The 56,260-nt window shown below is 66.4% G+C and carries 53 protein-coding genes (1 of these 53 cut by a window edge); 27 read left to right on the top strand and 26 right to left on the bottom strand.

Going from position 1 to position 56,260, the window contains the following annotated elements; translation table 11 throughout:
- The 3 genes from folK to panB all read left to right on the top strand — a co-directional run.
- On the top strand, window positions 1-141 hold the final stretch of the coding sequence (gene folK, locus AC3FOF_RS00265; RefSeq protein WP_017225793.1) for a 2-amino-4-hydroxy-6-hydroxymethyldihydropteridine diphosphokinase. Its footprint begins 378 nt before the window's first position; only the last 141 of its 519 coding nucleotides appear in the window; its start codon lies beyond the left edge, outside the window; its stop codon occupies window positions 139-141.
- A 79-nt stretch (window positions 142-220) separates the two neighbouring features.
- Window positions 221-862, top strand: coding sequence for a deoxynucleoside kinase (locus tag AC3FOF_RS00260; RefSeq protein WP_488725494.1), 642 nt, complete (start codon window positions 221-223; stop codon window positions 860-862).
- Between the two features lie 223 nt (window positions 863-1,085).
- Window positions 1,086-1,907, top strand: a complete 822-nt coding sequence (gene panB, locus AC3FOF_RS00255) for a 3-methyl-2-oxobutanoate hydroxymethyltransferase (RefSeq protein WP_017225795.1) — start codon at window positions 1,086-1,088, stop codon at window positions 1,905-1,907.
- Between the two features lie 64 nt (window positions 1,908-1,971).
- On the opposite strand, the gene AC3FOF_RS00250 is transcribed toward panB, so the two are convergent.
- The 4 genes from AC3FOF_RS00250 to AC3FOF_RS00235 all read right to left on the bottom strand — a co-directional run bounded on the left by AC3FOF_RS00250 (window position 1,972) and on the right by AC3FOF_RS00235 (window position 8,209).
- Entirely contained in the window at window positions 1,972-3,900 is a 1,929-nt protein-coding gene (locus tag AC3FOF_RS00250) for a chorismate-binding protein (protein ID WP_488725493.1), read from the bottom strand.
- Between the two features lie 222 nt (window positions 3,901-4,122).
- Window positions 4,123-5,265: a molecular chaperone DnaJ gene (gene dnaJ / locus AC3FOF_RS00245; protein WP_017228325.1), complete on the bottom strand. Its 1,143-nt coding sequence runs from the start codon at window positions 5,263-5,265 to the stop codon at window positions 4,123-4,125.
- Between the two features lie 176 nt (window positions 5,266-5,441).
- The gene (gene dnaK / locus AC3FOF_RS00240; protein ID WP_488725492.1) at window positions 5,442-7,394 is read right to left on the bottom strand and encodes a molecular chaperone DnaK; all 1,953 of its coding nucleotides are present in this window, start codon (window positions 7,392-7,394) and stop codon (window positions 5,442-5,444) included.
- A gap of 269 nt (window positions 7,395-7,663) precedes the next feature.
- Window positions 7,664-8,209 carry a cob(I)yrinic acid a,c-diamide adenosyltransferase gene (locus AC3FOF_RS00235; protein ID WP_488725491.1) on the bottom strand — a complete coding sequence of 182 codons (546 nt, stop codon included), beginning with the start codon at window positions 8,207-8,209 and terminating at the stop codon, window positions 7,664-7,666.
- A gap of 266 nt (window positions 8,210-8,475) precedes the next feature.
- Here AC3FOF_RS00235 and AC3FOF_RS00230 point away from each other — a divergent pair, with 266 nt between their 5' ends.
- The 12 genes from AC3FOF_RS00230 to AC3FOF_RS00175 all read left to right on the top strand — a co-directional run bounded on the left by AC3FOF_RS00230 (window position 8,476) and on the right by AC3FOF_RS00175 (window position 20,625).
- Window positions 8,476-9,894 (top strand): FAD-binding oxidoreductase, encoded by a 1,419-nt coding sequence (locus AC3FOF_RS00230; protein WP_488725490.1) that lies wholly within the window; start codon window positions 8,476-8,478, stop codon window positions 9,892-9,894.
- Window positions 9,895-9,907: 13 nt separating this feature from the next.
- Window positions 9,908-10,798 (top strand): LysR substrate-binding domain-containing protein, encoded by an 891-nt coding sequence (locus AC3FOF_RS00225; RefSeq protein ID WP_488725489.1) that lies wholly within the window; start codon window positions 9,908-9,910, stop codon window positions 10,796-10,798.
- Between the two features lie 39 nt (window positions 10,799-10,837).
- Complete coding sequence (locus AC3FOF_RS00220; protein ID WP_017228330.1) at window positions 10,838-11,356, top strand: GNAT family N-acetyltransferase; 519 nt, start codon at window positions 10,838-10,840, stop codon at window positions 11,354-11,356.
- 292 nt (window positions 11,357-11,648) lie between these two features.
- Window positions 11,649-13,142 (top strand): FAD-linked oxidase C-terminal domain-containing protein, encoded by a 1,494-nt coding sequence (locus AC3FOF_RS00215; RefSeq protein ID WP_488725488.1) that lies wholly within the window; start codon window positions 11,649-11,651, stop codon window positions 13,140-13,142.
- A 2-nt stretch (window positions 13,143-13,144) separates the two neighbouring features.
- A complete protein-coding gene (locus tag AC3FOF_RS00210) occupies window positions 13,145-14,080 on the top strand; it encodes an ion transporter (RefSeq protein WP_017228332.1) in 936 nt (311 codons plus the stop codon).
- 40 nt (window positions 14,081-14,120) lie between these two features.
- A complete protein-coding gene (glcE, locus tag AC3FOF_RS00205) occupies window positions 14,121-15,221 on the top strand; it encodes a glycolate oxidase subunit GlcE (protein ID WP_488725487.1) in 1,101 nt (366 codons plus the stop codon).
- 55 nt (window positions 15,222-15,276) lie between these two features.
- Window positions 15,277-16,542 carry a glycolate oxidase subunit GlcF gene (gene glcF / locus AC3FOF_RS00200; RefSeq protein WP_276265255.1) on the top strand — a complete coding sequence of 422 codons (1,266 nt, stop codon included), beginning with the start codon at window positions 15,277-15,279 and terminating at the stop codon, window positions 16,540-16,542.
- A 90-nt stretch (window positions 16,543-16,632) separates the two neighbouring features.
- Entirely contained in the window at window positions 16,633-17,025 is a 393-nt protein-coding gene (locus AC3FOF_RS00195) for a CidA/LrgA family protein (protein WP_017227923.1), read from the top strand.
- The gene (locus tag AC3FOF_RS00190; protein WP_017227924.1) at window positions 17,022-17,747 is read left to right on the top strand and encodes an LrgB family protein; all 726 of its coding nucleotides are present in this window, start codon (window positions 17,022-17,024) and stop codon (window positions 17,745-17,747) included. The genes AC3FOF_RS00195 and AC3FOF_RS00190 overlap by 4 nt, the downstream gene beginning before the upstream one ends.
- A gap of 72 nt (window positions 17,748-17,819) precedes the next feature.
- Window positions 17,820-18,185 (top strand): VOC family protein, encoded by a 366-nt coding sequence (locus AC3FOF_RS00185; protein ID WP_035813083.1) that lies wholly within the window; start codon window positions 17,820-17,822, stop codon window positions 18,183-18,185.
- 54 nt (window positions 18,186-18,239) lie between these two features.
- A complete protein-coding gene (locus AC3FOF_RS00180; RefSeq protein WP_488725486.1) occupies window positions 18,240-18,926 on the top strand; it encodes a helix-turn-helix transcriptional regulator in 687 nt (228 codons plus the stop codon).
- A 214-nt stretch (window positions 18,927-19,140) separates the two neighbouring features.
- On the top strand, window positions 19,141-20,625 hold the full coding sequence (locus AC3FOF_RS00175; protein WP_488725485.1) for an alpha/beta hydrolase family protein: 1,485 nt from the start codon (window positions 19,141-19,143) through the stop codon (window positions 20,623-20,625).
- 66 nt (window positions 20,626-20,691) lie between these two features.
- Here AC3FOF_RS00175 and AC3FOF_RS00170 read toward each other — a convergent pair whose 3' ends face one another.
- The 3 genes from AC3FOF_RS00170 to AC3FOF_RS00160 all read right to left on the bottom strand — a co-directional run bounded on the left by AC3FOF_RS00170 (window position 20,692) and on the right by AC3FOF_RS00160 (window position 23,480).
- Complete coding sequence (locus AC3FOF_RS00170) at window positions 20,692-21,183, bottom strand: glutathione peroxidase (protein WP_488725484.1); 492 nt, start codon at window positions 21,181-21,183, stop codon at window positions 20,692-20,694.
- 80 nt (window positions 21,184-21,263) lie between these two features.
- Window positions 21,264-22,403, bottom strand: a complete 1,140-nt coding sequence (locus AC3FOF_RS00165) for a PilT/PilU family type 4a pilus ATPase (RefSeq protein ID WP_017223993.1) — start codon at window positions 22,401-22,403, stop codon at window positions 21,264-21,266.
- A 33-nt stretch (window positions 22,404-22,436) separates the two neighbouring features.
- On the bottom strand, window positions 22,437-23,480 hold the full coding sequence (locus AC3FOF_RS00160) for a type IV pilus twitching motility protein PilT (protein ID WP_017223994.1): 1,044 nt from the start codon (window positions 23,478-23,480) through the stop codon (window positions 22,437-22,439).
- Between the two features lie 68 nt (window positions 23,481-23,548).
- Between AC3FOF_RS00160 and AC3FOF_RS00155 the strand changes: the two genes are divergently transcribed.
- Entirely contained in the window at window positions 23,549-24,265 is a 717-nt protein-coding gene (locus AC3FOF_RS00155) for a YggS family pyridoxal phosphate-dependent enzyme (protein ID WP_276265238.1), read from the top strand.
- A gap of 47 nt (window positions 24,266-24,312) precedes the next feature.
- The gene (gene proC, locus AC3FOF_RS00150; RefSeq protein ID WP_276265237.1) at window positions 24,313-25,137 is read left to right on the top strand and encodes a pyrroline-5-carboxylate reductase; all 825 of its coding nucleotides are present in this window, start codon (window positions 24,313-24,315) and stop codon (window positions 25,135-25,137) included.
- 171 nt (window positions 25,138-25,308) lie between these two features.
- Here proC and ubiA read toward each other — a convergent pair whose 3' ends face one another.
- The 6 genes from ubiA to recG all read right to left on the bottom strand — a co-directional run bounded on the left by ubiA (window position 25,309) and on the right by recG (window position 32,312).
- Window positions 25,309-26,166 carry a 4-hydroxybenzoate octaprenyltransferase gene (gene ubiA, locus AC3FOF_RS00145; protein WP_017226652.1) on the bottom strand — a complete coding sequence of 286 codons (858 nt, stop codon included), beginning with the start codon at window positions 26,164-26,166 and terminating at the stop codon, window positions 25,309-25,311.
- A 122-nt stretch (window positions 26,167-26,288) separates the two neighbouring features.
- On the bottom strand, window positions 26,289-26,774 hold the full coding sequence (locus AC3FOF_RS00140) for a Dps family protein (RefSeq protein ID WP_017226651.1): 486 nt from the start codon (window positions 26,772-26,774) through the stop codon (window positions 26,289-26,291).
- Window positions 26,775-26,851: 77 nt separating this feature from the next.
- Window positions 26,852-27,046 carry a hypothetical protein gene (locus AC3FOF_RS00135; protein WP_017226650.1) on the bottom strand — a complete coding sequence of 65 codons (195 nt, stop codon included), beginning with the start codon at window positions 27,044-27,046 and terminating at the stop codon, window positions 26,852-26,854.
- Between the two features lie 79 nt (window positions 27,047-27,125).
- Window positions 27,126-28,571, bottom strand: a complete 1,446-nt coding sequence (locus AC3FOF_RS00130) for a catalase (protein ID WP_017226649.1) — start codon at window positions 28,569-28,571, stop codon at window positions 27,126-27,128.
- A 451-nt stretch (window positions 28,572-29,022) separates the two neighbouring features.
- On the bottom strand, window positions 29,023-29,976 hold the full coding sequence (locus tag AC3FOF_RS00125) for a LysR substrate-binding domain-containing protein (protein ID WP_017226647.1): 954 nt from the start codon (window positions 29,974-29,976) through the stop codon (window positions 29,023-29,025).
- Between the two features lie 128 nt (window positions 29,977-30,104).
- The gene (gene recG, locus AC3FOF_RS00120) at window positions 30,105-32,312 is read right to left on the bottom strand and encodes an ATP-dependent DNA helicase RecG (RefSeq protein ID WP_276265234.1); all 2,208 of its coding nucleotides are present in this window, start codon (window positions 32,310-32,312) and stop codon (window positions 30,105-30,107) included.
- A 229-nt stretch (window positions 32,313-32,541) separates the two neighbouring features.
- Here recG and queA point away from each other — a divergent pair, with 229 nt between their 5' ends.
- From queA to secF, 5 genes are all read left to right on the top strand, one after another.
- Complete coding sequence (gene queA / locus AC3FOF_RS00115) at window positions 32,542-33,597, top strand: tRNA preQ1(34) S-adenosylmethionine ribosyltransferase-isomerase QueA (protein WP_488725483.1); 1,056 nt, start codon at window positions 32,542-32,544, stop codon at window positions 33,595-33,597.
- Window positions 33,598-33,645: 48 nt separating this feature from the next.
- Window positions 33,646-34,776, top strand: coding sequence for a tRNA guanosine(34) transglycosylase Tgt (gene tgt, locus AC3FOF_RS00110; protein WP_017225959.1), 1,131 nt, complete (start codon window positions 33,646-33,648; stop codon window positions 34,774-34,776).
- 215 nt (window positions 34,777-34,991) lie between these two features.
- Complete coding sequence (yajC, locus tag AC3FOF_RS00105; RefSeq protein ID WP_017225958.1) at window positions 34,992-35,321, top strand: preprotein translocase subunit YajC; 330 nt, start codon at window positions 34,992-34,994, stop codon at window positions 35,319-35,321.
- Between the two features lie 239 nt (window positions 35,322-35,560).
- A complete protein-coding gene (gene secD, locus AC3FOF_RS00100) occupies window positions 35,561-37,438 on the top strand; it encodes a protein translocase subunit SecD (RefSeq protein ID WP_035809735.1) in 1,878 nt (625 codons plus the stop codon).
- 97 nt (window positions 37,439-37,535) lie between these two features.
- The gene (gene secF / locus AC3FOF_RS00095; RefSeq protein WP_017225956.1) at window positions 37,536-38,507 is read left to right on the top strand and encodes a protein translocase subunit SecF; all 972 of its coding nucleotides are present in this window, start codon (window positions 37,536-37,538) and stop codon (window positions 38,505-38,507) included.
- A gap of 132 nt (window positions 38,508-38,639) precedes the next feature.
- Here the strand turns inward: secF and AC3FOF_RS00090 are convergent, their stop codons facing one another.
- From AC3FOF_RS00090 to purB, 8 genes are all read right to left on the bottom strand, one after another.
- Window positions 38,640-39,647 (bottom strand): response regulator, encoded by a 1,008-nt coding sequence (locus tag AC3FOF_RS00090; protein ID WP_488725482.1) that lies wholly within the window; start codon window positions 39,645-39,647, stop codon window positions 38,640-38,642.
- On the bottom strand, window positions 39,644-40,777 hold the full coding sequence (locus tag AC3FOF_RS00085; RefSeq protein ID WP_488725481.1) for an ATP-binding protein: 1,134 nt from the start codon (window positions 40,775-40,777) through the stop codon (window positions 39,644-39,646). The genes AC3FOF_RS00090 and AC3FOF_RS00085 overlap by 4 nt, the downstream gene beginning before the upstream one ends.
- A 7-nt stretch (window positions 40,778-40,784) precedes the next feature.
- Window positions 40,785-42,122, bottom strand: coding sequence for a sensor histidine kinase (locus tag AC3FOF_RS00080; RefSeq protein ID WP_017226548.1), 1,338 nt, complete (start codon window positions 42,120-42,122; stop codon window positions 40,785-40,787).
- A 12-nt stretch (window positions 42,123-42,134) separates the two neighbouring features.
- Window positions 42,135-43,535 (bottom strand): class I SAM-dependent methyltransferase, encoded by a 1,401-nt coding sequence (locus tag AC3FOF_RS00075; protein WP_035811150.1) that lies wholly within the window; start codon window positions 43,533-43,535, stop codon window positions 42,135-42,137.
- 414 nt (window positions 43,536-43,949) lie between these two features.
- The gene (locus tag AC3FOF_RS00070) at window positions 43,950-44,540 is read right to left on the bottom strand and encodes a YceI family protein (RefSeq protein WP_017226546.1); all 591 of its coding nucleotides are present in this window, start codon (window positions 44,538-44,540) and stop codon (window positions 43,950-43,952) included.
- A gap of 67 nt (window positions 44,541-44,607) precedes the next feature.
- On the bottom strand, window positions 44,608-45,180 hold the full coding sequence (locus AC3FOF_RS00065) for a YceI family protein (RefSeq protein WP_017226545.1): 573 nt from the start codon (window positions 45,178-45,180) through the stop codon (window positions 44,608-44,610).
- A 113-nt stretch (window positions 45,181-45,293) separates the two neighbouring features.
- On the bottom strand, window positions 45,294-45,884 hold the full coding sequence (locus AC3FOF_RS00060; RefSeq protein WP_017226544.1) for a cytochrome b/b6 domain-containing protein: 591 nt from the start codon (window positions 45,882-45,884) through the stop codon (window positions 45,294-45,296).
- 411 nt (window positions 45,885-46,295) lie between these two features.
- On the bottom strand, window positions 46,296-47,672 hold the full coding sequence (gene purB / locus AC3FOF_RS00055; RefSeq protein WP_017226543.1) for an adenylosuccinate lyase: 1,377 nt from the start codon (window positions 47,670-47,672) through the stop codon (window positions 46,296-46,298).
- Between the two features lie 478 nt (window positions 47,673-48,150).
- On the opposite strand from purB, the gene AC3FOF_RS00050 reads away from it, so the two are divergent.
- On the top strand, window positions 48,151-48,765 hold the full coding sequence (locus AC3FOF_RS00050) for a glutathione S-transferase family protein (protein ID WP_276267495.1): 615 nt from the start codon (window positions 48,151-48,153) through the stop codon (window positions 48,763-48,765).
- A 71-nt stretch (window positions 48,766-48,836) separates the two neighbouring features.
- On the opposite strand, the gene mnmA is transcribed toward AC3FOF_RS00050, so the two are convergent.
- The 5 genes from mnmA to AC3FOF_RS00025 form a co-directional block, all read right to left on the bottom strand.
- Window positions 48,837-49,937: a tRNA 2-thiouridine(34) synthase MnmA gene (gene mnmA, locus AC3FOF_RS00045; protein ID WP_017226541.1), complete on the bottom strand. Its 1,101-nt coding sequence runs from the start codon at window positions 49,935-49,937 to the stop codon at window positions 48,837-48,839.
- A complete protein-coding gene (locus tag AC3FOF_RS00040) occupies window positions 49,934-50,437 on the bottom strand; it encodes an NUDIX hydrolase (protein ID WP_017226540.1) in 504 nt (167 codons plus the stop codon). The genes mnmA and AC3FOF_RS00040 overlap by 4 nt, the downstream gene beginning before the upstream one ends.
- An 89-nt stretch (window positions 50,438-50,526) precedes the next feature.
- Complete coding sequence (dapA, locus tag AC3FOF_RS00035) at window positions 50,527-51,498, bottom strand: 4-hydroxy-tetrahydrodipicolinate synthase (RefSeq protein WP_488725480.1); 972 nt, start codon at window positions 51,496-51,498, stop codon at window positions 50,527-50,529.
- Window positions 51,485-51,907 (bottom strand): hypothetical protein, encoded by a 423-nt coding sequence (locus AC3FOF_RS00030; RefSeq protein WP_488725479.1) that lies wholly within the window; start codon window positions 51,905-51,907, stop codon window positions 51,485-51,487. The genes dapA and AC3FOF_RS00030 overlap by 14 nt, the downstream gene beginning before the upstream one ends.
- A 138-nt stretch (window positions 51,908-52,045) precedes the next feature.
- A complete protein-coding gene (locus AC3FOF_RS00025; RefSeq protein ID WP_276267498.1) occupies window positions 52,046-52,870 on the bottom strand; it encodes a TorF family putative porin in 825 nt (274 codons plus the stop codon).
- 469 nt (window positions 52,871-53,339) lie between these two features.
- Here AC3FOF_RS00025 and AC3FOF_RS00020 point away from each other — a divergent pair, with 469 nt between their 5' ends.
- The 4 genes from AC3FOF_RS00020 to AC3FOF_RS00005 form a co-directional block, all read left to right on the top strand.
- Window positions 53,340-54,461: a Re/Si-specific NAD(P)(+) transhydrogenase subunit alpha gene (locus tag AC3FOF_RS00020; protein WP_276267499.1), complete on the top strand. Its 1,122-nt coding sequence runs from the start codon at window positions 53,340-53,342 to the stop codon at window positions 54,459-54,461.
- Between the two features lie 206 nt (window positions 54,462-54,667).
- The gene (panD, locus tag AC3FOF_RS00015; RefSeq protein ID WP_017226536.1) at window positions 54,668-55,030 is read left to right on the top strand and encodes an aspartate 1-decarboxylase; all 363 of its coding nucleotides are present in this window, start codon (window positions 54,668-54,670) and stop codon (window positions 55,028-55,030) included.
- 146 nt (window positions 55,031-55,176) lie between these two features.
- Window positions 55,177-55,509, top strand: coding sequence for an NAD(P) transhydrogenase subunit alpha part 2 (locus AC3FOF_RS00010; protein WP_488725478.1), 333 nt, complete (start codon window positions 55,177-55,179; stop codon window positions 55,507-55,509).
- A gap of 2 nt (window positions 55,510-55,511) precedes the next feature.
- Window positions 55,512-56,260: NAD(P)(+) transhydrogenase (Re/Si-specific) subunit beta (locus AC3FOF_RS00005; protein ID WP_488725674.1), on the top strand; the 749-nt coding region annotated here is incomplete at its 3' end.

Raw genomic sequence — 56,260 nt, 5'->3', positions numbered from 1 at the left:
CTGCTTGAACTCGACGCCGACCTGGCCATCCCCGGCCTCGGCCGCGCGGCCGATTACCTGGCCGCGGTCAATGCGCAGCGCATCGAAAAGATCTCGTTCTGCCAATGCACGCGGCAGCGGGAAGCGCGCGACGCGTCCTGAGCCATGACCGGCATCGGCCAACCGGGCCCGCGCCATCCGCCCCCTTTGCCTGCCTTTCCTTAGCCGACAGGACCCGCCCATGCTCGATCATCTGCGCCGCATCGTGGTGGAAGGCCCCATCGGGGCCGGCAAGACCGCCCTCGCACAGCGCCTGGCGCAAACCCTGCGCATCGGCGAGCTGCTCGACTCGGCCCGCGAAAACCCTTTCCTGGAACGCTATTACCGCGAGCCGGCACGCTATGCCCTGCCGCTGCAGCTGTCGCTGATGAACCAGCGCGCGCAGCAGCTCCAGGCCTGGCAGGCGGCGCTGCTGGCCGGGCAGCGCATGGTGGGCAACTTCCTCCATACCAGGGACCGGCTCTATGCCGGGCTGACCTTGCCAGCCGACGAACTGGCGCTGTACGACGCCCTTGCCGCGCGCCTGCCCGCCCAGGGCCAGCGGGTGGACCTCGTCATCGTGCTGCAGGCCTCGCCTGCCCTGCTGCGCGAGCGCATCGCGCGCCGCAACGCGCCGGGCGAGTCCAGCATCGACGATGCCTACCTGGAGCGCCTGGCCGATGCCTACGGCGAGCTGTTCCACCGCTACGACGAGGCGCCGGTCATGATCGTCGACACCGCCCACTTCAGTCCGGTGGACAATGACGGAGATTTCCGTACACTACTGTCGCGCATCGAAAACATGCGCGGCCGCAAGGCCTTTCTCAATCTCGCTGCGCCCTGACAGGTTCCCGCCTGCCAGCCTTAACCATAACGACAACAGTCGCTGCCGCGAAGCCGGCGGCCCGCATCGACCGGGCTGCGTGCCTCGGGGCAAGGCGAACTGAAAGGGACAGAGGCCTGGCCGCATTGAAGCCGATGCAAAAAGCAGATCGACGATGGTCGGTCACCGATGCATGGATGCACTGCGGCCGGCCCGGCTCCCCGTCTCTCTACCGGCCAACGTCATGAGTTACCTCCTCGACCCCTCCCGCAAGACCGTCACCATCCCAAAGCTGCAGGCCATGCGCGCCGCCGGCGAGAAAATCGCCATGCTGACCGCGTACGATTCCAGCTTCGCCGCGCTGCTCGACTACTGCGGGGTCGAGGTGCTGCTGGTCGGCGATTCCCTCGGCAATGTCATGCAGGGCCAGCAGACCACGCTGCCAGTGACGCTCGAGCAGATGGTCTATCACACCGAATGCGCGGCGCGCGGCAACCAGAGCGCACTGCTGGTGGCGGACCTGCCCTTCGGCACCTACCCGACGCCCGAGGCGGCCTTTGCCAGCGCCGTGGCGCTGATGCGCGCCGGCGCGCAGATGGTCAAGCTGGAAGGCGGCGACTGGCTCGCGCCTACCGTCAGGTTCCTGGTCGAGCGCAGCATTCCGGTGTGCGCCCATATCGGCCTGACGCCGCAGTCGGTGCACGCGCTGGGCGGCTTCAAGGTGCAGGGCAAGACCGACGAAGGCGCCGCGCAGATCAAGCGCGATGCGCTCGCGCTGCAGGCCGCCGGTGCCCAGCTGATCGTGATGGAAGCCGTACCCGCGGCAGTGGCCGGCGTGGTCACCGGCCTGCTGACCATCCCCACCATCGGCATCGGCGCCGGCGTGGATTGCTCCGGCCAGGTGCTGGTGCTGCAGGACATGCTCAACGTCTACCCGGGCCGCAAGGCCAAGTTCGTGCGTAACTTCATGGACGGCGCCACCTCGATCGAAGCCGCCGTGCGCGCCTACGTGGCGGCCGTGAAGGACGGCAGCTTCCCGGCCGTCGAGCACACCTTCTCGGCCTGACCGGCGCCGCCACGCACGGCTTCCCCGGCCTGTGCGTGGCGCTGGCCGGGCGGAAGCGCCTGGTTCAGCCTTCGACCAGCAATACCGCAGGCAGCACGCCGCGCAGCGAATTGGCCAGCGCCAGCGCTTCGGCGCGCAGCAGCATGGCCCGCGTGACGATCGCCTCGCGCACCGGGCCGCCCAGGTAGCGCGCGCCATGCGCCAGCACCGCCGCGCGCATCACGCCGGGCAGGATATCCGCCGCCAGCGGCGGCGTCAGCCACTCGCCATCCACCTTGACGAAGACCGAGCTGCGTCCGCCTTCCAGTAGTTCGCCGCGCGTATTGAAGAACAGGCTGTCGAAGGCCCCGGCCCGCTCGGCCGCCTGCCAGCCGGCGTCATAGACAGCGCGCACGCTGGTTTTATGGCGATGCAGCGCATTCACCACCGCGAGCGCCTGGGGTGCCAGCAGCACCCGCACCGGCACCGTGGCCAGCGGCGCCAGCGGGCCGTGGGCAATGGCAATGGTGCCGGCTTTGTCCAGCGCCAGCCGCAGGCGCCAGGTGCCGGCCCCAAGCTGCGCCGCCGCCGCGCGCACGGCCTCGAGCACGCTGGCGCGCTCGAAACAAAAGCCGAAGCAGGCGGCGGAAGCGGCCAGCCGCGCCAGGTGCTGGTCCAGGCGCAGGCATTGCCCGTCTTCCACCCGCATGGTCTCGAACAGGGTGAAGCCCGGATCGTGCGCGGTCAGGAAGCGGGCCTTCCAGCCGCACTCGGCATATTCGCCGGCGGCATCGCTGTCATGCACGATACCGCCGCCGACGCCCATCTCGCCGGGCCGCAATCCGTCAGGGCCCTGCGTGCCGAGGACTAGCGTGCGGATTGCCACCGACAGCGCGAAGGCGCCGGGCCATCGATTGCCCTGCCCGGCGGCGGGCGCGTCGATCCAGCCGATCGAGCCGGTGTAGAGGCCACGCGGGGCCGGCTCCAGTTCGCCGATGATCTGCATGGTGCGCCGTTTGGGCGCGCCGGTGATGGAGCCGCAGGGGAACAGCGCGCGCATCAGGTCGGCCAGGCTGGTGCCCGCACGCGCGGTGGCGGTCACGGTGGAAGTCATCTGCAACACCCGGCCGAAGGGCTGCACCGCGAAGCGGTCCGGCACGGCCACCGTGCCGGGCACGGCGATGCGGCCGAGATCGTTGCGCAGCAGGTCGACGATCATGACATTTTCGGCGCGGTTCTTGGCATCCTGCGCCAGCGCCGCCGCGGCCCCGGCATCGCGCGCGCTGTCGCCGGTGAGCGGTGCCGTGCCCTTCATCGGGCGCGCCAGCAGGCGGCCCTCGCCGTCATGCCGGACAAACAGTTCGGGTGACAGCGACAGCACCCAGCCCTCCCCGGGCAGCCGCGCCAGCGCTGCGTAGGGCACGGGCTGGGCGGCGCGCAGCGCGGCGTAGAGGGTCAGCGGATCGCCGAACTCCCGGAACCGCAAACGCTGCGTGAAGTTGACCTGATAAGTGTCGCCGGCTTCGATCCACTGATGGATCCGCGCGATGGCCGCATGGAAGGCGGGCTCCGGCGTGTCGGCGGTAACCTCCATCACGCCGGCCGGCTCGCCCGCCGGATCGCGGGCCTGCGCGAGCCACGCCCCGACCTCCCGCGTGTCGAGCCTGCGCATCTGCCTGAACCACAGCAGCCGCAATGCGCCATCGTGAAAAGGCAGCGCCTGGTCCACATGGACGGCGACACCGACCAGCGGTCCGCCGAATTCGTAAGGGGCAAACAGCGTGGCATGCCAGCCGTGGCGCCAGCCTTCGGCCAGCAGCGTGTCGAGCGTGCCGATGGCGGCGGCGTCGGGAAGCACGTCTTCGCGGGCAAAGCCGGTGTACAGGCGCGAGGATGCCTCGCCGGGCGCGGCGGTGGCGTCGTCGAGCAGGACGAAGGGCTCCGCAGATGCGGGCGCTTGCGGCGGCAGGCCGGGAGAGGGAGAGGAAGATGAGCGGGTCAGGGAGACAGCCACGGGGAAATCACCAGCGTAAATTGAGTTCGCCAGTCGGCGGGCGACATCGGCATTATCGCGCGCCCGCCCTCTCCCCGGCCCCTCTCCCTCAGGGAGAAGGTTGGGGAGAGGGGTGATTTGACTGGGAGCCACAGCGAGCGAAGCCAACGGTTTTGCCCACCCCCACAAAACAAAAAAGCCGGCCACGCCTTGACGCGTGGCCGGCCTCTACCCCTTGCCGGATCAGCTGAAGAAACTCTTCACCTTGTCCAGCCAGGATTGTTCCTGCGGGCTGTGGCGCGAGCCGCCTTCGTGCACCGAGCGGTCGAACTGGCGCAGGATGTCCTTCTGCGCCTCGGTCAGCTTGACCGGCGTTTCCACGTTGATGTGCACGTAGAGATCGCCGGGATAACCCGAGCGCACGCCCTTGATGCCCTTGCCGCGCAGGCGGAAGGTCTTGCCGGGCTGGGTGCCTTCGGGCACGGGGAAACTGGCCTTGCCGCCCAGCGTGGGCACTTCCAGGTCGCCGCCCAGCGCCGCCGTGGCGAAGGAAATCGGCATCTGGCAGTGCAGGTCGTCGCCGTCGCGCTCGAACACCGCGTGCTGCTTGATGTGGACTTCCACGTACAGGTCGCCCGGAGGGCCGCCGTTGATGCCCGGCTCGCCATTGCCCGAGGAGCGGATACGCATGCCCTCGTCGATGCCGGCGGGAATCTTCACTTCCAGCGTCTTCTGCGACTTCAGCTTGCCCTGGCCGTGGCACTTGGTGCAAGGCTTGGGAATATGCTTGCCGGTGCCGTGGCACTTGGGGCAGGTCTGCTGCATCGAGAAAAAGCCCTGCGACACGCGCACCTGGCCCGCGCCATGGCAGGTCGGGCAGGTTTCGACGTTGGTGCCGGGCTCGGCGCCGTTGCCGTGGCAGTGCTCGCACTCATCCCAGTGCGGCACGCGGATCTGCGCCTCGTGGCCGTGGGCTGCCTGCTCCAGCGTGATTTCCATGCTGTAGCGCAGGTCCGCGCCGCGGTACACCTGCGGACCGCCGCCCCGGCGTCCGCCGGCCTGGCCCTGCTGGCCGAAGATATCGCCGAAGATGTCGCCAAAGGCTTCGGCGAAGCCGCCGTAGCCCTGGCCGCCGCCACCGAAGCCGCCCGCCATATTGGGGTCGACGCCGGCGTGGCCGTACTGATCGTAGGCCGCTTTCTTCTCCGGGTCGGAGAGCATCTCGTAGGCCTCTTTGACCTCCTTGAATTTCTCTTCGGAATCCTTGCTGTCCGGATTGCGGTCCGGGTGGTGCTTCATCGCCAGCTTGCGATACGCCTTCTTGATGTCGTCGTCGCCGGCGTTCTTGCCCACCCCGAGCACTTCGTAGTAGTCACGTTTTGCCATGGTGGCTGCTTACCTGATTGGCCCGGAAGCGCGTCCTAAACCCGTCCGAGCGAATAGCAAAAAAGCCGAGCGAGGCATTCGACGGCGGTCATCCGCTTGGTCCAATGCCCGTCGCCCGGCGTCGGGACAGGGGCTGGCGCCGGTGTTGCGCACCGCGCCCCTCCCCCGCTCATCCATTACTTCTTGTCGTTGACTTCCTTGAATTCGGCGTCCACGACGTTGTCGTCCTGCGGCTGGGCTTGTTGTTGCTGGCCCGCGCCGGCAGCACCGGCCGCGCCCGCGGCACCCGCGTCGCCGGCCTTGGCCTGCATGTCGGCATAGACGCGCTCGCCCAGCTTCTGGCTCGCGTCGGACAGCGCGCTGACCTTGGCATCGATCTCGGCCTTGTCGCCGCCGCGTGCGGCGTCTTCCAGTTCCTTGATCGCGGCTTCGATCTTTTCCTTCTCGCCCGCTTCCAGCTTGTCGCCGTATTCGGTGACAGCCTTCTTGGTCGAGTGGATCAGCGCGTCGGCCTGGTTGCGGGCATCCGCCAGCTCGCGGGCCTTCTTGTCTTCCTCGGCGTTGGCCTCGGCGTCCTTCACCATGCGCTGGATCTCGTCTTCCGACAGGCCCGAGTTCGCCTTGATGGTGATGCGGTTTTCCTTGCCGGTCGCCTTGTCCTTGGCGCCCACGTGCAGGATGCCGTTGGCGTCGATGTCGAACGAGACTTCGATCTGCGGCAGGCCGCGCGGTGCCGGCGCGATGCCTTCGAGGTTGAACTCGCCCAGCAGCTTGTTGCCGGTCGCCATTTCACGCTCGCCCTGGAACACCTTGATGGTCACGGCCGGCTGGTTGTCGTCGGCGGTGGAGAACACCTGCGCATGCTTGGTCGGGATGGTGGTGTTCTTGGTGATCATCTTGGTCATCACGCCACCCAGGGTTTCGATACCCAGCGACAGCGGCGTCACGTCCAGCAGCAGCACGTCCTTGCGGTCGCCCGACAGCACCGAACCCTGGATCGCGGCGCCCACGGCCACGGCTTCGTCCGGGTTCACGTCCTTGCGCGCTTCCTTGCCGAAGAATTCCTTGACCTGTTCCTGCACCTTGGGCATGCGGGTCATGCCGCCGACCAGGATCACGTCGTCGATCTCGCTGACCTTGACGCCGGCATCCTTGATGGCGATGCGGCACGGCTCGATGGTGCGGGTGATCAGTTCCTCGACCAGCGCTTCCAGCTTGGCGCGGGTCATCTTCAGGTTCAAGTGCTTCGGACCCGAGGCATCCGCCGTGATGTACGGCAGGTTGATTTCGGTCTGCTGCGAGCTCGACAGTTCGATCTTGGCCTTTTCAGCGGCTTCCTTCAGGCGCTGCAGCGCGAGCACGTCCTTCGACAGGTCGACGCCTTGTTCCTTCTTGAACTCGCCGATGATGTAATCGATGATGCGCTGGTCGAAGTCTTCGCCGCCCAGGAAGGTGTCGCCATTGGTCGACAGCACTTCGAACTGCTTCTCGCCGTCCACGTCCGCGATCTCGATGATCGAGATGTCGAAGGTACCGCCGCCCAGGTCATACACGGCGATCTTGCGGTCGCCCTTTTCGTTCTTGTCCAGGCCGAAGGCCAGCGCGGCCGCGGTCGGCTCGTTGATGATGCGCTTGACGTCCAGGCCGGCGATGCGGCCGGCGTCCTTGGTGGCCTGGCGCTGCGAGTCGTTGAAATAAGCCGGCACGGTGATCACGGCTTCGGTCACCGGCTCGCCAAGGTAGTCCTCGGCGGTCTTCTTCATCTTGCGCAGCACTTCTGCCGACACCTGCGGCGGCGCCAGCTTCTGTTCGCGCACCGACACCCATGCGTCGCCGTTGTCGGCCTTGACGATGGAGTAGGGCATCAGGCCGATGTCCTTCTGCACTTCCTTTTCTTCGAACTTGCGGCCGATCAGGCGCTTCACCGCGTACAGGGTGTTGCGCGGATTGGTCACCGCCTGGCGCTTGGCAGGCGCGCCGACCAGGATCTCGCCGTCTTCCATGTAGGCGATGATCGACGGGGTGGTACGCGTGCCTTCGGCATTTTCGATCACCTTGGGCGTATTGCCTTCCATGATCGCGACGCAGCTATTGGTGGTACCGAGGTCGATACCGATGATCTTACCCATTTGTTCTCTCCTCTTGAGCCCCGCTCCGCGCGGGGACTGCAATTCATCCTGAGGCCGAAATGTGGCCGTCCGGGGCCATTTCAAGGGCCGGGAAGGCAATTCCGAGTAAATTCCTCGACTTCTCCTCCACGCTCGGCGGCAGGCGGAACGGCCAAGTTGAGGTACGTTCGGGGACGTTGCGCGCCACCCCCGGATTTTGTGCTTCTTATATCACTAAAAATACAGCAACCCGCGACTTCCCGGTGCACCGCCAATAGGTAACACCCCCCCTAGCGGCCACGCTGCCAAAGGACATCGTTGCCGCCATCGGCGCGGTTGAGTACGCGTGCCAGCACGAACAGCAGGTCGGAAAGCCGGTTCAGGTACTGGCGCGGCGCCTCGTTGAGGGCTTCCTGCGCGCCCAGCGCCACCAGCGCCCGTTCGGCGCGCCGGCAAACCGTCCGGCACACATGCGCCAGCGCCGCTGCGCGGCCGCCGCCCGGCAGGATGAATTCGGCCAGGCGCGGCAGGTCGGCGTTGTAGTGCGCCAGCCATTCGTCGAGTTGCAGCACCTGCTCGGGCTTGACCAGCACGTAGCCGGGGATGGACAGCTCGCCGCCGAGGTCGAACAGATCGTGCTGGATATGGAGCAGGGCCGAGCGCACGTCGTCGGGCAGCGCCTCGGTCAGCAGCACGCCGAGGTTGGAATTGAGCTCATCGACATCGCCGATGGCGGCGATGCGCAGGCTGTCCTTGCCGGTGCGGCTGCCGTCGCCAAGCCCGGTGGTGCCGGCGTCTCCGGTGCGGGTGGCGATCTTGGTCAGGCGGTTGCCCATGCGGGTCTCCTGCGTTGGCGAATCTCACATTATGGCGCGCATCGGGGCAGGCGCGGCAGGCCACGGCGCGGGGATCGGGGAAACCCCCGGCGAAACCCGCCAAGTGGCCGTTGCGGCGCCCGCGGCTGCGGAGCCGGCCGGGCGCGGCGTAGAATAACGGGATTCGCTCGATACGCTACCGGGTGCGAATGCCGGCACCGTTCGGCGCGGCCTTGCCAGGGCCGGCGCGGACGGCATCCGGCCATCACAGACCCGCCGGAGACGCCATGAACCATCCCCTTTCCCACGCCGCGCTGGTGCGCCAACCCCTGCCTGGCGCCGTGCGCGACGCCCTGCAGGCCCGCTTCGGCGAACGTTTCTCCACCTCTCCCGGCGTCTGCGACCACCATGGGCGCGATGAATCGCCCTTCCCGCCGGCCGCGCCGGACGGCGTGGTCTTCGCCCATACCACCGAGGAAGTCGCCGAGGTGGCCCGCCTGTGCAATGCGCACCGCGTACCGCTGATCCCCTACGGCGCCGGCTCCTCGCTCGAAGGCCACCTGCTGGCGGTGGCGGGCGGCATCAGCCTGGACCTGTCGCAGATGAACCGGGTGCTGTCGGTGCAGCCCGAAGACCTGAACGTCACGGTGCAACCGGGGGTCACCCGCAAGCAGCTGAACCAGGAAATCAAGGACACCGGCCTGTTCTTCCCGATCGACCCGGGCGCCGATGCCTCGCTGGGCGGCATGTGTGCCACGCGCGCCTCCGGGACCAATGCGGTGCGCTACGGCACCATGCGCGAAAACGTGCTGGCGCTGACCGTGGTCACCGCCGACGGCCGCATCGTCAAGACCGGCACCCACGCCCGCAAGTCTTCCGCCGGCTACGACCTGACCCGGCTGATGATCGGCAGCGAAGGCACGCTGGGCATCATCACCGAGGTCACGGTCCGCCTGTATCCGCAGCCCGAGGCCATCTCCGCCGCCATCTGCGCCTTCCCCAGCATGGGCAGCGCGGTGCAGGCGACCATCGAGACCATCCAGCTGGGCGTGCCGGTCGCGCGCGTGGAGTTCGTCGACGCGCTGGCCATCCGCGCCATCAACCGGCACGACAATCTGGCCATGCCGGAGATGCCGCACCTGTTCTTCGAATTCCACGGCACCGAGGCCGGCGTCAAGGAACAGGCCGAGACCGTGCAGCAGATCACCGCCGAGCACGGCGGCCAGGGCTTCGAGTGGGCCACCCGGCCGGAAGACCGCAGCCGGCTGTGGAACGCGCGCCATACCGCCTACTTCGCCATGCTGCAGCTCAAGCCGGGCTGCCGGGCGGTCACCACCGACGTGTGCGTACCGATCTCGCGCCTGGCCGATTGCGTGACCGAGACCGAGCGCGACCTCAATGCCTCCAGCCTGCCCTGCCCCATCGTCGGCCATGTGGGCGACGGCAATTTCCATGTGGCGATCCTGACCGATCCCGAAAGGCCCGAGGAACTGGCCGAGGCCGAGACCATCAACCGGCGCATCGTGGAACGCGCGCTGGCGATGGGCGGCACCTGCACGGGCGAACACGGCGTGGGCCTGCACAAGATGGATTTCCTGGTCAGCGAGCACGGCGAAGACGCGCTCGACCTGATGCGCGCCATCAAGAACGCGCTCGACCCCAACCATATCCTCAATCCGGGCAAGATCTTCCGCCCGGCGCGCTGAGGACCGGCGCGGCATGGCATCCGTGTTCAACCGCATCCCGCCGCTGCACCTGCTGATCGCGTTCGAAGCCGCCGCCCGCCTGGGCAGCTTCGCGCGCGCGGCCGAGGAACTGTCGGTCACGCCCAGCGCGGTATCGCACCGCATCAAGAACCTCGAGGAATTGTGGGGCGAGGACCTCTTCGTGCGCTCCAACGCCGCGCTGCGGCTGACCGCGTCGGGCATGCGCCAGCTGCGTAACGTGCAGGACGCGCTCAAGTCGCTCAACGAACTGGCGCGCCCCGAGTACAACAAGCAGCGCACCCGGCTGCGGGTGGCGATCCCGCCCACCTTCGGCCGCCAGCACCTGGTGCCGCGCCTGCCCGAGTTCACCGCGCTGTACCCGCACATCGACACCGAGTTGCACCTCGCCATCCCCTTCCTCGATGTGAAGGCGGAAGATACCGATGTGGAGATCCGCTACGGCACCGGGCGCTACCCCGGCCTGAAGACGACCAGGCTGCTGGTCGAGCCGGTCTTCCCGGCCTGCGGGCGCGAATACTACGAGCGCATCGACGGCCGCGCCGTCACCCGGCCGGAGCACCTGCACAACCTGGTGCTGCTGCGCAGCCCGCTGGAACCGTGGAAGCCCTGGTTCGAGACCGCCGGCCTGGACTGGCCCGAGCCCCAGACCGGCCCGCAATTCAACGATATCGGCCTCATGCTGGAAGCCATCGCCTCCAACCAGGGCGTGGCCCTGGTGCGCCAGCGCATGGCGCACCACTGGCTCTCGCTCGGGCAGATGGTGCGCCTGCTGGATATCGAGTCGGTATCGCCGCACGGCTACTACATCGTCGAGCGCGAACAGGCGCCGCCGAAGCCGGAGGCACGCTATTTCGTCGACTGGCTGCTGGGCCTGGACTGGTAGGCCCTGGCGGCCGCTTCGACAACAAGCACGGAGAACCCCATGCAGATCCGCCTGCTCACCCCCGCCGATGCCGGAACCTATCAGGCGCTACGCCTGGAAGGCCTGCTGGAGGCACCCGCCGCCTTCGGTTCGAGCTACGAGGAAGAACGCGACCTGCCGCTCGCGACCGTCGCCGCACGCCTGGCGGCAACGCCCGAAAAAGCAGTGCTCGGCGCCTTCGAGGCGTCCGGGGACGGCAGCGCGCTGGCCGGCGTGGTCGGCGTGATGCGCGAGGACAAGGTCAAGCAGCGGCACAAGGCCTCCATCTGGGGCATGTATGTGGCGCCGGGCTATCGCGACCGGCGCCTGGGCCGCCGGCTGATGGCAGAGGCCATGGCGCTGGCCGCCGCCATGCCGGGGCTGCGCCAGGTCACGCTCTGCGTCAACGTGTCCAATACCGCCGCGATTTCGCTCTACGAGGCGATGGGGTTCCGCCGCTACGGCATCGAGCCCGAGGCGCTCTATGTGGCACCGGACTATCACGACAAGCTGGAAATGGTGCACATGCTGCCGCGCTGAGTGGCGAGCCGGGCGGCGCTGGCATGAACGGCACGCGGGCAGAAGGCGCAGCATCTCCGGATAGCGCCACCCCGGTGCTAAGCTGGAATCGATGTGGCTGCGCGGCGAGGACACCCGCGCCAAGGCCGGCATGGTTCCGGCCCAGGCCCATCATGAGCGATTTTGATCGGCCTGCCATGCGGAATTCACGTACCGGCAGGGCTGCGCGGCGCCCCGGCTGCGCTATAGTCCCTGCTCCCCACCCGATTGCGCCCTGCCATGGCAGGCGCCGGCGGCCATCACAGGAGTCCCCATGAATGCCCCGCACGAAGTTTCACCGGTCACCGACGACAGCCGCCGCACCGCGCTACTCGAAGGCCTGGCGAAGATCCTGCCCGATGCGGCCTTGCTGTGGAAGCCTGAAGACACCGTCCCCTACGAGTGCGACGGCCTGGCGGCCTACCGCCAGATCCCGATGGCGGTGGCGCTGCCCGACAGCGAGGAGCAGGTCTGCGCGATCCTGCGCCTGTGCCACGCGCTGCAGGTGCCCGTGGTGCCGCGCGGCGCCGGCACCAGCCTGTCGGGCGGGGCCATGCCGATCGCCACCGGCCTGGTGCTGTCGCTGGCCAAGTTCAAGCGCATCGTCGGCGTGGACGTGCGTTCGCGCACCGCGGTGGTCCAGCCCGGCGTGCGCAATCTCGCCATCTCCGAGGCCGCAGCGCCGTACAACCTCTATTACGCTCCCGACCCGTCCTCGCAGATCGCCTGCACCATCGGCGGCAACGTCAGCGAGAACTCAGGCGGCGTGCATTGCCTGAAGTACGGCCTGACCGTGCACAACGTGCTGCGTGTGCGCGCCGTCACCATGGAGGGCGAAGTGGTGGAGTTCGGCTCGGAGGCACCGGATGCGCCGGGGCTGGACCTGCTGGCCGTGCTGGTCGGCTCCGAAGGCATGCTGGCGGTGGTCACCGAAGTGACCGTCAAGCTGATCCCCAAGCCGCAACTGGCGCAGGTGATCATGGCCAGCTTCGACGACGTGGCCAAGGGCGGCAACGCGGTGGCCGACGTGATCGGCGCCGGCATCATCCCGGCCGGGCTGGAAATGATGGACAAGCCCGCCACCGCCGCCGTGGAGGAATTCGTGCGCGCCGGCTACGACCTCGACGCTGCCGCCATCCTGCTGTGCGAATCCGACGGCACGCCGGAAGAGGTGGCCGAGGAAGTGGAACGCATGAGCGAGGTGCTGCGCGCGTCAGGCGCCAGCCGCATCGCGGTGTCGCAAAGCGAGGCCGAGCGGCTGCGCTTCTGGAGCGGGCGCAAGAATGCCTTCCCCGCCGCCGGCCGCATCTCGCCGGACTATTACTGCATGGACGGCACCATCCCGCGCAAGCACATCGGCACCCTGCTCAAGCGCATCGAAGGGATGGAGCGCAAATATGGCCTGCGCTGCATGAACGTGTTCCATGCCGGCGACGGCAATATGCATCCGCTGATCCTGTTCGATGGCGCGGACCAGGACGAATGGCACCGCGCCGAGCTGTTCGGCTCCGACATCCTGGAGAGCTGCGTGGAACTGGGCGGGACCGTCACCGGCGAGCATGGCGTGGGCGTGGAGAAGCTCAATTCCATGTGCGTGCAGTTCTCCCCCGAGGAGCGCGAACTGTTCTTCGGCGTCAAGGCGGCCTTCGATCCGGCTCGCCTGCTCAACCCCGACAAGGCCATCCCCACGCTGGCGCGCTGCGCCGAGTACGGGCGCATGCACGTCAAGCGCGGGCTGCTGCCGCATCCTGACCTGCCGCGCTTCTGAACATGGCCAGCCAACACGCCACGCAGCGCGAGCACCGCAGCGCCCAGACGCGCCAACGCCTGGGCAAGCCCGAGTCGGGCTGGCGCGAGCGCTGGTACACCATCATCTTCGAAGCCGACACGCGCAACGGGCGGCTGTTCGACATCGTCCTGCTGCTGGGCATCGTGACCAGTGTGCTGATCGTCATGTTCGACAGCCTGCCGGCGGTAAACCTGCGGCTGGGCACCATTTTCACCGTGCTGGAGTGGATGTTCACGCTGCTGTTTACCGCCGAGTACGTGATGCGCATCCTGGTGGTGCGGCGTCCCTTGCGCTATGTGTTCAGCTTCTTCGGCGTGGTCGACTTCCTGTCCATCATCCCGACCTGGCTCGCCTTCTTCGTGCCGGAACTGGCCTTCCTGATCGATGTGCGCCTGCTGCGGCTGCTGCGGGTCTTTCGCATCCTCAAGCTGACGGTGTATTTCGAGGAGGCGCAGATCCTCTACCGCGCGCTGGCCAACAGCCGGCGCAAGATCTTCGTCTTTCTCGGCACCGTGTTCATCATCACCGTGATCCTCGGCACCGTGATGTACGTGGTGGAGGGGCCGCAGCACGGCTTTACCAGCATCCCTGTGAGCATGTACTGGGCGGTGGTGACGCTGACCACCACCGGCTTCGGCGACATGGTGCCCAAGACGCCATTGGGGCAGTTCATCACCTCGCTGACCATACTGCTGGGCTACGGCATCATTGCCTTCCCGACCGGCATCGTGGGCGCCGAGCTGGCCGCCAGCATCATGAAGCGGCCGCTGACCACGCGCACCTGCACCCATTGCCTGACCGAAGGCCACGATCCCGACGCCGCCTACTGCAAGCACTGCGGCAACGCGCTGCCACACTACCGGGACGAGGGCGAGCAGGCCGCCGCGCCGCCAGGCCGCCCGTCTTCCTCCGCCTGACCCCCTTCACGGCAACCCCAGCCAAACCCAGCCAGCCACCATGCCAGCCGACCAGCAAGCCACCCTCGATGCCTTTCGCGATGCCATCCGGCATGCCACCGACACGCGCGCGCCGCTGCGCCTGCGCGGCGGCGGCAGCAAGGATTTCTACGGCCAGCAATTGCAGGGGGACGTGCTGGACACGCGTGCCTATGACGGCATCGTCGACTACGACCCGCCCGAGCTGGTGATCACCGCGCGCTGCGGCACGCCGCTGGCGCAGATCGAGGCGGCACTGGCCGAACGGCGCCAGATGCTGGCCTTCGAGCCGCCGCATTTTGCCCAGGGGGCCACCCTTGGCGGCGCGGTGGCCGCGGGGCTGTCCGGCCCGCGCCGGCAGGCAGTGGGCGCATTGCGCGACTTCGTGCTGGGGGCGCGGGTGATGGACGGCCGCGGCGACGTCCTGAATTTTGGCGGCCAGGTGATGAAGAACGTGGCCGGCTACGACGTATCGCGGCTGATGGCAGGATCGCTCGGCACGCTGGGCCTGATCCTGGAAGTCTCGCTCAAGGTCCTGCCGCTGCCGTTCGACGATGCCACGCTGCGCTTCCCGATGGACGAGGCCGAGGCGCTCGACCGCCTCAACCAGTGGGGCGGCCAGCCGTTGCCGATTGCCGCCTCGGCCTGGCACGATGGCGTGCTGCATCTGCGCCTGTCGGGCGCGGCGGCCGCCCTGCGGGCCGCGCGCGAGCGGCTTGGCGGGGACGCTGTCGAGCCCGGCGAGGCCGATGCGCTGTGGCGCGCGCTGCGCGAGCAAAGCCATCCCTTCTTCGCCCCGGCGCAAGCCGGCCAGGCGCTATGGCGCATCGCCGTGCCCACCACCGCGGCGCCGCTGGCGCTGCCTGGCGGCGGACAGCTGATCGAATGGGGCGGTGGACAGCGCTGGTGGCTGGGCGGCACGGATAGCAAGGCCGACAGCGCCACCGTGCGTGGCGTGGCCGCCGCGGCCGGCGGGCACGCCACGCTGTTCCGCAATGGCGACAAGTCGGTGGGCGTGTTCACGCCGCTGTCGGCACCGGTGGCCGCCATTCACCAGCGGCTCAAGGCAAAGTTCGACCCGGCCGGCATTTTCAATCCGCAGCGCATGTACGCCGGCCTCTGAGCCGCAGGCCAGGCCATCCCGATCCCCAGCAAAGGCACCAGAGAGTCCCCGAACCATGCAAACCACCCTGGCCGAATTCCTGCGCGACACGCCCGACGGCGAAGAAGCCAAGTCCATCGTCGGCAAATGCGTGCACTGCGGCTTCTGCACCGCCACCTGCCCCACCTACCAGTTGCTCGGCGACGAACTGGACGGGCCGCGCGGCCGCATCTACCTGATGAAGCAGGTGCTCGAAGGCCAGCCCGTCACCGAGAGCACGCGCCTGCACCTGGACCGTTGCCTGACCTGCCGCAACTGCGAATCGACCTGCCCGTCCGGCGTGAAATACGGCCGCCTGGTCGATATCGGCCGCAAGGTGGTGGACGACCGGCTGGAAGCCGAAGGCATCCGGCGCCCGGCCCGCGAGCGTTTCGCGCGCTGGGCGCTGCGCGAGAGCATGACCCGGCCGGCGCTGTTCGGGCCGGCCATGCGCATGGGCCAGCGCCTGCGCCCGCTGCTGCCGCAGTCCTTGCGCAACAAAGTGCCGCAGCCGGTGGACGCCGGCACGTGGCCGCGCACCACGCATGCGCGCAAGATGCTGTTGCTCGACGGCTGCGTGCAGCCATCGATGTCGCCCAACATCAATGCCGCCACGGCACGCGTGTTCGACCGCCTTGGCGTGCAACTGGTGGTGGCGCGCCAGGCCGGTTGCTGCGGTGCGGTGCGCTACCACACCGGCGACCACGACGGCGGCTTCGACAATATGCGGCGCAATATCGACGCCTGGTGGCCGGCGGTGCAGGCCGGCGCGGAAGCCATCGTCATGACCGCGTCGGGTTGCGGCGCGATGGTCAAGGAATATGGCCACCTGCTGCGCAACGATGCGCGCTATGCCGAGCGCGCGCGCCAGGTCTCGGCGCTGACCAAGGACCTGTCGGAACTGCTGCCGGACTTTGCCGACAACCTGCAGGCCATGGCAGCCGAGACGATCGAAGCCCGGGGCGGCAAGGCCGGCCATGGCCAGCGCGTGGCCTACCATCCGCCCTGCACGCTGCAGCACGGCCAGCAGATCCGCGGCAAGGTGGAAGCGCTGCTGGGCGGCCTGGGCGTGGATGTCAGGCTCTGCGCCGACAGCCATCTGTGCTGCGGCTCCGCGGGCACGTATTCCGTGCTGCAGCCTGCGTTGTCCTACCGCCTGCGCGACGAAAAGCTCGCCAACCTGCAGGCCTGCGGGCCCGAGGCCATCGTATCGGCCAATATCGGCTGCATCACGCATCTGCAAAGCGGGACGGGTACGCCAGTGATGCATTGGATTGAACTGGTGGACCGGATGCTGGGGTAAGCGCACCGGCGTGGCGCCGGCGGCCAACCCGGGCCACTCCGGGTTACCATTCGATGGCGCCAATCCCGGTTTCCATCCCCCCTCGCCCGCATGCTCCAGACCTTCGCCATCCTGCTGGTTTTCCAATCCATCGGGGAAGCGCTCAGCTATGCCCTGAGCCTGCCCGTGCCCGGCCCCGTGATCGGCATGATCCTGCTGTTCGGCTGGCTCACCTTCGACGACCGGCTGCTGCCGGTGATCCAGGGCACCACCTCCGAATTGCTGAAGCACCTGTCGCTGTTGTTCGTGCCGGCCGGCGTGGGCATCATGGTCCATGCGCACCGCATCGGCGGCGAGTGGATGCCGATCGTGGTGGCGCTGGTGCTGTCCACGTGGCTGGCCATCGCCACCACGGCACTGGTGGCGCGAGCCCTGATGGGCAAGACGCCGCCCGATGACGCAAGTCCTGTCCGCGCGCAGGCAACGCCGGGAGAGCAGCCATGATGACGCCGCGCCTCAACGAGATCTGGGTCTACCTGGCCGCCAGTCCGCTGCTGGGCCTGACCGCCACCCTGCTGGCCTATGTGTTCGCCTTCCGTGTCTACGAGCGCGCGCGCTTTTCGCCGCTGGCCAATCCGGTGATGATCGCGGTGGCCATCCTGGTCACGCTGCTGACCGTGACCGGCACGCCGTACAAGACCTATTTCGACGGCGCGCAGTTCGTCCACTTTCTGCTGGGGCCGGCGACCGTGGCGCTGGCGGTGCCGCTCTACCTGCAGCTGCCCAAGCTGCGCCGGCACGTGCTGCCGCTGCTGGGCGGCTTGCTGGCGGGCTCGCTGGTGGCGGTGGTGTCGGCGGTGGGCATCGCGTGGCTGCTGGGCGCCTCGCCCGAGACGGTGCGCTCGCTCGCGCCCAAGTCGGTCACCATCCCGATCGCCATGGGCGTGGCCGAGAAGATCGGCGGCCTGCCTTCGCTGACCGCCGTGCTGGTGATGGCCACCGGCATCATCGGCGCGGTCAGCGCCACCAGGCTGCTGAACCTGCTGCGCATCGGCGACTACACCGTGCGCGGCTTCGCCACCGGCGTGGCGGCGCATGGCATCGGCACCGCGCGCGCCTTCCAGGTCAACCAGGAAGCCGGCGCCTTCGCCGCGCTCGGCATGGGCCTGAATGGCGTGCTGACCGCCGTGATGGTGCCGGTACTGGCGGCGTGGATGCCGCACTGAACGCTCCTGACAGGACGCTGTCAGGAGCCCCCGCGCATGATTCGCCTCTCCAACCCAACCCGAGAGGTCATCATGAGTGGACTGATTAACTGGCTTGAAATCCCCGTCGCCGATATGAACCGCGCCGTCCGTTTCTATGAGCAGGTGTTCGAGACCACCCTCAAGCGCGAGAACATGGCGCAAATCGACATGGCCGTCTTTGCCGGCCATGAGCCCGGCGGCGCGCTGGTGGCCGGCGAGGGCTTCCGCCCTTCGCCCGATGGCTGCGTGCCTTATCTGCACACGCCGCAACTCACGGCGCTGCTGGTGCGCGTGCAGGCCGCCGGCGGCAAGACCGTGTTCGGCCCGCTGCAGTTGCCCGGCGATATCGGCCATATCGCGCATATCATCGACAGCGAAGGCAACCGCGTCGGCCTGCACCAGCCCCTGGCCGCCTAGACCCGCGCCGCGGCCGGCCTGCCGATACCCGTATGGAACCGAGATGAAGCCCCGATGAGCCGCCGCGCCGACCGCCTTTTCCAGATCGTCCAGGTGCTGCGCGGGCGCCGCCTCACGACGGCGGCGCTGCTCGCGCAGCGGCTCGGCGTGTCCGAGCGCACCGTGTACCGGGATATCCAGGCGCTGTCGCTGTCGGGCGTGCCGGTCGAGGGCGAAGCGGGCATCGGCTACCGGTTGCGGGCCGATTACGACGTCCCTCCGCTGATGTTCACCGCGATCGAAGTCGAAGCACTGGTGGCCGGGCTGCGGCTGCTCAAGGCCTGGGGCGGCGGCGCACTGGCCGCCGCCGCCGATCCCGCGCTGGAGAAGCTGGTGGCGGCACTGCCGCCGGCGCGCCGTCATGCGGCGCAGCAAAGCCGCGTGTTCGCCCCCGAGTTCGTCAATCACCCGCAAGTGCGCAGCGCCTTCGACGTGGTGCACGGCGCCATGAACGCGCAACGCCTGCTGCGCCTGGACTACACCGACGCGCAGCAGCGCGCGACCGACCGCGTGGTGCAGCCGCTGGGCCTGTTCTTCTGGGGCAATAGCTGGCTGCTGGCCGCCTGGTGCACCACCCGCACCGATTACCGCAGCTTCCGGCTGGACCGCTGCCGCGGCATCGTCATGCTGGACGAGCGCTTCCACGAAACGCCCGACCGCTCGCTCAACGGCTTCCTGCGCGCGGTGCAGGCAAGCAGCTGAATACCGCGCCGCCGGTAGCATCGATCCCCTGTTCACTCGACGGGGAATTACCCTAGGACGTTGTTGCGAGGGACTCCTACCTTACATTGCCGCGCCGGCGGCGTTAGAGTACGTGCAGCGTTCGCCGCATGCCGGGCACGGCGTTGCGATGTGGTCCGGACATGCTGGTGCGGCGCTCCTGCCAATAAGAAGTGCAAAACAATAGGAGACACCCATGAATCGAGCTGTTGGGAAGGCAGCAGTATTCATACTCGCCGGCGCCATGCTGTACGGCTGCGGCAGCGACGATCCGGCGCCCACCGCCGCCGCCCCCGCGACGCCGGCACCCACCACCCCGGTAGCGCAGCCGGAAGACGTGCGCCTCCAGGACCAGCGCACCTTTGCCGTCGATGCCGCCACCCTGCCCTTCAATGCCCTGGCGGCCGCGCCCGATGCCGACCGCTGGTGGGGCATGCTCGGCGGGGCGGGCTATCGCGTCGAAGTACCGAAGAACTGGAACGGCCGCCTGGTGATGTACGCCCATGGCTATGCCGGCACCGGTGCGGCGCTGGGCTTCAGCATGCCCAGCATCCGCCGCCACCTGCTGGAAGCGGGCTATGCCTGGGCCGCGTCGACCTACTCGAAGAACTACTACGACGTCCGTGCGGGCCTGGAGGACACCAATGCGCTGGCGCTGGCCTTCAACAGGATCGCCAGCGACAACGGCAGGCCGCTGGGAGCGCCGGTCCGCACCTACATCATCGGCCATTCGATGGGCGGGCATGTCACCGCCGCCGCGGTCGACGAGGAAAACATCCAGACCGCTAACAACAAGGTCCGCTACCACGGCGCGGTACCGATGTGCGGCGTGCTCGGCGATACCGAACTGTTCAATTACTTCGGCGCCTACCAGACCGCGGCGCAGCAGCTGGCCGGTTTCCCCGCCACCTCCTGGCCGGTAGCCAACTGGGCACAGATCGCGCCAACCGTGCGGGCAGCGCTGTTCACCACCTACCCGGGCGCCACCACCGCGCAGAGCGACAGACTAAAGGCCATCGTCAAGAACCTGACCGGCGGGGAGCGGCCGCTGTTCGCCTGGGGCTTCGGCGGTCCCGGCGCGCAAGCCCTGCAGGATGCAGTCTGGAGCACCTTCGGCGACGACGGCTCGGCCACCGGCATCCTGGCGCAGAATGTGATCAATACAACGGCCATCGTCTTCCAACTGGACGACGACCCGGCGCTGTCGCCGGTCGAGCAAGCCTTTAATGCATCGATCTACCGCGTCAGCGGCAGCGCCGACGCCAACCGCCTGCGGCGCGACGGCCTGCGCTGGGTACCCAAGACCAACGCGCGCATCAGCGTGCCGGTGGTGACGCTGCATACGCTGGGCGATATGTACGTACCGTTCAGCATGGAGCAGATCTACAAGCGCCGCGCCAACGCCAACGGCACCGCGCAATGGCTGGTGCAGCGGGCGATCCGCGGCGTCAGCCATTGCGATTTCACCGTGGCGGAGCAGGTGACCGCCTTCGACGACATGATCAACTGGGAACAGAACGGCGTGAAGCCGGCGGGGGACGAAGTGCTGGATGCCGCCACCGTGGCCAACGCCACCTATGGCTGCAAGTTCACCAACAACACGCTGGGCACGGAAGAATCGGCCGGCACCGCCGCGCTGCGCCCAGGCGTGGCGTTGAGCGCGCCCTGCGGCCCAACCTAAGCACATGCCTGTCGGATGCCCCGGGGGCGGGGCAGGATCCTCGCCCCCGGCGCTTCCCGGAACAGGTCAGGCCGTCCCGGCCAGCAGCTTCTCGATGTCGCCCTTGATATCCTCGGGCTTGGTGGTGGGCGCGTAGCGCTTGAACACCGTGCCATCGCGGCGCAGCAGGAACTTGGTGAAGTTCCACTTGATGGCTTCGAGCCCGAGCACGCCCGGCTTTTCGGCCGTCAGCCAGCGATACAGCGGGTGCGCATTGGCGCCATTGACGTCGATCTTGCCGAACATCGGAAAGGTGACGTGGAAGCGCGACTCGCAGAACTGGCCGATCTGCGCGGCGTCGCCCGGCTCCTGCTTGCCAAACTGGTTGCAGGGAAAACCCAGCACTTCCAGGCCGCCCGCCGCATATTGGTCCTGCAGCGCCTGCAGGCCGGCGTACTGTGGGGTGAATCCGCATTCGCTGGCGGTGTTCACGATCAGCAGCACCTTGCCGCTGAACCGGGACAGCGGCACCGGCTGGCCGGCAAGCGAACTGGCTTCGAACTGGTAGACATTGCTCATGGCGGGCTCCTCGGGTAGCGCGGCGGGTGCCGGCGGCGCGGACAGTGTACTAGAGCCGCAGGCGCCGCGCTGGCGCCGGATCAGATCACGTTGAGATGCTCCGTGCCCGCGCCCAGGTCGGGATTGCGGTCCATGGTGCCGTGCAGCTTGATCATCAGGCGCAGGTCGTTGAGCGAGTCGGCATTGCGCAGTGCGTCCTCGTAAGTGATCTTGCCGGCCTCGTAGAGATCGAACAGCGCCTGGTCGAACGAAACCATGCCCTGCTCGCGCGATTTCTTGATGACTTCCTTCAAGGCGTGGATCTCGCCCTTGAAGATCAGGTCGGCCACCAGCGGCGTGCCGATCATGATTTCCACCGCCGGCACGCGCCCCTTTTGTCCCTTGCGCGGCAGCAGACGCTGGGAAATCATCGCCTTCAGGTTCAGCGACAGGTCGATCAGCAATTGCTGGCGCTTTTCCTCGGGGAAGAAATTGACGATGCGGTCGATGGCCTGGTTGGCGTTGTTGGCATGCAGCGTGGCCAGGCACAGGTGGCCGGTTTCGGCGTACTGCATCGCGTATTCCATGGTTTCGCGGTCGCGGATCTCGCCGATCAGGATCACGTCAGGGGCCTGGCGCAAGGTGTTCTTCAGCGCCACGTGCCAGGACTCGGTATCGATGCCGACCTCGCGCTGCGTGACGATGCAGTTCTGGTGCGCATGCACGTACTCGATCGGGTCCTCGATGGTAATGATGTGCCCGTAGGAATGCGCGTTGCGGTGATCGAGCATGGCCGCCAGCGAGGTCGACTTGCCCGAGCCGGTGGCGCCGGTGACGATCACCAGGCCGCGCTTGGACATCACGATGTCATGCAGCGGCGACGGCAGGTCGAGTTCTTCCACCGAGGGAATGCGCGTGTTGATGGTCCGCACCACCATGCCCGCCTTGCCCTGCTGGATAAATGCCGAGACGCGGAAACGCCCGGCGTTTGGCACCGAGATGGCGAAGTTGCACTCGCGGCTGCTGTCGAACTCGGTGGACTGGCGCTCGTTCATGATCGAGCGCACCAGGCCGAGCGCCTGGGCCGGATTGAGCGGCTGCTGCGAGACCGGCGTGACCTTGCCGTCGACCTTGATCGCGGGCGGGAAATCGGCGGTGATGAAGAGGTCCGAGCCGCGGTTGCCCACCATCAGCTCCAGCAGGTCGTTGATGTACTTGGCGGCGGATTCGCGATCGAGCATGGCGGTGTCTGGTTTGGACGCGGCGGACTCGCCTCAGCCCGTGAATGAGTCGGGGTTCTTGGCCACGGCGCGCGCGTCGTTGTAGCTGATCAGCCCGCGCTTGATCAGGTCCGACAGGCACTGGTCCAGCGTCTGCATGCCGAGCCCGCTGCTGGTCTGCATCATCGAGTACATCTGCGCGATCTTGTTCTCGCGGATCAGGTGGCGGATCGCCGGCGTGGCAATCATGATCTCGTGCGCCGCGGTACGGCCGTTGCCGTCGCGCGTCTTGAGCAGCGTTTGGGAGATCACCGCCTCGAGCGATTCGGACAGCATGGTGCGCACCATGTCTTTCTCTTCCGGCGGGAACACGTCGACGACACGGTCGATGGTCTTGGCCGCCGAACTGGTGTGCAGCGTGGCGAATACCAGATGGCCGGTCTCGGCCGCGGTCAGTGCCAGGCGGATGGTTTCCAGGTCGCGCAATTCACCCACCAGCACCACGTCGGGATCCTCGCGCAGGGCCGAACGCAGCGCGTTGGCGAAGGAGTGCGTGTGCGGCCCCAACTCGCGCTGGTTGATCAGGCTCTTCTTGGATGTGTGCACGAACTCGATCGGGTCCTCCACCGTCAGGATGTGGCCCATGTCGTGATCGTTGCGGTGATCGACCATCGCCGCCAGCGTGGTGGACTTGCCCGACCCGGTGGGGCCGGTCACCAGCACCAGCCCGCGCGGCTTCATGCACAGGTCGGCGAATACCGCCGGCGCGTGCAGGTCTTCCAGCGTCAGCACCTTGGAGGGAATGGTCCGGAAGACCGCGGCCGCGCCGCGCTGCGTGTTGTACGCATTGACCCGGAAGCGCGACAGGCCGGCGATCTCGAAGGAGAAGTCGATCTCGAGGCGCTCTTCGTATTGCTTGCGCTGGGTGTCGCTCATGATGTCGTACACCATGGCGTGGACATCCTTGTGTCCCATCGCGGCCACATTGATGCGGCGCATGTCGCCGTGGATGCGGACCATCGGCGGCATGTCGGCCGAGAGATGGAGATCGGACGCCTTGTTCTTGACGGCGAAAGCCAATAGCTGCGCGATGTCCATCTATAATGACCCCACCTTTTTTATCGTACTTTGTTGTACTTCTTGTACTTCTATATGTTCGCCGGATTATGTCTGTAATCGCCGCCAACTTGCAAGCCGTCGACCGGCGCATCGCGGCAGCCGCACAACAGGCCGGACGGCAACCCGGCGAGGTCACGCTGCTGGCGGTTTCCAAGACCTTTCCCGCCGCTGCCGTGCGGGCCGCGTTCGACGCCGGCCAGCGCGCATTCGGCGAGAACTACGTGCAGGAAGGCGTGGACAAGATCGCCCGGCTGGCCGACCTGCGCGACGCGTTGTGCTGGCATTTCATCGGCCCCCTGCAAAGCAACAAGACGCGTGCCGTGGCCGAGCACTTCGACTGGGTCCATGCCATCGACCGCCTGCGCATCGCCGAGCGCCTGTCGGCGCAGCGTCCCGCCGGCCTGCCGCCTCTGCAGGTCTGCCTGCAGGTGAATATCAGCGGCGAGACCAGCAAGAGCGGCGCGGCCCCCGGCGAAGTGCCCGCGCTGGCGCGCGCCGTGGCGGCGCTGCCCGGTCTGCGGCTGCGCGGCCTGATGGCCATTCCCGAACCCGCGAGCGACCCGGCCGCCCAGCGCCGCCCGTTTGCCGCGCTGCGGGCGCTGCTCGACGCCATGCGCGCGGACGGGCTGGAGGTGGACACCTTGTCGATGGGCATGTCGGCCGACATGGAAGCCGCCATTGCCGAGGGCGCCACCCTGGTACGCATCGGCACGGCCATTTTCGGCGCACGCGACTACGCGGCGGCACCCGCGACGCACGGCTAATGCGCCGGCGTCACTTCCCCACTGACGACTTCCAGCAAGAGAGACAGATGCTCGACACCCTTACCTTCGGTTTCCTTGGCGGCGGCAATATGGCGACCGCCCTGATCGGCGGCCTGATTGCCCGCGGCGTGCCCGCCACCTCGATCCGCGTGGTCGACCCCTTCGAGGAAGCGCAGGCGCGCCTGCGGCGCGACCTCGGGGTGCATGCCGCCGGCGCGCCCGACGCGGCCTTCGGCGCCAGCCAGGTGATCGTGCTGGCGGTCAAGCCGCAGCAGTTCCGCGAGGCCGCCGCATCGCTGCTGCCGCAGCTTGGCGACAACCTGATCGTCAGCGTGGCGGCCGGTATCCGGCTGGCCGACATGCAGCGCTGGTTCGGCGGCCGCACCCGCCTGGTGCGCGCCATGCCCAACACGCCCGCGCTGGCCGGCATGGGCATGACCGGCCTGGCCGCCGTGCCCGGGCTGGCGCAACGCGACCGCGACATTGCCAGCGCGCTGGCCGAGGCGGTAGGCAAGTGCGAATGGGTGGAAGGCGACGCGCAGATCGATGCCGTCACCGCCATCTCCGGCAGCGGCCCGGCCTATGTCTTCTATTTCATCGAGGCGATGGAAAAGGCGGCAGCCGAACTCGGCCTGACGGCCAGCCAGGGACGCGCGCTCGCGGCAGAGACCTTCCGCGGCGCCGCAGCGCTGGCAGCGCAGTCCGAGGAGCCGGTCAGCCTGCTGCGCGAGCGCGTGACGTCCAAGGGCGGCACGACCTATGCGGCGCTCACGGCGATGCAGACCGCCGGTATCGGCGAAGCGTTCGTGAAGGCGATGCATGCCGCGGCGGAACGTGCAACGGAGATGGGCGCGGAGTTCGGGAAGGACTGAGCGGGGATTTCCCCGCCGATGTAGCGGACCTTCCGCAGCGCCGGCCGAAGCCGACCGGATGCGCCGGCACCGTGTGCGGTGCCCGACGGTCGTCACCCCCTCTCCCGCACGCGGGAGAGGGGAGCAAATCATCAGGACGCAAGCGCCTGAACCAGTTCTGGCGCTGCCCGCTCACCGCAACGCATAAGCCGCCGCAACACCGGCAAACACGCAGGCCCCCAGCCAGTTGTTGTGCCGGAACGCCGCAAAGCACCGCATGCGATCGCGCTCGCGGATCAGCGTGTAGTGATAGAGCGCGCAGCCCGCCGCCGCGACCAGCCCGAGCCAGAACGGCCAGCCCAGGTCGAACTGCGTGCCAGCCCAACCCATCAGCCCGAGAAACACGGCATAGCAGATCATGATGGCGGCCACGTCGAAGCGCCCGAAGGTGATGGCCGAGGTCTTCATGCCCAGCAGCAGGTCATCGTCCCGATCCACCATGGCATAGGCGGTATCGTAGGCCACCGCCCAGAACACATTGGCCAGCAGCATCACCCATGCCACCGCGGGAACATGGTCCTGCACCGCGGCGAACGTCATCGGGATGCCGAAGCCAAAGGCAATGCCAAGGTAGGCCTGCGGGATGGCAAAGAACCGCTTGAAGAAGGGATAGGTGGCGGCCAGCACCGCCGCCACCACCGCCAGCCACTTGGTCAGCGCATTGAGCGGCGTGATCAGGACGAAGGCCGCGAGCGCCAGCACCACCGCCACCGCCACCGCTTCCCACGCAGCGATCTTGCCCGCCGTCAGCGGCCGCTCCTTGGTGCGCTTGACGTGCTTGTCGAAGTCGCGGTCGGCCCAGTCGTTCATGGCGCATCCGGCCGATCGCATCAGGAAGGTGCCGACGACGAAGATCCAGAACAGGTGCCACGCCGGCGGGCCGCCGGTGGCCATCCACAATGCCCACAGCGTGGGCCACAGCAGCAACAGGGTGCCGATGGGCTTGTCGATGCGCACCAGGCGCGCGTACAGGGAAAAGCGTTCAAGCATGGCGGTGGCCCACGGTGCGGGGCAAGGCAAGGGCGATAAACGAAAACGCGCCGCGGCCCCGTTCAGGGCGCGGCGCGCGGAGCCGGCGGCGCATGCACCGCCGGCGGCATCGGTTCAGGACATCAGGCCAGCATCGAGCGCAGCATCCAGGCGGTCTTTTCGTGCGTCTGCATGCGCTGGGTCAGCAGGTCGGCGGACGGTTCGTCGCCGGCGGCATCGATCACCGGGAACAGCGAGCGCGCGGTGCGCACCACGGCTTCCTGGCCCTCGACCAGCTTGCGGATCATCTCGGTGGCTTCGGGCACGCCCTCTTCCTCGGCGATCGACGACAGGCGGGCGTACTCCTTGTAGGTACCCGGCGCCGGGTAACCCAGGGCGCGGATACGCTCGGCGATCGAGTCCACCGCCAGCGCCAGCTCGGTGTACTGCGTCTCGAACATCAGGTGCAGCGTGTTGAACATCGGACCCGTGACGTTCCAGTGGAAGTTGTGGGTCTTGAGATAGAGCGTGTAGGTATCCGCCAGCAGCTTGGAAAGGCCTTCGGCGATCTTCTTGCGTTCCTTGTCGGAAATGCCGATGTTCACGCTCATCTCATTCTTCTTTGCCATGATAGGTACGCTCCATTCTGGTGTAGCCACGGTGACTGCCGCGCGCCTGGGCGCGGCACGGCCCGCACATTATGGCATCACCCGTTAAAGGCCGACAAACTCCTGGCCGCATCGAGGAACATCGCGGCCGCGCCCAGCGCGATCACCGCCAGCCCGAATGCCTTGCGCCACAGCTTGCGCTGCAGGCGCGCCGCGTCGGTGCGGCGCAGGCTGTCGTGCGCGTCATGCCGCAACTGCTGCAACTCGCCGACGAACATCCTGAACATGGCCATGATGATTCTCCTTCCGGGTTTTCGCGGTGGCCCCGCCACAGGCGGGACCACCGGATTCACCGTGACGCAATGACTGCGGTTACTTCAGGTTGAGGGCAAGCCTGACGCCTTCGCCATAGGCCGGATCGGCCTTGGTGAAGTGCCCCAGCTGCACCCGCACGATCTCTTCCGGCACGCCTTGCATGGCTGCCGCGATATTCGAGAACAGGCGCTGGCGCTGGCCTTCGTCGAACAGGCGGAAGAGCGCGCCCGGCTGGCTGTAGTAGTCGCTGTCTTCGCGGTGATCGAAGCGGTCGGCCGCACCGCCGAGGGCCAGCGCCGGCTCGGCGGCACGCTCGCTGGCGGCGTAGGCGCCCTCGCGGTTCGGCTCGTAGTTGAGCTTGCCGCCCCGGTTGCCGTCCACGCGCATCGCGCCGTCGCGATGGTAGGTATTGTGGAACGGGCACCTGGGTGCATTCACCGGAATCTGGCTGTGGTTCACGCCCAGGCGGTAACGCTGCGTGTCGCCGTACGAGAACAGCCGGCCCTGCAGCATCCTGTCAGGCGAAAAGCCGATGCCCGGCACCACGTTGGATGGATTCATCGCCACCTGCTCCACCTCGGCGAAGTAGTTGTCCGGGTTGCGGTTGAGCGCCAGCACGCCGACGTCGATCAGCGGATAGTCCCTGTGCGGCCACACCTTGGTCAGGTCGAACGGGTTGATATGGTACTTGGCCGCATCGCCCTCGGGCATGACCTGCACGCGCACATTCCAGCGCGGGAAGTTGCCCTTTTCGATGTTCTCGAACAGGTCGCGCTGCGCGCTCTCGCGGTCGCCCGCCACCACCTTGGCCGCTTCCTCGTTGGTCCAGTTGGCGATGCCCTGCTGCGACTTGAAGTGGAACTTCACCCAGAAGCGCTCGTTGGCAGCGTTGATGAACGAGAACGTATGCGAGCCGAAGCCGTGGATCTGGCGGTAATTCTGCGGCAGACCGCGGTCGCTCATCAGGATGGTGACCTGATGCAGCGATTCCGGATGGCGCGACCAGAAGTCCCACACCGCGATGGGGTCCCGCAGGTTGGTGCGTGGGTTGCGCTTCTGCGTATGGATGAAGTCGGGAAACTTGAGCGGATCGCGCACGAAGAACACCGGCGTATTGTTGCCCACCACGTCCCAGTTGCCTTCGTCAGTGTAGAACTTGATGGAGAAACCCCGCACATCGCGCTCTGCATCGGCCGCGCCGCGCTCGCCCGCCACCGTGGAAAAGCGGATGAAGATCGGCGTCTCCTTGCCCACACTGCCAAACACCGAGGCCTTGGTGAAGCGCGTGATGTCATGCGTCACGGTGAACGTACCGTGGGCGCCCGAACCCTTGGCGTGCACACGGCGCTCAGGGATGACTTCACGGTCGAAGTGAGCGAGCTTCTCCAGGAACCACACGTCCTGCAGCAGCATCGGGCCGCGCGGGCCGGCGGTCAGCGAATTCTGGTTATCGGCAACGGGAGCGCCGGCGGCAGTGGTAACGATATCCTTGTCCTTGCTCATCTTGACCTCTTTTCGTGGGGTGGATCGGGGAGTCTGGCCGGAGCGGGCCGTGCGGGCCGCCGGGTTATCTCAATACACCGTGGCGTAACAGGCAAGGCAATCGGCCACGCGGCTTGCCAGCGCGCGCAGGACCTGGCCCGGGGCGGGAATGCTGGGATCGATGCCTTCCATGTACGACTCCTTGTGGGTGACCGGCGCGCAATGCGTCGATGTGGGAAGTCTACGGATAAGCTATCGAATTAGAAACTCAATTATTTCTAACTATGAAATAGCCAATGCCTATTCCATCGCGGCCGATGCCAGCATCGCATGCGGCCAAGTCAACTGCGCGACAGGAGGGGAAGGAAGGGAAAATGAAAATGCCGGCGAGGGCCGGCATACCGGGGGAAATCGTCCCCGGGAACAGTGAGGAAAAGCGGCCAGGCAACCGAATGCCCGGCCAGCCGGCCGCTCAGGCCGCTTCGGCCAGTTCCTTGGCGGCCAGCTTGCTGACACCGGGCAGGTCGCAGGCTGTCACCGCGCGGCGCAGCGCTTCCATGGCCGGCAAGCGGGTGAAGCTCTTGCGCCAGGCCAGCACCACGCGCCGGTCGGGCACGGGCTCGGTGAACGGCACGTAGGCCAGCATGTCGTTCTTGCCGGGCTTGAGGTCGGGTACCGAAGTGCGCGGCAACACCGTGATGCCAACACCACTTGCCACCATATGGCGGATGGTCTCCAGCGAAGAGCCCTCGAAGGTCTTCTGGATCCCGTCGGCCGCCTGCGAGAAGCGCGACAGTTCCGGGCACACGCCCAGCACCTGGTCGCGGAAGCAGTGCCCGCTGCCCAGCAGCAGCATGGTCTGCCGCTTCAGTTCATCGGGATCGACGTGGCCGGCATCCTCCAGCTGGTGGCCCCGGGGCACCGCGACCACGAAGGGTTCGTCGTACAGCGGCTGCACCATCAGGCCGGAATCGGCAAAGGGCTCGGCCATGATGGCGCAGTCGATCTCGCCCTGCTTGAGCAGCTCGATCAGCTTGACGGTGTAGTTCTCCTGCAGCATCAGCGGCATCTGCGGCACGGTGTGGATCATCTCCTTGACCAGCGCGGGCAGCAGGTAGGGCCCGATCGTGTAGATCACGCCAAGGCGCAGCGGCCCGGCCAGCGGGTCCTTGCCCTGCTTGGCGATCTCGCGGATGGCCATGGTCTGCTCCAGCACCCGCTGGGCCTGCGCGACGATCTGCTCGCCGATCGGCGTCACCGAGACCTCGGAGGTGCCTCGCTCGAAAATCTGCACATTGAGTTCGTCCTCCAGCTTCTTGATGGCTACCGACAGCGTCGGCTGCGATACGAAGCAGGCTTCGGCAGCCCGGCCGAAGTGGCGCTCGCGCGCCACGGCGACGATGTACTTGAGTTCGGTGAGCGTCATGACTTATCAATTCCCGTTAAGCGATAGATTTTACCTTCGATTCCAGGTTCTGTCAGAGATGACGGACAAAGCGGCGAAGGCAAGACTTGCCGGAAACCGGCAATGTGGCGTCTGCGGCCTCCCTTTCTTCAGGCCTTCAGGAAATGCTCCCTGCCGCCGAGCCAGCGCAGCAGATGCGCCTCGACCGCCTCGGGAAAACGCGCCAGCATCATTTCGGCGGCTTCCTGGGCATAGTCGACCAGCCAGGCGTCGGTATTGAGATCGGCGAATCGCAGCATGGCCTCGCCGGACTGGCGCGCGCCGAGGAACTCGCCCGGGCCGCGGATCTGCAGGTCGCGCCGGGCGATCTCGAAGCCGTCGGTGGTCTCGCGCATGGTGGCCAGGCGCTCGCGCCCGGTGGGCGACAGCGGCGCCTGGTACATCAGCAGGCAGACCGATTCCGCGCTGCCCCGCCCCACCCGGCCGCGCAGCTGGTGCAGCTGCGCCAGGCCGAAGCGCTCGGCGTGCTCGATCACCATCAGCGAGGCATTGGGCACGTCCACCCCGACCTCGATGACGGTCGTGGCCACCAGCACCTGCAGGCGGTTGGCCGTGAAATCCTCCATCACGGCGGCCTTCTCCGCCGGCGGCAGGCGCCCGTGCACCAGCCCCACCTTCAGTTCGGGCAAGGCGGCTACCAGGGTTTCATAGGTTTCCACCGCGGTTTGCAGCTGCAGCGCCTCGCTCTCCTCGATCAGCGGGCAGACCCAGTAGACCTGGCGCCCGTCGGCGGCAGCGTGGTGCACGCGCTCGATCACCTCGTCGCGGCGCGCATCGTTGACCAGGCGCGTCACCACCGGGGTACGCCCGGGCGGCAGTTCGTCGATCACCGACACGTCGAGATCGGCGTAGTAGGTCATGGCCAGCGTGCGCGGGATCGGCGTGGCCGACATCATCAGCTGGTGCGGCACGGTCTCGCCGCCCTTTGCCTCCCTGCCCGCCTTGGTCGGCGCGCCCGTGGCATCGGGTTCGGCCTTGCCGCGCAGCGCCAGGCGCTGGGCCACGCCGAAGCGGTGCTGCTCGTCCACCACCGACAAACCCAGGCGCGCGAACCTGATGCTGTCCTGGATCAGCGCATGGGTGCCGATGGCCAGCTTGGCCTCGCCCGACTCGACCAGGGCCGCGGCCTCGCGCTTGGCGCGGGTCTTGAGGCTGCCGGCCAGCCAGACCACCTTGACGCCAAGCGGCTCCAGCCAGGCGGAGAGCTTGCGGTAATGCTGCTCGGCCAGAATTTCGGTGGGCGCCATCAGCGCAGCCTGGTAGCCGGCGTCGATGGCCTGACAGGCCGCCAGCGCAGCCACGATGGTCTTGCCGCTGCCGACGTCGCCCTGCAGCAGCCGGTGCATGGGATGGGGCGCGCCCATGTCCTTTGCAATTTCCTCCACCACGCGCTGCTGCGCGCCGGTCAGCTTGAACGGCAGCGCCGCCAGGAAAGCCGTCAGCAAGCCCCCGGCGCGGCGCGGCATGGGCGGCGCGCTCTTGTCGCGCCGCGCCGCCTGCGAGCGCTTGAGCGAGAGCTGCTGCGCCAGCAGCTCGTCGAGCTTGATGCGCTGCCAGGCCGGATGCGAGCGCTCGATCAGCGCGTGCTCGTCGACCTCCTGGGGGGGCGAGTGCAGCATGCGCAGGCAATCCGGCAGGGGCCGCAGCTTGAGCTGTGCCAGCGGACCTTGCAGCACCGGCAACGGCAGGGTCTCGGGCAGGGGGGTGCGCGACAGCGCCCCACCGATGGCCTTGCGCAAGTAGGTCTGCGGAATGCCGGCGGTGCTGGGGTAGACCGGCGTCAGCCGGTCGGGCAGCGCTTCGCCGGGCGTCACCGCGCGCACTGTGGGATGGACCATCTCCGCGCCGAAGAAGCCGCCGCGCAACTCCCCCCGCACCCGCAGGCAGGCGCCTTCCGCCATCTGCTGGGTCTGGCTGCCGTAGAAATTCAGGAATCGCAGCGTCAGCTCCCCGGTATCGTCGGCAATCTTGACCACCAGCTGGCGGCGCGGACGAAAGCTGACCTCATTGGATGTGACCACGCCCTCGACCTGCACCGACAGCCCCAGGCCGGCGCGCCCGATGGCATCGGCGATGGGCAGCAGCGTGGTCTCGTCCTCATAGCGCATCGGCAGGTGCAGCACCAGGTCGACGTCGCGCTTGAGGCCAAGCTTGTGCAGCCGGGCCATGGCCGACGAGGGCTTGCCGGCGGTGCCGCCCTTGGCCGCGCCTGCCGCCTTCGCCGCGCGGCCCGGCGTTTCCTGCGCGGCCGGGCTGTCGGAGTTATCAGGGAGCGGGGCGGAAGCGGTTCCTGGCATCGGGCGGCGTGGCTACGGATTCGGGGTCGGGGCAAATGCCTGCGGGCAGGCTCGGTTGACGCAATGCCAACCGCAGCGGCGCAAGGCAAGCAGCGCGGGTCGGCGCAAATAGGCGATATCATGCGCGCCCGGGCGGCGCTGCCGCCCCAAGCCTTACAATACCGGATTCGCCGATTGTACCTATGCCGGCCGCGCCACCGCGCGGCCAGTGGCCGTTTTTGCCCCCATCATGCTGACGCTGTCCGATTTCGACTTTGACCTTCCGCCCGAACTGATCGCCCAGACCGCCCTGCCGGAGCGCGGCGCGAGCCGGCTGCTGGTGGTGGAAACGGAGGCACAGGGCGCTGGCGCCACCCGCCTGGCCGACCGCACCTTTGCCGACATCGTCGACTACCTGCGCCCGTCGGACCTGCTGGTGTTCAACGATACGCGCGTCATCAAGGCCCGCTTCTTCGGACATAAGGGCAGCGGCGGCAAGGTCGAGGTGCTGGTCGAGCGGGTGCTGGACAGCCATACCGTGCTGGCCCAGGTGCGTGCCTCCAAGACCCCGCCGACGGGCAGCAAGCTGCGCCTCGCGGATGCCTTCGACGTCACCGTGGGACCGCGCGTCGACCAGTTCTATACCCTGCGCTTCCCCGAGCCGGCGCTGGACCTGATCGAGCGCCACGGCCGCCTGCCGCTGCCGCCCTACATCACCCACGACCCGGACGCCTTCGACGAAACCCGTTACCAGACCGTCTACGCCCGCGCCCCCGGCGCGGTCGCCGCGCCCACCGCCGGCCTGCATTTCGACGAGGCGCTGTTCGCCCGGCTCGACGCCATGGGCGTGCGCCGCGGCTTCCTGACCCTGCACGTGGGCGCCGGCACCTTCCAGCCGGTGCGCACCGAAAACCTGGCCGAGCACAAGATGCACGCCGAGTGGTACGAGGTGTCCGAGGCGCTGGCCCAGGCCGTGCGCGAGACCCGCGCCGCCGGCGGCCGCGTGATCGCGGTCGGCACCACCTCGCTGCGGGCGCTGGAATCGGCCGGCGCGGCCGACGGCACGCTCGCCGCCGGCCGCGGCGATACCGACATCTTTATTACGCCCGGCTACCGTTTCCGTGTGGTCGATGCCCTCATCACCAATTTCCACCTGCCCAAGTCGACCCTGCTGATGCTGGTGTCGGCGCTGGCCGGGGTGGAGCCCATCCGCGCCGCCTACCGCCACGCGGTGGCCGAGCGCTACCGCTTCTTCAGCTACGGCGACGCCATGCTGCTGACGCGCCAGCCCCAGCCTCAGGCCTGAGCGCCCCCGCGCCAGCGCCAACCCGCCAGCCCGAACCAGATTCCCGCCATGCTCAACTTCGAACTGCTCACCACCGATGGCAATGCCCGCCGCGGCCGCGTCACCCTCAACCACGGCGTGGTCGAGACCCCGATCTTCATGCCGGTCGGCACCTACGGCTCGGTCAAGGCGATGTCGCCGCTCGAACTCAACGAGATCAACTCGCAGATCATCCTGGGCAACACCTTCCACCTGTGGCTGCGCCCGGGGCTGGAGGTGGTCGAGAGCCACGGCGGCCTGCACCGCTTCATGGGCTGGGACAAGCCGATCCTGACCGACTCGGGCGGATTCCAGGTGTTTTCGCTGGGCGCGCTGCGCAAGATCACCGAAGATGGCGTGACCTTCGCTTCGCCCGTCAACGGCGACAAGCTGTTCCTGTCGCCCGAGATCTCGATGCAGATCCAGCGCACGCTGAACTCCGACATCGTGATGCAGTTCGACGAGTGCACGCCGTATGAGATCGAGGGACGCCCCGCCACCCACCAGGAAGCGGCGATCTCCATGCGCATGAGCCTGCGCTGGGCCAAGCGTTCCATCGACGAATTCAACCGCCTGGCCAATCCCAACGCGCTGTTCGGCATCGTCCAGGGCGGCATGTTCGAAGACCTGCGCGACGAGTCGCTGGCCGGCCTGTCGGAGCTGGACTTCCACGGCTATGCCATCGGCGGGCTGTCGGTTGGCGAGCCCAAGGAAGACATGATGCGCGTGCTGGAGCACGTGGCGCCGCGCCTGCCCGCCCACAAGCCGCACTACCTGATGGGCGTGGGCACGCCCGAAGACCTGGTGGCCGGCGTGGCGGCGGGCGTCGACATGTTCGACTGCGTGATGCCCACCCGCAATGCCCGCAACGGCTGGCTGTTCACGCGCTTTGGCGACGTCAAGATCAAGAATGCCGTTCACCGCAACGACACGCGTCCGCTGGATGAGAGCTGCGGCTGCTACACCTGCCGCAACTTCTCGCGCGCCTATCTGCACCACCTGCACCGGGTCGGCGAGATCCTCGGCGCGCGCCTGAACACCATCCATAACCTGCACTACTACCTGCAGTTGATGAGCGAGATGCGCGAAGCCATCGAACAGCACCGCTTCGAGGCCTTCCGCGCCCGCTTCGCCGCCGACCGCGCACGCGGCCCGCAATAGGCTGCGGCGGGGCACCGCCCGGGACTACCGGCGCCGGCGTGAACTTTCTGCCGGACTCCGGTCGAATAACGGTGCCCTGTTGCCGCAAGCGGCGCCCAAGGCGCTCCGAACAAACCCGTAAACCACGGCATTTGCCCTTATCCGGCATGCGGTGCGGTTGCAAGCGGGTGGTAGAATAACTGATTAACTGACTGACTTTGTGACGGAGAAGCAACGTGCTGATTTCTAACGCATTTGCCCAGACTGCCGGTGTCACCGGCGGCGCGGCGGGTGGCCTGATGAGTTTCCTGCCTATCATCCTGATGTTCGCGGTGCTGTGGTTCATCATGATCCGCCCGCAGATGAAGCGCCAGAAGGAATCCAAGGCAATGCTGGAAGCCCTGGCCAAGAATGACGAAATCGTCACCGCCGGCGGCATCCTGGGCCGCGTCACCAAGGTGAACGAGCAATACGTAACGGTTGAGATCGCTGCAGGCACCGAGATCACGGTACAGAAGAGCGCAGTGACCACGGTGCTGCCCAAGGGCTCGCTGAAGTCGCTCTAAGCATCGGGATAGCGGGCGGAATCGTTGCCGTACGCCGGCTTTTCCGATCCTTTCCCGCCCCGTTTGCCTGCTTTTTCGCCCTTCCCGGCACGCCTATAGCGCGCGTGCCCCTGCAGCCGCCTGATCCAGCCCGGGTTATCCGTGGATGCCAGGCGGCTGTTTGCCAACCGGTGCGGTGGTGCCAACTCTCCCGCTGACGGTAACGTCGGCCCCGCCAACCGAAGAACGACTGGCCAAAGATGAATCGTTATCCGCTTTGGAAATACCTCGTGATCCTGGTGGCGCTGGCCATCGGCATCACCTATACGCTGCCGAATTTCTTCGGCGAGGCGCCCGCCGTGCAGGTCTCCTCCGGCAAGGCCACGGTCAAGGTCGACCTGTCCATGCAGAAGCAGGTCGAACAGATCCTGGCGCAGAACAACCTGCAGCCCGACGGCATGTTCTTCGACATGAGCGGCCAGTCCGGTTCGGTCAAGGCGCGTTTTCGCACGACCGACGAGCAGCTCAAGGCAAAGGACGTCCTGAACCGCGCGCTCAACCCCGACCCCAATGACGCCACCTACGTGGTCGCGCTCAATCTGCTGTCGGGTTCGCCGCGCTGGCTCAGCTCCGCCCCCTTCTTTGCGCGTCCGATGTTCCTGGGCCTGGACCTGCGCGGCGGCGTGCACTTCCTGCTGCAGGTGGACATGAAGGGCGCGGTCGACAAGAAGCTCGACAGCCTGGCCGGCGACGCCCGCACCCTGCTGCGCGACAAGGGCATCCGCCACGGCGGCATCGACCGCGACGGCGAACGCCTGACGGTGCGTTTCAATAACGCCGATGACGCGGCCAAGGCGCGCGCCATCCTGGCCGACAACCTGCGCGAACTGGCATTCGCCCCGGACGACAACAATATCACCGGCGTGTTCACCGACGCCGCCCGCAAGGCGGTGCAGGATGCGGCGGTCAAGCAGAACGTCACCACCCTGCACAACCGGGTCAACGAACTCGGCGTGAGCGAGCCGGTGATCCAGCAGCAAGGCGCCGACCGCATCGTGGTGCAGCTGCCGGGCGTGCAGGACACCGCCAAGGCCAAGGACATCATCGGCCGTACCGCCACGCTGGAAGCCCGCCTGGCCGACCCCGACGCACCGCGCAACCCGCGCCCGGGCGACCCGATCCCCTTCGGCAGCGAGCTGTTTACGCAGGGCAACGGCGCCCCGGTGGTGCTCAAGAAGCAGGTCATCTTCACCGGCGACCGCATCGAAAGCGCTTCGGCCGGTTTCGACCAGAACCAGCGCCCCTCGGTCAATATCAAGCTGGACGCCCAGGGCGGCCGCGTGCTGCGCGATATCTCCCGCGAGAACATCGGCAAGCCGATGGGCATCGTGCTGTTCGAGAAGGGCAAGGGCGAGGTCCTGACCGTTGCCACCATCCAGTCCGAACTCGGCTCCAGCTTCCAGATCACCGGCTCCTACTCCACCGAAGCCGCCAACGACCTGGCCCTGCTGCTGCGCGCCGGCTCGCTGGCCGCTCCGATGGAAATCATCGAGGAACGCACCATAGGCCCGTCGCTGGGCGCGGACAACATCAAGAAGGGCTTTGATTCGGTGGCCTACGGCTTCGCCGCCATCGCCGTCTTCATGATGCTGTACTACATGCTGTTTGGCGTGTTCTCGGTGGCCGCGCTGGCCATCAACCTGCTGCTGCTGGTGGCGGTGCTGTCGATGCTGCAGGCCACGCTGACGCTGCCCGGCATCGCCGCTATCGCGCTGGTGCTCGGCATGGCCATCGACGCCAACGTGCTGATCAACGAGCGGGTACGCGAAGAACTGCGCGCCGGCGCCTCGCCGCAGATGGCGATCGCCACCGGCTTTGACCGCGCCTGGGCCACCATCCTGGACTCCAACGTGACCACGCTGATCGCCGGCCTGGCGCTGCTGGCCTTCGGCTCGGGCCCGGTGCGCGGCTTCGCCGTGGTGCACTGCCTGGGCATCATGACCTCGATGTTCTCTGCGGTGTTCTTCAACCGCGGCCTGGTCAACCTCTGGTACGGCCGCAAGAAGAAGCTGCAGAGCGTGGCGATCGGCCAGATCTGGAAGCCGGGCTCGGACAGCCAGGGCACCATCGCCAAGTAGGCATCATGGCTGCCGTACGCCGGGCGCGCGGCAGCCAACCAGCATAGATCTGCAGTACAAAACAGCAGCACAGCTGCCGTATAAAACAGGATTCAACATGGAATTCTTCCGCATCCGGCGCGACATTCCGTTCATGAAGCACGCGTTGGTCTTCAACGTGATTTCCTTCCTGACGTTTGCCGCGGCCGTATTCTTCCTCGCGCACAAGGGCCTGCACCTGTCGATCGAATTCACCGGCGGTACGGTGATGGAGATCAACTACCAGCAGCCGGCCGATCTCGAGCATATCCGCGGCCAGGTCGGCAAGCTCGGCTACAGCGACGTGCAGGTGCAGAACTTCGGCACCTCGCGCGATGTGATGATCCGCCTGCCGCTGCAAAAGGGCCCGGACGGCAAGCCCGTCACCTCGGCCCAGCAGAGCGAGCAGGTGATGGGCGCGCTGCAGGCCGCCGCGCCTGACGTCAAGCTCCAACGCGTCGAGTTCGTCGGCCCGCAGGTGGGCAAGGAACTGGCCACCGATGGCCTGCTGGCTCTGCTGTGCGTGGTGGCCGGCATCGTGATCTACCTGTCCTTCCGCTTCGAGTGGAAGTTCGCGGTCGCCGGCATCATCGCCAACCTGCACGACGTGGTGATCATTCTCGGCTTCTTCGCCTTCTTCCAGTGGGAGTTTTCGCTGTCGGTGCTGGCGGCGATCCTGGCGGTGCTGGGCTACTCGGTCAACGAATCGGTGGTGATCTTCGACCGGATCCGCGAGAACTTCCGCAAGTACCGCAAGATGACCACGCACGAGATCATCGACAACGCGATCACCAGCACCATCTCGCGGACCATCATCACCCACGGTTCGACCGAAATGATGGTGCTGTCGATGTTCTTCTTCGGCGGCCCCACCCTGCACTACTTCGCGCTGGCGCTGACCGTCGGCATCTTGTTCGGTATCTACTCTTCGGTGTTCGTCGCCGCGGCGCTGGCCATGTGGCTGGGCGTCAAGCGCGAGGACCTGGTCAGAGGGGAAAAGAAGCCGGGCGACGTCGACCGCGACGACCCGAACTACGGCGCGCAGGCCTGACGGCCCGCTCCGGACCGTTCCCGGCGATAAAAAAATGGGCACCTTCGGGTGCCCATTTTTATTTTGCCTGTCTTGCCGCTCAGGCCCGTATCGGGCCTGGCGGCACATACCGCCGGCCCTTCTCCGGAACGCTCAGAACTGCTCGATCCATACCGCCAGCCGATCGGCGGCAAATTCGGCCGTGCGCTCCGCGACCCGGTAGACGATGGCATCGCCCTCGCGCCCGCCCTTCAACGCACCGCCGGCCTCGTCCAGCCACAATAGCCCGGCAAGCCAGGTGGCATGCTGCGCGGACACGTCCTTGTTCACCGGCTCGCCCAGGTACTCGCCCAGCGCGGCGGCCCGGCCCCATACCAGCGCATCGCCATCCCGGCGCACCGCGCCTTCGCCTTCGCCTTCGGCCAGCACCTCGGCCAGTGCCGCCACGGCATCGCCGGCGCCGCGCCCGGCAAGCCGTGCGCGCAAGCTGGCGAGCTGCGCCGCCACCGCGTAGCCGAAGCTGCCGCTGCGCCGGCTTTCTGCCGCCACCAGGTCGGCGTAGTCCATCAGCAGCCAGTCCGGCTCCGGATTCTGCACGCCGGCCAGCGCGGCCGAGGCCAGGTAGGTATCCACCGGCTGGAAGCGCTCCGGGCCGATCAGGCTGGCCGACAGGGTGCGGATCAGGCCGATGCGCGCGGCGATGGTCTGCTTTTGCAGCACGCTCAGCTTCTCGCGCAGCAGCTGGTCGCGCTCCTTGCGCAGGCCAGCCATCTCGAGCGCCTGCTTGAGCTCCATGCGCAGCGCGGTGATATCCCATGGCTTCTTGATATAGCGATGGATCTGGCCTTCGTTGACCGCGGCGACCGTATGTTCGATCTCCGAGTAGGCGGTCGTCAGGATACGCACGATATGCGGATAGCGCTCGCGCGCGTAGCGCAGCAGTTCGTTGCCGTACTCGCCCGGCATCCGCTGGTCGGAGACCAGCACCGCCAGGCTGTCGGCGTGCGCATCCAGCAGCGTCTTGCCTTCTTCCACCGAGCCACCGGTCACGACCGGTGCCAGGGCCCCGATGGCACGCTGGAAATACTTGACGGCCGTGGCCTCGTCATCGACGAACAGAATCGCCGGTGATGGTGCCTGCGTGGCATTCGGTTCGTTCATCGATTACTCCTATGCATTCGACTCTTGGTATTGGGGAAATCCAGCGTTACTGTGGTGCCCACCCCGGACGTCGACTCGATCCGGATGCCACCACCGAAGGACTGCATGACACGGTTGCAGAAGATCATGCCCAGCCCGTTGCCGCCGGTACCGGCATGCGTGGTGACCGGGTCCACCAGAAGGCGCCCCATCACCTCCGGCGGGATGCCCGGGCCGTTGTCGCAGATACGGATCGCCGCATCGGGTTCATCCGCCACCACGAAGCGCAGCGAAGGCGAGCCGACGCCATCGAGCGCGCGCAACGCGTTGGACAACAGTGACGACAGCACCAGCGCGACGCAATTGGGCAGCGTGTGCACGGCGAAGTCGCCATGCACCTCGACCTGGACCCACTCGCGCTGCTGCCCGGCGAACGGATAGGTATCGAGCAGTGCGGCGACCAGGGTGCCGGCGGTCACCTCGCGGCTGGTGTTGTTTTGCGGACTGGCCCGGCTGCCGTTACTGCGCACCGATTGCAAAAAGGACGAAATCACGGCCAGGCAATACTGCGCGTTGTCGTGCATCGACGTCGCCGCCTGGCCGATCTCGCTCTGGCGCTGCGGATTGTATTCCGCCGCGATACGGCTTTCGATACCACGCGCGAAATTTGCGATCGCTGCCAGCGGCGTGTTCAGCTCGTGGGCCAGGAAGGCCAGCGTTTCGTCGATCGCCACCAGCCGCTGGTGGCGTACCGTGCGCTCACGATAGCGCTCGGCGGCCAGCCGCAGGGTCTCGCGCACCTGGCCCAGTTCCAGGGGCTTTTCCAGGATGCGGAACACTTCGCCAGTGTTGACCGTCTGCAGAAGCATGTCCTTGTCGGCGTATGCCGTCACCAGGATGCGCACGATCTGCGGGGATTCGAGGGCGACCTGGCGCAGCAGGTCGCCGCCATCGCGGCCCGGCATGCGGAAATCCGTCACCAGGATAGCGATGCGCGAACCTTTGCCACGCAGGATCGAGATGGCCTCCGCGGCGCTGCCGGCCAGGAGCACCTCATATTCATTGCCCACCGCCCGGGCGAAATATTTGCAGGCCATCTCCTCATCGTCGACGTAGAGTAGCGTGGGCCGCGCCTGCCTGGGATCGTTCATGTGGACCTCACTCGGCTCTTGGCAGGTCGAAACTGAATGCTGTCCAGTGGCCCAGTTCGCTCTCGGCAAACAAGGCACCGCCATGGCGCTCAATCACGGCATAACTGATCGACAGCCCCAGCCCGAGTCCCTGTCCCACCTCGCGCGTGGTGAAAAAGGGCTCGAATACCCGCGGGAGATGCTCCGATGCGATGCCGGGCCCGTTATCCCGCACCCTGACGTGCAGTCGCTTGCCCACCCAGCTGACAGCGGTACGGATGGAGGGATCACGCGTGCCGGCCTTGCGCATGGCGAGCGCAGCATTCGAAAACAGGTTGATCAGCACACCGATGACGGCAGCCTCGTCGCCCAGTACAAGCGTGTCGCTGGGCAGCTCGCGCGTGACAGCCACACCACGCAGCTCATGCGCGGTCAGGCGGGTTGCCGAATCCAGCGCCTTCTCGAACAGAAACGGCACGCCGTCGGCCTCGGCACCGGGCTTTCGGTAAGCAAAGGTCTTCAGGTCCGACACGATATGCTGGATGCGCTGCATGCCCTGCTTGGCGTCGACCAGGCACTCCTCCAGTGAAGGATTCTCCTTGGCCTGCGGCTCCTCCATTGCAACCTCGATAGCCATCAGGCAGAAATTGACCGGATTGTTGACCTCGTGAAGCAAGCCCGCTGCCAGCGTACCGATGGCTGCCATCTTCTCCTGTTGCAGCATCTGGCCCTTGATCTCTGCAAGACTGCGGTTGATCTCCGCGAGCTCCCTGTTCTTGTGTGCCACCTCTTCCTTCAGGCGAAACAGGTGAAAATGTCCCCGTTCATTAAAGAACGTGTAAACCGCGCTCGCCGTGATTGAAAACAGGATGAAGATCGAGTTGACAATAAAGTGCGGCCGGTCGGACAAGCCAGACGGGCTGATCAGGCAAGCCAGGAAGTAAAACAGGTACGTTACGGCGCCAAAGCCGATGGTCTGCCACATGCCCATCGGCAGCGCGATGCCAACCGCAAAGATGACAAGATTGAGCCCGGCATAGTAGATGGAGGAAGCCCCCTCGGTCACGCTGATCATCCACGCGATCATCAACTGGGGCAAAATCAGCCAGGCCAGCGTCAGGGGCTGAACAAAACGGCGGCCGAAAGCAGTAGGCAGCAGCACGTAGATCACGCCAATCAGCAGAGAAATGGCGAGCCGGGCCAGGAAAAACCGCAGTTGCTCGTGCGGATAGATGCCATAGTCGAGCAGCACGCCGGCCATCACCAGCACGATCGCCGTCAGTGCCCCGGCCTTGCTGCTCAGCAGCCGGAATTCACGCAACTCGGATTCGTAGTTGGAGTATTCGCTCGCGACCTTTTTCAGCATGAGTGCACCGGTCTAGAGGGGAAACTCGGCCACGGTAGCCTCTACGAACACGTTGACGCCGGTAGTATCGACGTACACGCGGGGATCGCGGCTATTGGGCGGCAACAGTGCTTCCATCTTCGCTTCATCCCGGTAGATAAGGTACCACTCCAGCATGTGTTCCATGCTGAATTTCTCAGGGTTGTTGGAATGCACATTGGTGGCCAGCACAGCACCGCCCGGATAAGTGCGCGAGGCAAAGTAGCTAAGCAAGCGGGCACAGACCTTGTCGGACAGGTAATCGAACAGGCCCGCGCAGTAGACCGAGTCGAATTCCTGCAGGGACGGGTCCGGCGAGATGCGCCGCTTCAGGAGATCATGCACGGAATGGTGCAGGTACTCGACCTGCACCTTGGCGCCGGCGCTGGCCAGGGCCGTTTCGATATGATTGCGTGTATAGGCGAGCGTTTCCTCGCTGAAATCCACCAGCTGGAATGACAGCAATTCCGGATTGGGGTACTCCTTGATGAAACGCTGGATCTCCACCGCAGGGCCGCAACCCACATTGAGCAGACGATAGGGCCGCCCGGCGGCACGCGCCCGCTCCGCCATGCGCACAAGATAGTCGACAAGGAGGTCGATCCGGTTGCGGTGCGCAGCAGCCACGGCGGACTGCAGGAAGGTTGCGTTGACGATCTGGAAGTAAGTAGTCGGTCCCTGGCGCGGGTCCGACAGCAGCTGGTTCACCATCTCGTAGTCGCCTGCATAGCCCAGCGGCTTGGTGTAGGTGCGAAAGACGAAAGGCGCCCGCAGCAGAAGCGGGTGCAGCGCCGACTGGGTGTAAGTCCGGTGCACCGGCGCCAGCTCGGGTTCGACCTGCAGCGCCTCCCCCTCCAGCAAAGCCGAGTAGTGCCGGATCTGGTCGCCGATCGGATAGGCCAGTTCCTGGAACACGTCCATCCGCAAGACATCGCCTTCCTTGGGCAAGGCCGTGGTCATATCGACCTGCTCGACCCAGCGGGAGACATCGGAGAGGAACGCGCGCATCTCGTTGACCACGATCTGGTAGTCGCGGCGGATACGGAAGCGGTCTTGCCAATCCTGCACGAAAGCGCGCGATTCGGTGCCGACAGAGCTGGCCCCACCGGTCATTTCCGATAGCTCGCGCCATTCTTCGATCAGCGTGACCGAGACCACGGCGGTCAGGCCGGTATTCACCAGGCTGATCACCACGGCTTTACCGAAGTACGCGTGCTTCGCCCCTATCTTGACCGCCAGGTCCGACAGCACCTCGCTGACCTGCACGATGGAATAGGGATTGTAGACTTCCATCACCAGAGATTTTCTCTGGAGATTGACGATTGTGCCCCGCACCTGCTCGCCCTGCGAGTTGCGGAAACTGACCACTGGATCGATTTGCGTTTGGGAGTACACGGTATTGCGCCAGAGAAATCCGAGAAACGCTGCCGACCGCCCAGTTCAACATCGGATATCGACTGGCCGGGTACAGCTCGTAGGGCGATGGATCGCTACGCTAGACCAGTATCAGGGGGTACTGCTGGGATACATGTCGGTAATCGGTTGCGGGCATGGGCGGCCTTGAATGGCAGGCACGCACGCGACTACACCCTGGTAACTGTGACTGAGTGAGACTGTAACTGAATCTTGGCGGACCATTGTACTGTGGGCGCCAGGTGCAGACAACTTAACCTGCGGTAAGCATGCCTGCCGCAGCCAGGGATGCCGCCGGGCAAAAAAAAGCCGGGGATCGCTCCCCGGCTTTTCTTCGTCACGCGCAGGCGCAGCCCGGGACCGGCCCGGACCGCGCGAAGCGGCATATCTGCTGCCTTAGTCGGCCTTCACGCCTTCGACCTGGATCGCCAGCTTGACCTCGGGCTTGAAACCCATCTTCACGCCGTAGTCGATGCCGAAATCAGCACGGCTGAAGACGCCGACGGCATCGGCGCCACAGGCTTCACGCTTGAGCATCGGGTGCTGGATGCACTTGAACTCGCGGATCTCCAGCTTGACCGGCTTGGATACGCCGTGCAGCGTCAGCACGCCATCCACCTCGGTCGGCACGTCGCCATTGAACTTGGAGAACTTGCCCTTGTAGGTCGCTTCCGGGAACGCTTCCACATTGAACATGTCCGGTCCCTTGACGTGCTGGTTCAGCTTGCTGTTGCCGAAGTCGACGGAGGCGGGATCGATCTTGATGTCGACGCTGCCGGTCTTGGCAGCGCGATCCAGCGTCACCACGCCGCTCGACTTCTCGAACTTGCCGCGCCAGGTCGACAGGCCGCCCAGATGGTCGGCCTCGAAGCTCGGGTAGGTGTGGGTGGGGTCGAGGTTGTAGGTCACGGTATTGGCCGATGCGACGCCAACGGCGGCGCTGGCGGACAGGGCCGCGACAGCGGCTAGGATGGTACGCAGTTTCATGAGAACTCCCGGCAGAAAGTTGGGGATGAACAACAAAGGTATGGCAAGGAAGACAAGCGCTGCGCGCTCACTTCTTGGCCACGGTCACGATACGGAATTTGATCTGGACATCGTCGGCAACCACGGAAGTGTCCTTCCATTCGCCGTCGCCGATATTGAAAACGGTGCGCTTGATCGGCAGCGTCCCCTCGAACACCTGGCCGCCGGCTTCCTGGCGGTAGCTGGCGGGAATCACCACATCCTGGGTCTTGCCCTTGATGGTGAGCTTGCCCACCACTTCGTATTTGCCGGCGGCGCCAGCCTTGATGCTGGTGGACTGGAACACCGCCTTGGGGTATTTGGCGGCATCGAACCAGTCGCGGCCCTTGACCTCCTTGGTGGTCTCGGCATCGCCGATCTCGAAGCTGGACACATCTATCTCGACCTTGGCCGAGGAGCTTGCCAGCTTGGTGGGATCGAACGCCACCGCGGCATCGAATTTCTTGAACTTGCCTTCCATCGGCACACCGATCTGGCGTGCAACGGCGGTGACCGAACTCTTGCCGGCGTCGACCTGGGCCCAGGCGAGATTGGCGGCGATACCGGCGGTGGCCAGCGTGGCCGCCATCAGGAGCGCGCTCGGGCGGGGAATGCGTTTCATTAAAAACTCCTGTCGCTAAGAGGACTTCTCGGCCTCGGTCAAATAGTCAGAGAGGAAACCGGGGAGGCACGGCGGTGGAACCTGCCCACCGCCACGGCGGCCCCGCACATGTCTTACTTGAGAAACGGCAGCATGCGTGCCAGCGTGCCGTCGCGCTCGATGAACTGGTGCTTGAGGGCGGCGGCCGCGTGCAGTACGACGATCACGGCCATCAGGTAGTTCAACCAGATGTGGGCCAGCTTGAGGATTTCCTTGAGCTCGTCGTTTTGCCCGATCAGCGCCGGCAGTTGCCAGATGCCCAGGTAGACCACCGGGACGCCGGCCGCCGAGCTGTACAGGTAGCCGGTGATTGGCACCACCACGATGAGCACATAGAGCAGCATGTGGGCCGCGCCTGCAGCCTTGGCCTGCCAGGCCGGCGTGCCGGCCGCTGGCGCGGGAGCATGGTGGGTGGCGCGCCACAGCACGCGCAGCACGGCCAGCGCAAACACGGTCACGCCGATCCATTTGTGCCAGGAAAACAGCTTGAGCTTGAGCATGGACAGGCCCGGGATGCCGGTCATGTACAGGCCCAGGCCGAAGGCGGCGAAGATCAGCAAGGCGATGATCCAGTGCAGCCCGATGGCGGTCGCGCCATAGCCGGCCGCGGAAGACGTGCCGATAGCGGCTCGGGTGCCGGCGCCGGAATTGGCTTGCGAATGCATGTAAGACCCCTTGCCCGTCGCGGGCGTTTCATAATCTTTGCGAAAAGGTGACAGCAAGCCTCTCGCCATCACCCTTTGGATTCTCGCATTATTGAGCCTATGCCAGGATACGGAACAGTCTGGAATTCATGGAATCATTCAAATCATTTGAAGTGACATTTCGTCGCAGAGGGTGGCAAGCCGGGGCCATATGCACTAAGTCTGTGCTTTTTTGTGAAATTGGTCCGTGCGCTGCCATGGGCGCCATTGGCGAACACACAGAGCTGTTGCCATGAAAAAAGCCCGGTGCGTTCGCACCGGGCTTCTCTTTGGGCCATCGGACATCTTTGCGGGAATGGCAAGCCGTCGTCACTCCGCTCGGTTTTGGCGCATCCTGCCGGCTTCGTCCCACGCCCCGGAGAATGCCTCAACTCACACGCGCTCCGCCAGGCTCACCGCGCGCCCGATATAGGTCGCGGGGGTCATTTCCAGCAGCAGTTGCTTGGCGTCGTCCGGGATCGCCAGGCCGCCGATGAAGGTCTGCAGCGCCTCGCGCGAAATACCCTTGCCGCGCGTCAGTTCCTTGAGCTGCTCGTAGGGGTTGGGCACGCCGAAACGGCGCATCACGGTCTGCACCGGCTCGGCCAGCACTTCCCAGCAGTTGTCGAGATCCTCATCCAGGCGCTCGGGGTTGGTTTCCAGCTTGCCCAGGCCGCGCAGGCAGGCTTCGTACGCCAGCAGGCTGTAGCCGAAGGCCACGCCCATATTGCGCAGCACGGTGGAATCGGTCAGGTCGCGCTGCCAGCGCGACAGCGGCAGTTTTTCCGACAGGTGGCGCAGCACCGCATTGCCCAGGCCCAGGTTGCCTTCCGAATTCTCGAAGTCGATCGGGTTGACCTTGTGCGGCATGGTGGACGAACCGATCTCGCCGGCCTTGGTGCGCTGCTTGAAGTAGCCCAGCGAGATATAGCCCCAGATGTCGCGGTTCAGGTCGAGCAGGATGGTGTTGGCGCGGGCGATGGCGTCGAACAGCTCGGCCATGTAGTCGTGCGGCTCGATCTGGATGGTGTAGGGGTTGAACGTCAGGCCCAGGCGGGTTTCGATCACTTGCTTCGAGAACGCTTCCCAGTCGAAGCCGGGATAGGCCGACAGGTGAGCGTTGTAGTTGCCGACCGCGCCGTTCATCTTGCCCAGCAGCTCCACGCGCTGGATGCGCTCGATGGCACGTGCCAGGCGCGCTGCCACGTTGGCCATTTCCTTGCCCAGCGTGGTCGGGCTGGCCGGCTGGCCATGGGTGCGCGACAGCATCGGCTGGCGCGCATTGGCGTGCGCCAACTCCACCAGGCGCGCATGCACGCGCTGCAGTGCCGGCACGATCACACCTTCGCGCGCGCCCTTGAGCATCATGCCGTGCGAGGTATTGTTGATGTCTTCCGAGGTGCAGGCGAAATGGATGAACTCGCTGGCGGCTTCCAGCTCGGCATTGCCCTTGACCTGCTCCTTTAGCCAGTACTCCACCGCCTTCACGTCATGGTTGGTGACCGCTTCGATTTCCTTGATCCGCGATGCGTGGGCCTCGGTGAAATTGTCCACCAGTGCCAGCAGGGCCGCTTCGGAAGCCGGGGAGAACTTCGGCATGTCGGGCAGGCCGGCCTGCGACAGCGCGATCAGCCAGTGCACTTCGACCTTGACGCGGTTGCGCATGAAGGCCGCTTCCGAGAGCCACTCGCGCAGCGCATCGGCCTTGGAGGCATAGCGGCCATCGATGGGAGACAGGGCGGTGAGCGGAGAGAGCGAGAAAGAAGACATGCTGGAAGACCGGAGGGCTAAGGGGAAGTGGTTACGCACGCGTGGGCCGTGCGGGCAAACCGCACGCGGGCACAGGGCCGGGCGCCGCCCCTGGGGAACCGAGGCGGTCAGTGACGGGACCGGAACGGATCAAGAGTAGCGAAGAGGCACCGAAATGGCACCAACACGGCAAAAATGAGACCAATAAGGCGCACCAGCCGACTGGCGGCGCGGCAGAAAGCGGGCATTTTACCATCGCGGCCCGCCCCCTGTGGGGGCGTCGATGGGCCGGCGCGGTCCGCGCGTATCGGCGCCACGACACCGCCGGCGGGTGCGCGGCGCACCCCGGCGCACCCGCCACGGGGGGCGGGTATACTCCCGCTCGCCAATCCGCTAGCCTGTTATGAAGTGCATCGGGCATGCCGGCCGGACGCCCCGGCGCGCCGCCCGCCATGCCAGTGAGCGCCGATGCACTTCATAACAAGCTCGAGGGGAGCCCATGAAGCTGTACGCATCGCAGACCAGTCCTTACGCGCGCAAGGTGCGCGTAGTGATGGCAGAGAAAAAGATCGATTACCAGATGGTGGAGGTTGACGTGTGGTCGCCGGACACCACCATCGGACAATTCAACCCGCTGGGCAAGGTGCCATGCCTGGTGATGGAAGACGGCGGCGCGATCTTCGATTCCCGCGTGATCGTCGAGTATGTCGACACCCTGACGCCGGTCAGCCGGATGATCCCGCAAGCCGGGCGCGAACGCGTCGAAGTCCGCTGCTGGGAAGCGCTCGCCGATGGCCTGCTCGACGCAGCCCTGCTGGCGCGCCTGGAACACACCCAGCGCGAGCCCGAACAGCGCAGCGAGCGCTGGGTCAAGCGCCAACTCGGCAAGATCGACGCCGCGGTCGCAGCTATTGCCGACGGACTGGCCGACCGTCCCTGGTGCTCGGGCAACCATTACTCGCTGGCCGACGTGGCGGTGGGCTGCGCGCTGTCGTATCTCGACTTCCGCTTCCCGGAGATTGCCTGGCGCGAGCGCCACCCGCGCCTGGCGGCGTACCAGGACAAGCTGGGCAAGCGCCAGTCCTTCATCGACACCGAGCCGCCCCGCGGCTGAGCCGCTCCGGCGCGGTGAGAAAGAACCGGCCTGGCGCGGGCCGGTTTTCTATGCGCAGGCGTGGCCCCGGATCACTGGATGATGCCGCCGCCCAGGCACACGTCGCCGTCATACAGCACGGCGGACTGGCCCGGGGTGACCGCCCACTGCGGCTGCGCGAAGGTCAGTTGCAGCGCATCGGCAGCGGATGCCGTCACCGTGCAGGGGGCATCGCTCTGGCGATAGCGCGTCTTGGCCGACAGCGTGGCGCCGGCCGCCGGCCCCTCGCCCGCCACCCACGACAGGTCGGCAGCATCGAGCGTGGGCGTCAGCAGCCACGGATGTTCGTGACCCTGCACCACGTACAGGGTGTTGCTGGCCATGTCCTTGCGCGCCACATACCAGGCATCGCCATTGCCGGTGCGGCTGCCTCCCAGACCGATGCCCTTGCGCTGGCCCAGCGTATAGAAAGCCAGGCCGATGTGCTGGCCGACCTCCTTGCCGTCAGGCGTCACCATCGGGCCCGGCCTGGTCGGCAGGTAGCGGTTGAGGAAATCGCGGAAAGGCCGCTCGCCGATAAAGCAGATGCCGGTGGAGTCTTTCTTCCTGGCGTTGGGCAGGCCGATCCCGGCGGCAATCTCGCGCACCCGTGTCTTGGGCATTTCGCCCAGCGGGAACAGCGTGCGCGACAACTGCGCCTGGTTCAGGCGGTGCAGGAAGTAGCTCTGGTCCTTGGTGTGATCAAAGGCCTTGAGCAGCTCGAAGCGGCCCGTGCCGGCGCCTGCGTCCGCCCCCACCTCGCGCACGCGCGCGTAATGGCCGGTGGCGATGGTATCGGCGCCGAGCGACATGGCATGGTCGAGGAAGGCCTTGAACTTGATCTCGGCATTGCAGAGCACATCGGGATTGGGCGTGCGGCCGGCCGAATACTCGCGCAGGAAATCGGCGAAGACGCGGTCCTTGTACTCGGCGGCGAAATTGACCGCCTCCACATCGACGCCGATCAGATCCGCCACCGAGACCACGTCCAGCCAGTCCTGCCTGGTCGAGCAGTACTCGCCGTCGTCATCGTCCTCCCAGTTCTTCATGAACAGGCCGATCACCTCATAGCCCTGCTGCTTGAGCAGCCACGCGGTCACCGAGGAATCCACGCCGCCCGACATGCCCACCACCACGCGCTTGCCGGTGCTCATGACGGTGCCCCGGCTGCCAGCACGGAAGGATGCGTGTAGAGCGCGTCGAGCGCGAAGCGCTTGCCCGCCAGGTAGTCGTCGATGCAGGCCATCAACAGCGGCGTGCGGTGGCGGCCGGGACAGGCGCGGATCTCGTCGGCGCTCATCCACAGCGTACGCACGATGCCGGTATCGAGCTGGCGCCCGGCATCGAGCGCGCCGAGCTCGCCGGTAAAGGCAAAGCGCACATAGGTGATATCGCCGCCCGCCCGCGCCGCAGTGCCGGCCGAATGCGAACGGGCCGTATAGCAACCCAGCAGCGCGCGCGGTTCGAACGTGTGCGCGGTTTCTTCCAGCGTTTCGCGGATCACGGCGTGAACCAGGCTCTCGCCGGGATCGAGATGGCCGGCAGGCTGGTTCAGCCGCAGGCCGTCGGGGGTGTCTTCTTCCACCAGCAGGAAGCGGCCGCCGCGCTCGATAACGGCGGCGACCGTGACGCTGGCCTTCCAGTCATGTGACATGATGCACAAATTTTAGGCAATCCGGCATTTTACCGGTTGCTGCCCTTTCGCGCATCCGCACGCCAAACACGCCCTGGCCGCGGCAATGTCTAGGCCGGCAGCAAAGTGCTGTCCACGTCCTCCACCGCCGGCAGCAGGGATATCGCCTGTTCCAGCCGTTCCTGCAGCGCCCGGCTGGCCGGCGACAGCGGCCGCCTGACCTCGGACCCGGCCATCCCGCACAGCGCCAGCGCGGCTTTGACGGGAGCCGGGTTGGGCTCGGAGAACAGCAGCGCAACCAGCGGCGCCAGGCGCGCGAACAGCGCCTGCGCTGCCTCGACGTGCCCGGCCGCCACCAGTTGCAACAGGCGCACGAACAGATCGGGGCGGATATGCGCGCTGGCCGGCACCACGCCGTCGCCGCCGGCCAGCAAGTGGTCCAGCATCGCCGCATCCTCGCCGCAGAATACGGCGAGCCGCTGGCTTCCCGCGAGGGCACGCAGCCCGGCCGCATCGCATTCTTTGACCGCGACGATGCGCGGATGTGCCGCCAGGCGCTGCACCAGCGCCGGCGACAGTGCGCAGCCGGTGCGCTTGGGCACGTTATAAAGCATCAGCGGACGCCACGTTGCGTCGGCCACGCGCTCGAAATGCCAGGCGATGCCCTCGTCGCCCGGGCGCAGGTAATACGGCGGCGGCACCAGATAGCCCGCCAGGTCGAAGCGATCGAGCTGGCGCACCTGCTCGCAGACGACCCGGGTATCCACGCCGCCGACACCGGCCAGCACTGGCAACGCCCCATCCACCGCCTCCAGCACCGCCGCGGTGAACATCAGGCGCTCGGCCGGCGACAGCAGTCCGCCTTCGCCGGTGGTGCCAAGTATGGCCAGCCCGTCCACGCCGCTGGCCACATAGTGCGCGGCCAGCCGCTGGGCGCAGGCCAGGTCCGGTTCGCCGTCCCGCATCGGTGTCACCAGCGGCAGCCACAGCCCTGCTCTCGCCAGCGTGCGCTGCCCGTCGCGCAAAGCCGGGCCAGAATCCGCCAGCCCGGCCGGGCCCGCATCGACCTCAGTGTGCCGCATGGTCTTGCCCCAGCTGGGTGGTGACGCCGAATTCGGCGGCCGGCAATGCGATCATGATGGCGTGCATGGCGGCATCACGGCCACCGTGCTCGACTTCCACATGCAGGGTGGTCTCGCCATGGCGGTGGTCCACTTCGACCACGTAGACGCGCGCCAGCTGCCCGATCGCGCGGTGCAGCGACTGGCGCAGCGCGAAGACCTGGCTTGACGCCACCGCCAGGCGCAGCCGGATCCAGCTGCACGCGGTGTCCGCGGCAAGCAAGGGCGGCGTGGCGGAGGCGGCGCCGATGCGGGATTGCGCCGGGGAAGCGGCGCGCGAATCCGTGCGCGCGTCGCTGCGGGCATCCACTCGGGAAAGGCGGCGGCGCGGCACGGAAGCATAGGCCACGGCAAGGCTGGACTGTCGCATGTAAGCGGGACCCGCGCGGCGCGGGTCATCTGTTGAACATGGAACCATGCTAGGCAGAGTGGCCTCAAGTTGATGCAGTATTCGCCGCCGGCACCATCAAAAAGTCGTCAAGAAGCGGCGGCGGGACAGTCAGGACAGTCAGAACGTCTTGGTGATCGAAGCAAAGGCCGTGGCCTTGCCGATATAGCGCCCCGGCACATTGGTATAGACCGACTTGTTGGCGTTGGTATCGATATAGGCGAGCGCCAGCGCGAAGCCCTTGCCCAGGTCCTTGGTCAGCCCCAGCTTCCAGTCCGTGTACGAAGCATCGGTCACGTTCTTGACCTTCTGGTAGCCCACGTGCGCATTCAGCGTCAGGCCCCAGAAGTCCAGCGGCACATTGGCCGACAGGTCAACGTAGTAGCTGTTCTTGCTGTCGGCGAAGCCGAACAGGTTGGTGACCGCGTGCGAGTATTTCAGGAATACCGGGCCATAGCCGATGCCGCCATACAGCTCCGTGGTGTACGGCCGCGTATAGCCCGACGGGTAGTCGCCGGGATAGTAGTACTCCAGCGCGCCCACATCGTAATTCCACTCCAGGCCACCCAGTGTGAAGGTGTTCTTGAAGCCGCCGTAGAAGTCCATTTCGACCGGCGCGGACACCTTGGCGTTGCTGTCTCCCAGCCAGCTGATGCTCGAGTTCCAGTTGCCCAGGTAAAAGCCGCTCGAATGCGAATAGTCGAAACCGCCCTGGATCGCCGGCCGGCGGTTGGTCTGCATCAGGCCGCGGTAGCGATATTCGCTGGCCAGGGTCACGTTGGCGCTAAGGGTATGCGGCGAGGCTTCCGCCGCCACAGCATCGGTGGATGCCCCTCCCTCCTGGGCTGTGCTCTGGGCGAAGGCCGCGGGAGCGGCCGACAAGAGCGTGGCGCAGAGCAGGGAAAGCGCGCTGGCGCGCGGGGCGTCAAAACGGGAAGCAGTCATGGATAGCTTGGCAAATGGGAAAGACATCGGTCCATTGGAGGCGGTGGACACAGCCGCGCCGGCGCAGGCCGCCGGGAGACCAAGACAGTAAGGGAGCGCATCTCAAATCGGTGTCAAGAATGGGCCCGGCCGCCAAGGGATGGCATAAAAATCATCAACGGCACGCCGGTGGGCGGCCAGGCCATGCAGCCACCCTATGGGGGCCATGCAGCGTACGCGCTGTTGCGCAAAAGCCGACCGGCCAGTCACCACGGATCGCCAGATTCCTGTAAGCTGCGAAAAAATTGTGCGCTGCGCTCGGCCCCGGCCGTACGCAGGACAGAACACAAGGGCCGAGGACGTCCGCCCGCTCAGCAGATACGTGGCATTGTCAGAATGAAACGAAGCGGTTCTGGTCAGGCGAGCGCGCCGCATCGCCAGAATCATTTTGACAGCGCCTCAAAGACGCCAGCAAAAGGAGAAATTGACGATGCACATCGGCATCCCGCAGGAGACGCGGGCAGGTGAGACTCGTGTCGCCGCCACCCCGGAGACGGTCAAGAAGTACGTCATGCAAGGCCATCAGGTCATTGTCCAGTCGGGAGCCGGCGTGCGCGCCAGCCAGCCGGATTCGGCCTATGAGGCGGTCGGCGCCACCATTGGCACCGCGGCCCAGGCCCTGGGCGCGAAGCTGGTGCTCAAGGTCCGTGCCCCCGATGATGCCGAGCTCGCGCTGATGAAGCCGGGCGCCGCGCTGATCGGCATGCTCAATCCCTTCGACGCAGAGAACAACGCACGCATGGCGCGCGCCTCGCTGACGGCCTTCGCGCTGGAAGCCGCGCCGCGCACCACGCGCGCGCAGAGCATGGACGTGCTCTCGTCCCAGGCGAATATCGCCGGCTACAAGGCGGTGCTGGTCGCCGCCCACCACTACCAGCGCTTCATGCCGATGCTGATGACCGCCGCGGGCACCGTCAAGGCCGCGCGCGTGCTGATACTCGGCGCCGGCGTGGCCGGCCTGCAGGCCATCGCCACCGCCAAGCGGCTGGGCGCGGTGATCGAAGCCTCCGACGTGCGTCCGGCCGTCAAGGAACAGATCGAATCGCTGGGCGCCAAATTCCTCGATGTGCCCTTCGTCACCGACGAAGAGCGCGAGATCGCGCAGGGCGTGGGCGGCTATGCACGCCCGATGCCGCCCGACTGGATGCGGCGCCAGGCCGAACTGGTGCACGAGCGCGCCAAAGCGGCCGACATCGTCATCACCACCGCGCTGATCCCGGGCCGCCAGGCACCGGTGCTGCTCAGGGAGGAGACCGTGCAGGCGATGAAGCCGGGCTCGGTGGTGGTCGACCTGGCCGCGGCGCAGGGCGGCAACTGCCCGCTCACGGTGGCCGACGAGGTGGTGGAGCGCCACGGCGTCACGCTGATCGGGCACACCAACCTGGCCAGCATGGTGGCGGCCGACGCTTCGGCCCTCTATGCGCGCAATGTGCTCGACTTCCTCAAGCTCGTCATCGACAAGGACGGCCAGTTCACGCTGAACCTGGAAGACGACATCGTCGCCGCCTGCCTGATGTGCAAGGATGGCCAGGTGGTCCGGGGCGCGTCCTGAGACGGCGCCGGGCCCCAGGCGGCCCGGCCGTTTTAGAATGGCGCCAGGCGATTCTGGCCAGACGCGCGATTTTCGCGCCGCTGCCGGCGTTCGCCGGCCTGGCCGGCCAACGCCCAGGCACCGGAATCACTCCAAGTGGCCCGGGGAACGCAAACCCAAGGGCCCCCTTAAAAGCTCATCCAGCATCAACCAAGGACGTATCACCCATGCAACGCATCATGCTCCGCGCCAAGCTCCATCGTGTCACCGTGACGCAGGCGGACCTCCACTACGAGGGCTCATGCGGCATCGACGAGAATCTGCTCGAAGCGGCCGACATGAAGGAGTTCGAGAAGATCGAGCTGTACAACGTCAACAATGGCGAGCGTTTCTCCACCTACATCATCAAGGGCGCGCGCGGCACCGGCGAGATCTCGCTCAACGGGGCGGCCGCACGGCGCGCGCACCTCGGCGACCATCTCATCATCTGCACCTACGCGCCGATGAGCGATGACGAGATCGCCACCTACAAGCCGAAGATCATCCTGGTGGACGACAACAACGCCATCAAGGAAATCAAGAAGGTGTAAGCGATCGAGGTCATCGCGCCGGCAGCCAGCGCCGGCGCGATGACGGCAGGCGGCATCGATGCAATAGGCGCTCACATGCGCCTGGCCAGGCAAAAGAACACGGGACAACCGCGCAGCAAGGCATTCAAGCAACGGAGGAGAAGTCGATGGAACTGGTGAACCACACGGTGATCAACCTGATCATCTTCGTGCTAGCGATCTACGTGGGCTACCACGTGGTCTGGACGGTAACGCCCGCCCTGCACACCCCGCTGATGGCCGTGACCAATGCGATCTCGGCCATCATCATCGTCGGCGCCATGCTGGCGGCCGGCCTGACCGAGGGCGCGGTGGGCCGCACCATGGGCACGCTGGCGGTGGCGCTCGCCGCGGTCAACGTGTTCGGCGGCTTCCTGGTGACCCAGCGCATGCTGGAGATGTTCAAGAAGAAGGAACCCAAGGCCAAGGCCGGCAAGGGCCATGAGGAGGGCGCCAAGTGAGCATGAACCTCGTCACCCTGCTCTACCTGCTGGCCTCGGTCTGCTTCATCCAGGCGCTCAAGGGCCTGTCGCACCCCAGCTCCGCACGGCGCGGCAACGCCTTCGGCATGATCGGCATGGCCATCGCCGCCGTCACCACGCTGGTGCTGATCGCCAAGCTCAAGAACGAGTTCCTGGCCATCGGCGCCGGCCAGTCGTCGGTGGCCGAAGGCATGGCGCTGATCTTCGGCGCGCTGGTGGTCGGCGGCGGTATCGGCGCCGTCGTGGCGAAACGGGTCGAGATGACCAAGATGCCCGAACTGGTGGCCGCCATGCACTCGCTGATCGGTATGGCCGCGGTCTGCATCGCGGTCGCCGTGGTGGCCGAGCCGTCGGCCTTCAGCATCACGCCGCCGGGCTCGCACGATATCCCGCTGGGCAACCGCATCGAACTGTTCATCGGCTGCTTCGTCGGCGCCATCACCTTCTCCGGTTCGGTGATCGCCTTCGGCAAGCTGTCGGGCAAGTACAAGTTCCGCCTGTTCCAGGGCGCACCGGTGTCCTTCGCCGGCCAGCACATGCTGAACCTGCTGCTGGCGGTGGCCATGATTGGCTTCGGCGCCATCTTCTGCCTGTCGCAGGCCTGGCTGCCCTTCCTGCTGATGCTGGCGATCGCCTTCGTGCTGGGGGTGCTGATCATCATCCCGATCGGCGGCGCGGACATGCCGGTGGTGGTGTCGATGCTCAACTCGTACTCGGGCTGGGCGGCGGC

This window comes from Cupriavidus sp. 96C5-1 (assembly GCF_057798855.1).
This window is presented reverse-complemented; position numbering and strand designations above follow the sequence as displayed.

Excerpts from the sequence above, each read along its gene's own strand:
- AC3FOF_RS00260 (WP_488725494.1), top strand. The coding sequence starts at position 221 with ATGCTCGATCATCTGCGCCGCATCGTGGTGGAAGGCCCCATCGGGGCC.
- panB (WP_017225795.1), top strand. The coding sequence starts at position 1,086 with ATGAGTTACCTCCTCGACCCCTCCCGCAAGACCGTCACCATCCCAAAG.
- dnaJ (WP_017228325.1), bottom strand. The coding sequence starts at position 5,265 with ATGGCAAAACGTGACTACTACGAAGTGCTCGGGGTGGGCAAGAACGCC.
- dnaK (WP_488725492.1), bottom strand. The coding sequence starts at position 7,394 with ATGGGTAAGATCATCGGTATCGACCTCGGTACCACCAATAGCTGCGTC.
- AC3FOF_RS00235 (WP_488725491.1), bottom strand. The coding sequence starts at position 8,209 with ATGGGCAACCGCCTGACCAAGATCGCCACCCGCACCGGAGACGCCGGC.
- AC3FOF_RS00230 (WP_488725490.1), top strand. The coding sequence starts at position 8,476 with ATGAACCATCCCCTTTCCCACGCCGCGCTGGTGCGCCAACCCCTGCCT.
- AC3FOF_RS00225 (WP_488725489.1), top strand. The coding sequence starts at position 9,908 with ATGGCATCCGTGTTCAACCGCATCCCGCCGCTGCACCTGCTGATCGCG.
- AC3FOF_RS00220 (WP_017228330.1), top strand. The coding sequence starts at position 10,838 with ATGCAGATCCGCCTGCTCACCCCCGCCGATGCCGGAACCTATCAGGCG.
- AC3FOF_RS00215 (WP_488725488.1), top strand. The coding sequence starts at position 11,649 with ATGAATGCCCCGCACGAAGTTTCACCGGTCACCGACGACAGCCGCCGC.
- AC3FOF_RS00210 (WP_017228332.1), top strand. The coding sequence starts at position 13,145 with ATGGCCAGCCAACACGCCACGCAGCGCGAGCACCGCAGCGCCCAGACG.
- glcE (WP_488725487.1), top strand. The coding sequence starts at position 14,121 with ATGCCAGCCGACCAGCAAGCCACCCTCGATGCCTTTCGCGATGCCATC.
- glcF (WP_276265255.1), top strand. The coding sequence starts at position 15,277 with ATGCAAACCACCCTGGCCGAATTCCTGCGCGACACGCCCGACGGCGAA.
- AC3FOF_RS00195 (WP_017227923.1), top strand. The coding sequence starts at position 16,633 with ATGCTCCAGACCTTCGCCATCCTGCTGGTTTTCCAATCCATCGGGGAA.
- AC3FOF_RS00190 (WP_017227924.1), top strand. The coding sequence starts at position 17,022 with ATGATGACGCCGCGCCTCAACGAGATCTGGGTCTACCTGGCCGCCAGT.
- AC3FOF_RS00185 (WP_035813083.1), top strand. The coding sequence starts at position 17,820 with ATGAGTGGACTGATTAACTGGCTTGAAATCCCCGTCGCCGATATGAAC.
- AC3FOF_RS00180 (WP_488725486.1), top strand. The coding sequence starts at position 18,240 with ATGAGCCGCCGCGCCGACCGCCTTTTCCAGATCGTCCAGGTGCTGCGC.
- AC3FOF_RS00175 (WP_488725485.1), top strand. The coding sequence starts at position 19,141 with ATGAATCGAGCTGTTGGGAAGGCAGCAGTATTCATACTCGCCGGCGCC.
- AC3FOF_RS00170 (WP_488725484.1), bottom strand. The coding sequence starts at position 21,183 with ATGAGCAATGTCTACCAGTTCGAAGCCAGTTCGCTTGCCGGCCAGCCG.
- AC3FOF_RS00165 (WP_017223993.1), bottom strand. The coding sequence starts at position 22,403 with ATGCTCGATCGCGAATCCGCCGCCAAGTACATCAACGACCTGCTGGAG.
- AC3FOF_RS00160 (WP_017223994.1), bottom strand. The coding sequence starts at position 23,480 with ATGGACATCGCGCAGCTATTGGCTTTCGCCGTCAAGAACAAGGCGTCC.
- AC3FOF_RS00155 (WP_276265238.1), top strand. The coding sequence starts at position 23,549 with ATGTCTGTAATCGCCGCCAACTTGCAAGCCGTCGACCGGCGCATCGCG.
- proC (WP_276265237.1), top strand. The coding sequence starts at position 24,313 with ATGCTCGACACCCTTACCTTCGGTTTCCTTGGCGGCGGCAATATGGCG.
- ubiA (WP_017226652.1), bottom strand. The coding sequence starts at position 26,166 with ATGCTTGAACGCTTTTCCCTGTACGCGCGCCTGGTGCGCATCGACAAG.
- AC3FOF_RS00140 (WP_017226651.1), bottom strand. The coding sequence starts at position 26,774 with ATGGCAAAGAAGAATGAGATGAGCGTGAACATCGGCATTTCCGACAAG.
- AC3FOF_RS00135 (WP_017226650.1), bottom strand. The coding sequence starts at position 27,046 with ATGGCCATGTTCAGGATGTTCGTCGGCGAGTTGCAGCAGTTGCGGCAT.
- AC3FOF_RS00130 (WP_017226649.1), bottom strand. The coding sequence starts at position 28,571 with ATGAGCAAGGACAAGGATATCGTTACCACTGCCGCCGGCGCTCCCGTT.
- AC3FOF_RS00125 (WP_017226647.1), bottom strand. The coding sequence starts at position 29,976 with ATGACGCTCACCGAACTCAAGTACATCGTCGCCGTGGCGCGCGAGCGC.
- recG (WP_276265234.1), bottom strand. The coding sequence starts at position 32,312 with ATGCCAGGAACCGCTTCCGCCCCGCTCCCTGATAACTCCGACAGCCCG.
- queA (WP_488725483.1), top strand. The coding sequence starts at position 32,542 with ATGCTGACGCTGTCCGATTTCGACTTTGACCTTCCGCCCGAACTGATC.
- tgt (WP_017225959.1), top strand. The coding sequence starts at position 33,646 with ATGCTCAACTTCGAACTGCTCACCACCGATGGCAATGCCCGCCGCGGC.
- secD (WP_035809735.1), top strand. The coding sequence starts at position 35,561 with ATGAATCGTTATCCGCTTTGGAAATACCTCGTGATCCTGGTGGCGCTG.
- secF (WP_017225956.1), top strand. The coding sequence starts at position 37,536 with ATGGAATTCTTCCGCATCCGGCGCGACATTCCGTTCATGAAGCACGCG.
- AC3FOF_RS00090 (WP_488725482.1), bottom strand. The coding sequence starts at position 39,647 with ATGAACGAACCGAATGCCACGCAGGCACCATCACCGGCGATTCTGTTC.
- AC3FOF_RS00085 (WP_488725481.1), bottom strand. The coding sequence starts at position 40,777 with ATGAACGATCCCAGGCAGGCGCGGCCCACGCTACTCTACGTCGACGAT.
- AC3FOF_RS00080 (WP_017226548.1), bottom strand. The coding sequence starts at position 42,122 with ATGCTGAAAAAGGTCGCGAGCGAATACTCCAACTACGAATCCGAGTTG.
- AC3FOF_RS00070 (WP_017226546.1), bottom strand. The coding sequence starts at position 44,540 with ATGAAACTGCGTACCATCCTAGCCGCTGTCGCGGCCCTGTCCGCCAGC.
- AC3FOF_RS00065 (WP_017226545.1), bottom strand. The coding sequence starts at position 45,180 with ATGAAACGCATTCCCCGCCCGAGCGCGCTCCTGATGGCGGCCACGCTG.
- AC3FOF_RS00060 (WP_017226544.1), bottom strand. The coding sequence starts at position 45,884 with ATGCATTCGCAAGCCAATTCCGGCGCCGGCACCCGAGCCGCTATCGGC.
- purB (WP_017226543.1), bottom strand. The coding sequence starts at position 47,672 with ATGTCTTCTTTCTCGCTCTCTCCGCTCACCGCCCTGTCTCCCATCGAT.
- AC3FOF_RS00050 (WP_276267495.1), top strand. The coding sequence starts at position 48,151 with ATGAAGCTGTACGCATCGCAGACCAGTCCTTACGCGCGCAAGGTGCGC.
- mnmA (WP_017226541.1), bottom strand. The coding sequence starts at position 49,937 with ATGAGCACCGGCAAGCGCGTGGTGGTGGGCATGTCGGGCGGCGTGGAT.
- AC3FOF_RS00040 (WP_017226540.1), bottom strand. The coding sequence starts at position 50,437 with ATGTCACATGACTGGAAGGCCAGCGTCACGGTCGCCGCCGTTATCGAG.
- dapA (WP_488725480.1), bottom strand. The coding sequence starts at position 51,498 with ATGCGGCACACTGAGGTCGATGCGGGCCCGGCCGGGCTGGCGGATTCT.
- AC3FOF_RS00030 (WP_488725479.1), bottom strand. The coding sequence starts at position 51,907 with ATGCGACAGTCCAGCCTTGCCGTGGCCTATGCTTCCGTGCCGCGCCGC.
- AC3FOF_RS00025 (WP_276267498.1), bottom strand. The coding sequence starts at position 52,870 with ATGACTGCTTCCCGTTTTGACGCCCCGCGCGCCAGCGCGCTTTCCCTG.
- AC3FOF_RS00020 (WP_276267499.1), top strand. The coding sequence starts at position 53,340 with ATGCACATCGGCATCCCGCAGGAGACGCGGGCAGGTGAGACTCGTGTC.
- panD (WP_017226536.1), top strand. The coding sequence starts at position 54,668 with ATGCAACGCATCATGCTCCGCGCCAAGCTCCATCGTGTCACCGTGACG.
- AC3FOF_RS00010 (WP_488725478.1), top strand. The coding sequence starts at position 55,177 with ATGGAACTGGTGAACCACACGGTGATCAACCTGATCATCTTCGTGCTA.